Genomic DNA, 57671 nt, shown 5'->3' with positions numbered 1-57671 from the left:
GAGTGCGTAATAGCTCACTGGTCAAGTGGTCCTGCGCCGACAATGTAGCGGGGCTGAAGCGCACCGCCGAAGCCATGCCAATGACACTGTGGTGTTGTTGGGTAGGGGAGCGTCCTGCATGCGGTGAAGCGCCGGAGTGATCCTGGTGTGGAGTGTGTGGGAGTGAGAATGCAGGCATGAGTAGCGAGTGCAGAGTGAGAATCTCTGCCGCCGGATGACCAAGGGTTCCTGGGGAAGGTTCGTCCGCCCAGGGTGAGTCGGGGCCTAAGGCGAGGCCGACAGGCGTAGTCGATGGATAACGGGTTGATATTCCCGTACCCGTGTTGATGCGTCCATAGCGAAACCTTTGATACTAACCATCTTGGTGTGTGTTGATCCTTTGGGTGATATGCGTGCTGGCATGGGACCTGATGGGGCGGTAGTTAAGTGATGGGGTGACGCAGGAGGGTAGCTCTGCCAGTGAGTGGTTGTACTGGTGTAAGCCTGTAGCCCGGTGTGTAGGTAAATCCGCATGCCTTGTGGGTGAGGGGTGATGCGTAGCCGTTGTGGCGATGTGAGTGATCCCATGCTGTCGAGAAAAGCCTCTAGCGAGTGTCTTCACGGCCCGTACCCGAAACCGACACAGGTGGTCAGGTAGAGAATACCGAGGCGGTCGGGTGAACTGTGGTTAAGGAATTCGGCAAATTGCCCCCGTAACTTTGGGAGAAGGGGGGCCACTGCTGGTGAACCGACGTGCTTGGGGAGCTGGTGGTGGTCGCAGAGGCCAGGGAGAAGCGACTGTTTACTAAAAACACAGGTCCATGCGAAGCCGTAAGGCGATGTATATGGACTGACGCCTGCCCGGTGCTGGAACGTTAAGAGGACCCGTGAACCCTTTGGGGTGTAGCGGAGAATTTAAGCGCCAGTAAACGGCGGTGGTAACTATAACCATCCTAAGGTAGCGAAATTCCTTGTCGGGTAAGTTCCGACCTGCACGAATGGCGTAACGACTTCTCCGCTGTCTCGACCACAGGCCCGGTGAAATTGCAGTACGAGTAAAGATGCTCGTTTCGCGCGGCAGGACGGAAAGACCCCGGGACCTTTACTATAGCTTGGTATTGGTGTTTGGTTCGGCTTGTGTAGGATAGGTGGGAGACTGTGAAGCATTCACGCTAGTGGGTGTGGAGTCGTTGGTGAAATACCACTCTGGTCGTTCCGGGCATCTAACTCGGGTCCGTGATCCGGATCGGGGACAGTGCCTGGTGGGTAGTTTAACTGGGGCGGTTGCCTCCTAAAGGGTAACGGAGGCGCCCAAAGGTTCCCTCAGCCTGGTTGGCAATCAGGTGTTGAGTGTAAGTGTATAAGGGAGCTTGACTGTGAGACTGACGGGTCGAGCAGGTGCGAAAGCAGGGACTAGTGATCCGGCACTGGCTGGTGGAAGCGGTGTCGCTCAACGGATAAAAGGTACCCCGGGGATAACAGGCTGATCTTGCCCAAGAGTCCATATCGACGGCATGGTTTGGCACCTCGATGTCGGCTCGTCGCATCCTGGGGCTGGAGTTGGTCCCAAGGGTTGGGCTGTTCGCCCATTAAAGCGGCACGCGAGCTGGGTTTAGAACGTCGTGAGACAGTTCGGTCCCTATCCGCCGCGCGCGTAGGAGACTTGCGGAAGGCTGTCCCTAGTACGAGAGGACCGGGACGGACGAACCTCTGGTGTGCCAGTCGTTCTGCCAAGGGCGTGGCTGGTTGGCTATGTTCGGGAGGGATAACCGCTGAAAGCATCTAAGCGGGAAGCCTGTTCCTAGATGAGGTCTCCCACCCGTTGTGGGTTAAGGCCCCCAAGAGATGATTGGGTTGACAGGCCAGATATGGAAGCACGGTAACGTGTGGAGTTGACTGGTGCTGATAGGCCGAGGACTTGCTCACAAAGATTGCTACGCACCCACTATACGGTTCTGGGGCAACAACCAGAACCTTTTGATAATTGAACATGTGTCATTCGTGTTCTGACGCCTGGTTTCCCGTCGTTTACGGCGGGGTGAGGGTTGTCGGTGGCGATGGCGGGGAGGGTCCGCCCGGTCCCATTCCGAACCCGGTAGCTAAGCTCCCCAGCGCTGATGGTACTGCACTCGACAGGGTGTGGGAGAGTAAGACACCGCCGACACACTATTTGAGGGAGAGCCCCTCTTTCCTTCCGGAACCGGAAGGAAAGAGGGGCTCTCTCCATTTCTGCATCCCCGAAATCCCCGCGTGGCGGCCGACGAGAAGTAACCGGGCCGCGAGGCGGGCATCGTCGGCTCCTTCGGCCACCGGGGGGACGGGACTCCTCCGAGCGGCGCAGCCGGTGGCTGCCACCTGCGGTGGTGGTCACTCGGGTGGCGTAGTTCGAGGGCTCGATCGCGAGGTTCGTCCGGCTTAGACTCGGGAGTTAGTGAACTCGTTCACAAGCGGGTTCCCGGGGCGGTCCACCGGGACGAGCGGGCCGCGCCGCGCATTGCACCGGACCAAGGAGTGTCATGACCAGCGCCACCAGCCGCCGCCGACCGGACGAAGACGCCGAGGTGATCGTCGTCGGAGCCGGACCGGCCGGATCGACGGCTGCGACGTACCTGGCCCGCGCCGGCCTGGACGTCCTGCTTCTTGAGAAGAGCGTCTTCCCGCGGGAGAAGGTCTGCGGCGACGGCATCACCCCGCGGGGTGTCAAGCAGCTCATCGACCTGGGCATCGACACCCGGGAGGAAGCGGGATGGTTGCACAACCGGGGTCTGCGCGTCGTCGGCGGCGGCGTGCGGATGGAACTGGACTGGCCGAGCCTGGCCGAATTCCCGCCCTACGGCGTGGTCCGCCCCCGCAACGACTTCGATGACCTGCTCGCCCGCAACGCCCAGCGCGCCGGGGCTCGCCTGCTGCAGCAGACCACGGTGACCGGCGCGGTCACCGACGAGCGAACCGGCCGGATAACCGGGGTCGAGGCCAAGACCGGGCCGGAGCGCACTCCGGTCACGTACCGTGCGCCGTTGGTGCTGGCCTGCGACGGGGTTTCGGCCCGGTTGGCGCTGTCGGTGGGCATCGAGAAGCGCGACGACCGGCCGATGGGCGTCGCGGTGCGCCGGTACTACACCAGCCCGCGCACCAAGGACGACTTCCTGGAGTCGCACCTGGAGCTGTGGGACCGCTCGAACCCCGACGAACCGAAATTGCTGCCGGGCTACGGTTGGATCTTCGGTATGGGCGACGGCACCGTCAACGTCGGGCTCGGCATCCTGTCCACCTCCAAGGCCTACGGCAAGACGGACTACCGCCAGCTGATGCGTTCCTGGTTGGACGGAACCCCGGAGGAGTGGGGTTTCCGGGAGGAGAACGCCACCGGCCGGATCGGCGGCGCGGCGCTGCCGATGGGATTCAACCGGATGCCGCACTACCGCAACGGCCTGCTGCTGGTCGGCGACGCCGGCGGGATGGTCAACCCGTTCAATGGCGAAGGCATCGCCTACGCGATGGAGTCCGCCGCGCTGGCAGCGGAATGTGTGGTGCACGCGCTCGCCCGACCGGCGGGATTCTCGCGGGAGCAGGCGCTGCGCCGGTACCCGACTGCGGTGCAGCAGGCGCTCGGCGGCTACTTCCGGATGGGCAACATCTTCAGCAAGTTGATTGGCAATCCCACCGTCATGCGGATGGCCACCAAGCATGGTCTACCGAGGACCACGCTGATGCGTTTCGTGTTGAAACTGTTGGCAAATCTCTACGACGAGAAGGGCGGCGACACGATGGACCGTGTGATCAGCACCACTACTCGGCTGACCCCTAGCGCTTGATGGCACGTGTCTGGTCAGATGTCCCGAGTAGTGTGCCGGACCTCTCAAAGTTAGGTTCGCCTCACTACGGAGTCGATACGGTCGACCGCATAGAGTGCGCACCGAAGCCGTAGATGTGTTCTGCGTCTCGGCGGGGGCCGCCGAAGGAGGGCAGCGGAGTGCTTGATGCCTACGTCCCGCTGGTGTTGTTGTTCGCGCTGGCGCTCGCGTTCGCGGTGTTCTCAGTCGCGATCGCGCCACTGGTCGGTCCCCGCCGGTACAACAAGGCGAAGCTCGACGCCTACGAGTGCGGCATCGAGCCGTCGCCGCAGCCGGTGATCGGCGGCGGCCGGATGCCGGTCGCCTACTACCTGACCGCGATGTTGTTCATCCTGTTCGACATCGAGATGGTCTTCCTCTACCCGTTCGCGGTGTCTGCGGACGCCCTCGGCCTGTTCGGCGTGGTCGAGATCGTGCTCTTCATCGCGACCGTCGGTTTCGCCTACGTCTACGTCTGGCGAAGAGGCGGCCTGGACTGGAACTAGGGAACGCCCGAGCGGGTCGGCCCACGACTTTCGGAAGAACTAGCCGCAGCGGAGCGGGAAGGAGTGCCGGAGATGGGGCTCGAAGAGCAGCTGCCCAACGGCATCCTGTTGGCAAACGTTGAAAAGCTCGTCAACTGGACCCGGAAGACCTCGATGTGGCCGGCGACGTTCGGGTTGGCCTGCTGCGCGATCGAGATGATGACCGTCGGCGGTTCCCGCTACGACATCGCGCGCTTCGGCATGGAGCGGTTCTCCGCCACTCCCCGCCAGGCCGACCTGATGATCGTCGCGGGCCGGGTCACCAACAAGATGGCGCCGGTGCTGCGGCAGATCTACGACCAGATGCCGGAACCGCGCTGGGTGCTGGCGATGGGTGTGTGCGCCTCCAGTGGCGGCATGTTCAACAACTACGCGGTCGTGCAGGGCGTGGACCACGTGGTGCCGGTGGACATGTACCTGCCGGGCTGCCCGCCGCGGCCGGAGATGCTGCTGGACGCGATCCTCAAGCTGCACGCCAAGATCATGGACGAGCCGATCAACGCGAAGCGCGCCCAGCTGAAGTTGGAGAGCGGTGAGCGCACCCCGATGATCCCGTCCTCCGAGCGGTACGCGCCGAAGAACTGGGCGCAGCGGCGCCGGGCCGAGCGGCAGCAGGCCGCGCAGCGCCGCGAAATGGGTTCCGATCCGTCGTTGGGGGCGCTGGACCCAGCGCCGAAGCGCCCCCGCGAGCTCAAAGCGGGCAGGTGAGTTCGGTTGGCAGACAATGAATCCCAGTCCCGGGCGGTGGAGCCGGTCCGGCAGGAGCCCGCGCCGGTCTCCGGTCGCGCCCGCCGGGGCATGTTCGGGGTTCGCGGCACCGGTGACACCTCCGGCTACGGCGGCCTGCGGCTGCCGGCCTACGTGCCGCCCGCCGCGGAGCGCCCGTACGGAGGTTGGTTCGACGAGGTCGCCGACAATCTCTTCTTCGCGCTGCACGAGCAGGGCCTGCCCGCGGACACCGTGCAGCAGGTGACCGTTGATCGCGGGGAGATCACCTTCTACGTGCACCGCGACCACCTGCTTGAGGTCTGCCGGACGCTGCGGGACGACCCGGCGCTGCGCTTCGAGCTGTGCAGCTCGGTGTCCGGTGTGGACTACGGCCCGGAGGTGCCGCAGCGGCTGCACTCGGTCTACCACCTGACCTCGATGACCTACCGGCGCCGGATCCGGCTGGAGGTCGTGCTGGAGGTCGACGATCCGCACCTGCCGTCGGTGGTGCCGGTGTATCCGACCGCCGACTTCCAGGAACGCGAAACCTGGGACATGTTCGGCATCGTCTACGACGGGCACCCGGCGCTGACCCGGATCCTGATGCCGGACGACTGGGACGGCCACCCGCAGCGCAAGGACTACCCGCTGGGCGGGATCCCGGTGGAGTACAAGGGCGCGGAGATCCCGCCGCCTGACCAGCGCAGGGCGTACTCGTGATAGCCGCGCGGCGAGGGTTTTCCGCAATTTCAATGGAAATCAGAGCTTTGATTTCCATTGAAATTGCGGTCCGAGGACCGCAGCACACTGCGGAGAGGTGCTGGAGATGACTACCGAACCACTGGCCGACACCGGCCTCGGCGACCCGCACGCCCACCCGGGCGAGGCGCAGTCGCGGGAGACCACCGAGGGTCGGGTCTACACCGTCACCGGCGGCGACTGGGACGAGTTCATCGACGAGACGTCCGGCGAGGAGCGGGTCGTCATCAACCTCGGCCCGCAGCACCCGTCGACCCACGGCGTGCTGCGGCTGGTGCTGGAGCTCGAAGGCGAGACGGTCACCAAGGCCCGCTCGGTGATCGGCTACCTGCACACCGGCATCGAGAAGAACACCGAGTACCGCACCTGGACGCAGGGCGTCACCTTCGTGACGCGGATGGACTACCTGGCGCCGCTGCACAACGAGGCCGCTTACTGCATGGCGGTGGAGAAGCTGCTGGGCATCGAAGCGCCGCGGCGGGCGCAGGTGTTCCGGGTGCTGCTGATGGAGCTCAACCGGATCTCCTCGCACCTGGTGTTCCTGGCGACCGGCGCGATGGAGCTCGGCGCCACCACGGGCATGACCTACGGCTTCCGCGAGCGCGAAGAGGTCCTGCACCTGCTGGAGTACCTGACCGGCCTGCGGATGAACCACGCGTTCATCCGCCCCGGCGGCGTCTCCCAGGACCTCCCGGTGGACTACCGGGAGAAGATCCTGAGCTTCGTCAAGGTCATGGACTCGCGGCTGCCGGACTACGACAAGCTGTTCACCGGCCAGCCGATCTGGAAGCAGCGGTTGAAGGACGTCGGCTACCTGCCGCTGGACGGCTGCATGCAGCTCGGCGTCACCGGCCCGCTGCTGCGCGCGGCCGGGCTTGCCTGGGACCTGCGGAAGATCCAGCCGTACTGCGGCTACGAGGAGTACGAGTTCGAGGTGCCCACCAGCACCGACGCCGACTGCTACGCACGGTACCTGCTGCGGCTGGAGGAGATCCACCAGTCCCTGAAGATCATCCGGCAGTGCTTGGACAAGTTCGAGCCCGGCCCGCACATGGTGGCGGACAAGAAGATCGCCTGGCCGGCGAAGCTGAGCATCGGCCCGGACGGCATGGGCAACTCGCTGGAGCACGTCCGCAAGATCATGGGCCAGTCGATGGAGTCGCTGATCCACCACTTCAAGCTGGTGACCGAAGGCTTCGACGTGCCGCCCGGCCAGGTGTACGTGCCGATCGAGTCGCCGCGCGGCGAGCTCGGCTACCACGTGGTCTCCGACGGTGGCACCCGGCCGATGCGGGTGCATGTGCGGGAACCCAGTTTCGTGAACCTGCAGGCGATGCCCGCGATGTGCGAAGGCGGACTGGTGGCCGACGTGATCGCGGCGGTCGCCTCCATCGACCCGGTGATGGGCGGGGTGGATCGATGACCGAGCAGTTCGAGTTCACCACGAACAAAGAACAAACTGACCACGAGGCAGTGTCCATTCCTGACGACACCCCGGTGTTCGGCGAGGACGTGCGGGCCGACGCGAAGCAGATCATCGCGCGGTACCCGGAGTCCCGGTCGGCGCTGCTGCCGATGCTGCACCTGGTGCAGTCAGTGCAGGGTTTCGTCAGCGCCGAGGGCATCCAGTTCTGCGCCGGACAGCTGGCACTGTCGACTGCGGAGGTCAGCGCGGTCGCGACGTTCTACACCATGTACAAGCGCAAGCCCTGCGGCCAGCACCTGGTGAGCGTCTGCACCAACACGATGTGCGCGGCCCTCGGCGGCGACGAGATCTACCGGAAGGTCAGCGAGTACCTCGGCGTCGGGCACGACGAGACGGCCGGTACGCCGGGCGAAGAGGGCTCGATCACGCTGGAGCACGCCGAGTGCCTGGCCGCGTGTGACCTCGCCCCGGTGCTGCAGGTCGACTACGAGTACTACGACAACCAGACGCCCGAACAGGCGCTGGAACTCGTGAAGGCGTTGCAGCGCGGGGAGAAACCGGCCCCGACGCGGGGTCCCGCGCTGTCCGGCTTCCGCGGTGCCGAGCGCCAGCTGGCCGGTTTCTTCGACGACCTGGAGTCCACTGTGGCCGGACCTTCGGCCGCGGTCGAGACGGTGCGCGGCGCGCAGCTGGCCAACGAGCGCGGCTGGACCGCGCCGAGCATGCCCGACGACGTGGAAATGCCGCCGCTGCCGGAGAAGAAGTGAGGGTGGCCATGACCCAATCCACCAACAGCCAGCCCAGCACCAGCCCGGTGACCCCGGTACTGACGAAGCGGTGGCTGTCGCCGACTTCCTGGACGCTGCGCACCTACGAGCAGCTGGAGGGCTACACCGCGCTGCGTAAGGCGCTCAAGGCCCACCCCGACCAGCTCATCGAGCTGGTCAAGGCCGCCGGGCTGCGAGGTCGCGGCGGCGCCGGGTTCCCCGCGGGGGTGAAGTGGAGCTTCATGCCCAAGGACCCGGTCAAGCCGCACTACCTGGTCATCAACGCCGACGAGGGCGAGCCGGGGACCTGCAAGGACATCCCGCTGATGATGGCCGACCCGCACTCGCTGATCGAGGGCTGCATCATCGCCAGCTACGCGATGCGCGCCAACCACTGCATGATCTACGTGCGCGGCGAGGCGCTGCACCCCATCCGGCGGTTGAACAACGCGGTCCGCGAGGCCTACCAGGCCGGCTACCTTGGCAAGAACATTCTCGATTCCGGCTTCGACCTGGACATCGTGGTGCACGCCGGCGCGGGCGCCTACATCTGCGGCGAGGAGACCGCGCTGCTCGACTCGCTGGAGGGCAAGCGCGGGCAGCCGCGGCTGAAGCCGCCGTTCCCGGCCGCCGCCGGGCTCTACGCCTGCCCGACCACGGTCAACAACGTCGAGACGATCGCCTCGGTGCCGTTTATCGTCAACGGCGGCGCCGAGTGGTTCCGCAAGATGGGCACCGAGAAGTCGCCCGGCCCGAAGATCTACTCGATCTCCGGGCACGTCGAGCAGCCCGGCCAGTACGAGGCCCCGCTGGGCACCACGCTGCGCGAGCTGCTGGAGCTGGCGGGCGGCATGAAGGACGGCATCCCGCTGAAGTTCTGGACGCCGGGCGGCTCGTCGACCCCGATGTTCACCGCCGAGCACCTGGACGTGCCGCTGGACTTCGAGGGCGCGGCCGAGGCCGGGTCGATGCTGGGCACGACCGCGGTGATGGTGTTCAACGAGACGGTTTCGGTGCCGTGGGCCGTGATGAAGTGGACCCAGTTCTACGAGCACGAGTCATGCGGCAAGTGCACGCCGTGCCGGGAGGGCACCTACTGGCTGGCGCAGGTGCTGGAGCGAATGGTGGACGGGCGCGGCACCGAGGAGGACATCGACACCCTCCTGGACGTTTGCGACAACATCTTCGGCCGCTCGTTCTGCGCCCTCGGTGACGGCGCGGTGAGCCCGATCGTCAGCGGCATCAAGTACTTCCGCGAGGAGTTCCTCGCGTTGTGTGAGAAGAACAAGACCGGCGAGTCCGCACTGGTAGGAGCGGCCCGATGACGGTGGCACCCAGCTCGAACGACACTGCAGAAGCCCGTCCGCTGCCTCCGGGTTACGTCCGCCTGACCATCGACGGCATCGAGGTCGTGGCGCCCAAGGGCGAGCTGCTGATCCGCACCGCGGAGCGGATGGGCATCACCATCCCGCGGTTCTGCGACCATCCGCTGCTGGACCCGGCCGGGGCCTGCCGGCAGTGCCTGGTCGAGGTCGAGATGGGTGGGCGGCCGATGCCCAAGCCGCAGGCGTCCTGCACCATGACCGTCGCCGACGGCATGGTGGTCAAGACGCAGCGGACCTCGCCGGTGGCGGACAAGGCGCAGCAGGGCGTGATGGAGCTGCTGCTGATCAACCACCCGCTGGACTGCCCGGTCTGCGACAAGGGCGGCGAGTGCCCGCTGCAGAACCAGGCGTTGAAGCACGGCCGCGCGGAGTCCCGCTTCCACGACGCGAAGCGGACCTTCGCCAAGCCGGTGCCGATCTCTTCGCAGGTGCTGCTGGACCGGGAGCGCTGCGTGCTCTGCCAGCGCTGCACCCGGTTCTCCAAGCAGGTGGCCGGTGACCCGTTCATCGAGCTGCTGGAGCGCGGGGCGCTGCAGCAGATCGGCATCGGCGAGCAGCAGCCGTTCCAGTCGTACTTCTCCGGCAACACCATCCAGATCTGCCCGGTCGGGGCGCTGACCAGCGCGGCCTACCGGTTCCGGTCCCGGCCGTTCGACCTGGTGTCGACGCCCGGCCAGTGTGAGCACTGCGCGTCCGGCTGCGAGATCCGCAACGACTGGCGGCGCGGCAAGGTGATGCGGCGGCTGGCCGGGGACGACCCGGAGGTCAACGAGGAGTGGATCTGCGACAAGGGCCGGTTCGCGTTCCGCTACGCCACCGCGGGCGACCGGATCACCCGGCCGCTGATCCGCGAGAACGGCGAGCTGCGGCCCGCGTCCTGGACCGAGGCGTTGCAGGCCGCCGCGAAGGGGCTGGCCGCCGCCCGGGACGCGAACGGCGTCGGGGTGCTGCCCGGCGGCCGGTTGACCGTCGAGGACGCCTACGCGTACTCGAAGTTCGCCCGGATCGCCTTGCGCACCAACGACATCGACTACCGGTCGCGGCCGCACTCGGAGGAGGAGCTGCGGTTCCTGGAGTCCACTGTGGTGGGTGTGACGCCGGGGACCGGGGTCACCTACCGGGAGCTGGAGTCCGCGCCCGCGGTGCTGTGCGTGGCCTTCGAGCCGGAGGAGGAATCGCCGATCGTCTTCCTGCGGCTGCGGAAAGCGGCCCGCAAGGGAAAGACCAAGGTGTTCCACGTGGGGCCGTGGGCCTCGCCGGGAGTGGCGAAGACGACGGTCATCGTGCACGACGGCGGCCCGGTCCAGACCGGCTCGCTGATCCCTTGCATGCCGGGCGATGAGCCCCTGCTCCTGCGCGAGCTCCCGTCCGATGCGGAGAACGCGCTGCAGCAGCCGGGCGCGGTACTGATCGTCGGTGAGCGCGCGGCGGAGATTCCGGGGCTGTACTCAGAGGTCTTGCGTACCGCGCAGCGGACCGGAGCCCGGGTCGCCTGGATCCCCCGGCGGGCTGGGGAGCGTGGGGCGATCGAGGTCGGCGCGCTGCCGACGCTGCTGCCTGGCGGCCGACCGGTCGCCGATGCGGCCGCCCGCGCCGAGATCGAGCAGTCCTGGGGGCTGGTCTCCGGCGCGCTGCCCACGACGGCCGGTCGCGACCTCACCGCGATCCTCACCGCCGCCGCGGCCGGGGAGCTGTCCGGCTTGGTCGTCGGCGGCGTCGACCCGAATGACCTGCCCGACCCGGCGCTGGCCGACAAGGCCCTGCACCGCGCGGACTTCGTGGTCAGCCTGGAGTTGCGGCCCAGCGCCGTTACCGAGCACGCCGACGTGGTGCTGCCCATCGCGCCGAGTGTCGAGAAGGCCGGTAGCTACCTGAACTGGGAAGGCCGCCGCCGCGAATTCCGCACCACCATCGAGGGCACCGGGGCCCTGCCGGACTGCCGGGTGCTCGACACGCTCGCGGTGGAGATGGACGCGGACCTGTTCACCCAGACCCCGGCCGCCGCGGGCGCCGAACTGGACCGCATCGGACCGCACACCGGCGCTCGGTTGCCTGCGCCGGACGAACCGGGCGGGCGGGCGCCGGCTTTCGGGGCGAACCAGGCGGTGCTGGCGACTTGGCGGCAACTGCTCGACAACGGGTCGATGCAGGCCGAGGAGCCGAACCTGGCGGGCACCGCGCGGCGGACCGTCGCAGTGCTCTCGCCGCGCACCGCGCAGCGGATCGGCCTCGGCCTCGGTCAGCGCATCGAGGTCCGCACCGCCAAGGGCGCGGTCGTGCTGCCGGCCGAGTTCGCCGAGATGCCCGACGGTGCGCTGTGGCTGCCCGCCGACTCCGGCACGTCGGAGGTGCACCGCGTCCTCGGCGTCGGGCACGGCGCGCTCGTCGACATCGCCGCCACCACGCCGATGTCCCCCGCGGCCGGCAACGGCCACGGCACCACCCACCTCGACGGGGGGAGCGCATGACCAGAACCGCGGAACTGCTCGCCGACGATCCGCTCTGGCTGATCCTGCTGAAGGTCCTGGTGATCTTCGTCTTCCTGGTCGTCATGACGCTGTTGACGATCTGGGCGGAGCGCCGGGTCATCGGCCGGATGCAGCACCGGCCCGGCCCCAACCGGGCGGGCCCGTTCGGGTTGCTGCAGTCGTTGGCGGACGGCCTGAAGCTGGCGTTCAAGGAGGACATCCGGCCCGTCCTGGCCGACAAGTGGGTGTACTTCCTGGCTCCGGTGATCTCGGCGACGCCCGCGCTGGTGTCGTTCTCGGTGATCCCGATCGGCCCCGAGGTCACCATCTTCGGCGAGCGGACCGCGCTGCAACTGGTGGACCTGCCGGTCGGCCTGCTGGTCGTGCTGGCCTGCGCCTCCATCGGCGTCTACGGCATCGTGCTGGCGGGCTGGGCCTCCGGCTCGCCGTACCCGCTGCTCGGCTCGCTGCGCTCGGCGGCGCAGGTGATCTCCTACGAGATCGCGATGGGCCTGTCGTTCGTCGCGGTGATCATGTACTCGGGCACGCTGTCCACCTCGGGCATCGTCGAGGCGCAGACGGGCGGCTGGTTCTTCCTGCTGCTGCCGTTCAGCTTCGCCGTCTACGTGGTGTCCATGGTCGGTGAGACCAACCGCGCGCCGTTCGACCTGCCGGAGGCGGAGTCGGAGCTGGTCGGCGGGTTCCACACCGAGTACTCGTCGCTGAAGTTCGCGCTGTTCTTCCTCGCCGAGTACATCAACATGGTCACCGTCTCGGCGCTGGCGACGACGCTGTTCCTCGGCGGCTGGCACGCGCCGTGGCCGCTGTCGCTGATCGGCGACGGGGTGCTCAACACCGGGTGGTGGCCGGTGCTGTGGTTCCTCGGCAAGACGGTGGCGTTCCTGTTCTTCTTCATCTGGCTGCGCGGCACGCTGCCTCGCCTGCGCTACGACCAGTTCATGAACCTGGGCTGGAAGTTCCTGGTCCCGCTGAGCCTGGTGTGGATCATCGCGGTGACCGTGATCCGCGCGCTGCGCAACGAGGAAGCGGTCACCTCGCAGCAGTTCCTCATCGGCGGCGGCGTCGTGATCGCGATCCTGCTGGCGGCGACGTTCCTGATCCCGGACCGCAAACCGGCCAAGGACGCCGACGAGATCCCGCTGGCTGGCAGCGGTTACCCGGTTCCGCCGCTGGACCTGCAAGTCCCCGAGACCCCACCGCGCCGCACCCCAATGCGCAGCGGTGCCGGCGAGGTCGCGGGTCCGGAAGGCGAGGAGGCGCCTCATGGGAATGTTTGATCCGATCAAGGGCTTCGGCGTCACCTTCTCGACCATGTTCAAGAAGGTCGTCACCGAGGAGTACCCCGAGGTCAAGAAGATCCCGGCGCCCCGGTTCCACGGCCGCCACCAGCTCAACCGGCATCCGGACGGGCTGGAGAAATGCGTCGGCTGCGAGCTGTGCGCCTGGGCGTGCCCTGCCGACGCGATCTTCGTGGAGGGCGGGAACAACACCGACGAGGCCCGGTTCTCGCCCGGTGAGCGCTACGGCAAGGACTACCAGATCAACTACCTGCGCTGCATCGGCTGCGGGTTGTGCATCGAGGCCTGCCCGACGCGCGCGCTGACGATGACCAACGAGTACGAAACCGCCGACGACAACCGCCAGGACCTGATCTACACCAAGGAGGACCTGCTGGCGCCGCTGCTGCCCGGCATGGAGCAGCCGCCGCACCCGATGCGGCTGGGCAACGACGAGCAGGACTACTACGTGCGTGGTCCCGAGTTGGCCCGGCAGCGGGGGATCCCGGCGGAGGAGACGGTCGAGTCCGGGCATGAGGAGGCCGGGAGATGACCCTCGAAGCGGCGCAGTTCCTCGCGCAGGCGCCGAGCGGCGTGGTGGGCACCGGCGAGACGGTGGTCTTCTGGGTGCTCGGCCCGCTGGCGCTCGTCGGTGGGCTGGGCATGGTGTTCGCTCGCAACGCGGTCCACTCCGCGCTGTGGCTGGCGCTGACGATGCTGAGCCTCGGCGTGCTCTACATGGTGCAGAGCGCCCCGTTCCTGGGCTTCACCCAGATCATCGTCTACACCGGCGCGATCATGATGCTGTTCCTGTTCGTGCTGATGATGGTCGGCCGCGACTCTTCGGACTCGGTGGTCGAGGTGCTGCGCGGGCAGCGGCTGTGGGCCGGCCTCGGCGGCATCGGCCTGGCCGTGCTGTTGGTCTCCGGGCTGGCGCGGGCGCTGACCGCGGTGCAGCCCGCCGCGCCGCTGGACCCGTGGACCCCGGCCGGTGGCGGCGCGGGCGGCCTGGGGCGGCTGATCTTCACCGACTACCTGTTCCCGTTCGAGCTGACCTCGGCGCTGCTGATCACCGCCGCGGTGGGCGCGATGGTGCTGGCCTACGGCGGCAAGGGCCGCGGCCCGCGGTTGAGCCAGAAGGAGCGGGCCAACGCCCGGTTCCGCGGCGACCGCCCGTCGCCGCTGCCCGGCCCCGGCGTGTACGCGACGGCGAACTCCGTCGCCGTCCCGGCGCTGCTGCCGGACGGCTCGGTGGCGCCGGAATCGCTGTCGGAGCTGCTGGAGAACCTGCCCACGGATCGGCTCGGCGAGGAGCGGCGCGCCGTCGCCGGCAAGGAGCCGGAGCCCGATCCGCACGCGTTGACCGGCGGGCACCACGAGGAGACCCCCTCGATGCCCGAGCAGAACAACTCGGACCTCCCGCACGCCAACGGCAACGGGGCGGGCCGCACGAACGGCCACGAGTCCGAGCACGTCTCCTCCGAGGAGGTCCGGCAGTGACCCCTACCTACTACCTGCTGCTGTCGGCGTTGCTGTTCACCATCGGTGCCGTCGGGGTCCTGGTGCGGCGCAACGCGATCGTGGTGTTCATGTGCATCGAGCTGATGCTCAACGCGGTCAACCTGACGCTGGTGACCTTCGCCCGCATCGAGGGGACGGTGCACGGGCAGGTCATGGCCTTCTTCGTGATGGTGGTCGCCGCGGCCGAGGTGGTAGTCGGCCTGGCCATCATCATGTCGATCTTCCGGACGCGTCGCTCGGCCTCGGTCGATGACGCCAACCTGCTGAAGTACTGAGAGGGCGCGTGGTGACGGCAAATACGATTACCGCGGCGATGAATTCCGGGGCCTTCCTGGCCGGGACCAACCCGGACGTGGTCAGCGCGGCCGGCGGGATCCAGCAGAACGCCTGGCTGCTGGTCGCATTCCCCGCGCTGGGCGCGCTGATCCTGCTCGTCGCCGGACGCCGGGCCAACGGCTGGGGCCACATTCTCGGTTGCGCCACCGTGATCGCGTCCTTCGTGTACGGGGTGCTGCTGTTCAGCTCCATCGCCGGCATGCCCCAGGGTGGCCAGGTGCGGGAACTGCACATGTTCTCGTGGATCCCGGTCAACGCCCTGCAGGTCGACTTCGGGCTCCGGCTCGATCCGCTGGCGATGGTGTTCGTGCTGCTGATCACCGGTGTGGGCTCGCTGATCCACATCTACTCGATCGGCTACATGGCGCACGACCAGGAAGGCCGCACCGGGCGGGACAACACCGAGCGCCGCCGGTTCTTCGGCTACCTCAACCTGTTCGTCGCCGCGATGCTGGTCCTGGTGCTGGGCAACAGCTTCGTGACCCTGTACCTGGGTTGGGAAGGCGTCGGCCTCGCGTCGTACCTGCTGATCGGCTTCTGGCAGGGCCGCCCGTCGGCGGCCGCGGCGGCGACGAAGGCGTTCGTGATGAACCGGGTCGGCGACATCGGCCTGGCGCTGGCGATCTTCCTGCTGTTCGCGAACCTCGGCACCACCCAGTACACCGAGGTCTTCGCCCGCGCCGGCGAGCTCACGCCGGGCGTGCTGCTGGCGATCACGCTGCTGCTGTTGCTGGGTGCATGCGGCAAGTCCGGCCAGGTGCCGCTGCAGGCGTGGTTGCCGGACGCCATGGAAGGCCCGACCCCGGTGTCCGCGCTCATCCACGCCGCGACCATGGTCACCGCGGGCGTGTACCTGATCGCGCGGTCCAACCCGCTGTTCACGCTCTCGCCCGGCGGGCAGCTGGCGGTCACCATCGTCGGCGCCGTGACGCTGCTGGTCGGCTGCATCATCGGTTGCGCCTACGACGACATCAAGAAGGTCCTGGCGTACTCCACGGTCAGCCAGATCGGCTACATGATGCTGGCCGTCGGGCTCGGCCCGGCCGGGTACGCGCTGGGCATCATGCACCTGCTCACCCACGGCTTCTTCAAGGCCGGGCTGTTCCTCGGCGCCGGTTCGGTGATGCACGGCATGAACGACGAGGTCGACATGCGCAAGTTCGGCGGCCTCTACCGGTTCATGCCGATCACCTTCGCCACCTTCGGGCTCGGTTACCTGGCGCTGATCGGTTTCCCGTTCCTGTCCGGGTACTACTCGAAGGACGCGATCATCGAGGCGGCGTTCGGCCAGGAGGGCTGGCGCGGCTGGGTTTTCGGCGGCGCGGCGATGCTGGGCGCGGCGATCACCGCGTTCTACATGACCCGCCTGGTGCTGATGACGTTCTTCGGCGAGAAGCGTTGGGAGAAGCTGAATGCCGAGAACGCGCCCGGGGGCGCGAACAGAGCCTTCCACCCGCACGAGTCGCCCGCGGTGATGACCGCGCCGATGATCGTGCTGGCCGTCGGCTCGGTCGCGGCGGGCATGTTCTTCGCCGGGGGCGACCGGCTGGTCGGATTCCTCGCGCCGTCGCTGGGCGAACTGCACGAGGCCGAGCACACCGCGATCCCGCACGCGATGATCCCGGTGCTGACCGTCGCGCTCTCCGCGCTGGGCGTGCTGATCGCCTGGCTGGTGGTCGGGCGCAAGCCGGTTCCGGTGCAGCGCCCGGAGCGGGTGTCGCCGATCGTGCGCGCGGCCCGCGCGGACCTGGGCGGCAACGCGCTGAACAACCTCCTGGCGGTGCGGCCGACGTTCGGCCTGGCGCGCGGACTGGTCACTGTGGACCAGAAGGGCGTCGACGGCACTGTCAACGGCATCGCCGGGTTCCTCGGCTTCAGCTCCGGCCGCCTGCGCCGGCTGCAGACCGGCTTCGTCCGGTCCTACGCCCTGTCCATGCTCTTCGGCGGAATCCTGGTGATCGCCGCCCTGATGGCAGTGGGGATCCCGACATGACGACGTGGCTGGTGTCAATTTCGCGAGAAATTGACCGTCACCCGGGTGAACGTCAATTTCTCGCGAAATTGGCAAACCCCCGCACTTCGGTGACGGCGCGTGACCATTGTGGACTCCGTTGGCCGAGCGAGCTCCGGGAGGAGATCCGATGACCCTGCTCCTCGCACTGATCCTGCTGCCGATCGTCGGGTCGGTGGTGGTGGCGCTGCTGCGCGGGAACGCGGTGGTGGCCAAGTGGACCGCGCTCGGGTTCTCCCTGGCGGAGCTGCTGATCGCGGGCACCGCGTGGTTCGCCTACGACCCGGCGGGACCGCGGCTGCAGCTCACCAGCTCGGTGGAGTGGATCCCGGCGTTCGACATCCGGCTCTCGCTCGGCGTGGACGGAATCGCGCTGGTGATGATCGCGGTGATCGCGCTGCTCACTCCGCTGGTGCTCGGCTACAGCTGGGGCGAGCGCCTGCCTGCCGGGCGCACCCACGGCGGCTTCTTCTCGCTGCTGCTGCTGGAACAGGCCCTGACGGTTGCGGTGTTCGCCGCGACCGACGTGTTCCTGTTCTACGTGCTCTTCGAGATCATGCTGATCCCGATGTACTTCCTCATCGGCGGCTACGGCGGCGAGAACCGCACCTACGCCGCGGTGAAGTTCTTCCTGTACTCGTTCCTCGGCGGCCTGATCATGCTGGCCTCGGCGATCGGCGCGTACGTCTACAGCGCGCAGGTCACCGGGCGCGGCACCTTCGACTGGGCGTCGCTGGTGCCGGTGCTCTCCGATGCGCCGACCAGCGTGCAGGTGTGGCTGTTCCTCGGGTTCTTCACCGCGTTCGCCATCAAGGCCCCGCTGATCCCGTTCCACACCTGGCTGCCGGACGCGGCGCAGCAGGCACCGATCGGCGTCGCGGTGATCGTCGTCGGCGTGCTCGACAAGGTCGGCACCTTCGGCTTCCTGCGCTACAGCCTGCCGCTGACGCCGGAGGCGTCGAAGCTGCTCGCCCCGATGGTGCTGGTGCTCGCGGTGATCGGCGTGCTCTACGGCTCGCTGCAGGCTTTCGGCCAGACCGACCTCAAGCGCTTCATCGCCTACGTGTCGATCGCGCACTTCGGCTTCATCGCGCTGGGCATCTTCGCGTTCACCTCGCAGGCGCAGGTGGGCGCGGTGTCGTACATGATCAACCACAGCATTGCGACGGGCATGCTGATCCTGGTGATCGGCATGGTGATCGTGCGCGGCGGCTCCACCCGGATCGCCGACTACGGCGGCATGGCGAAGGTCGCGCCGCTGCTGGCCGGGACGCTGCTGATCGCCGGGTTGAGCACCCTGTCGCTGCCCGGCACGAACTCGTTCATCAGCGAATTCCTGGTGCTGGTCGGTGCTTTCCAGACCCAGCCGGTGTACACGGTGTTCGCCACCATCGGCATGGTGCTGGCCGCGGTCTACGTGCTCTGGCTGTACCAGCGGACGATGCAGGGCCCGGTGCGCGGTGACGCGCTGCTGGGCACCGCGGGCGGGCCGGGCGCGGTGACCGACCCGAACAAGCCGGGCGCGCACCGGCTGCGGGTTGGCGACCTCGGCGCCCGCGAGATCGCGGTGCTGACCCCGCTGATCGTGTTGGTGCTCGCGTTGGGCTTTTACCCGAAGCCGGTGTTGGACGTGATCAACCCGTCGGTCGCGGCAACCATGAGCGAGGTCGGCGTCACCGACCCCGTGACCTCGCAGGGAGGTAACTGACAGTGGGCGTCTTGACGAATGGGGCCGGGGCGATGACGCAGCTCCCGGGCGTGCAGATCCCGCCGATCGACTACGCGGCCATCGCCCCGGTCCTGGTGATCCTCGGCGCGGCCTGCCTGGCGATCCTCGTCGAGGCGTTCCTGCCGCGGCACCAGCGCTGGTCGGTGCAGGTGGCTTTGAGCCTCGCGGCGATCGTGATCGCCGGGGTGGCGTTGGCGGGGTACGCCCGCGGCGGCGGTACGGGCGTGACCACGCTGTCCGACAGCCTCGCGGTCGACCCGCCCACGCTGTTCCTGTGGGGCACCCTGCTCGCGCTCGGCCTGGCGGCGATCCTGATGATCGCGGACCGCTCGGTGGAGCCGGGCGGCGCCTTCGTCGCCGAGTCGCGGGCCACCGACGGGCCGGGCGCGATGACCCGCGCGGCCGCCGGGGTCGCGGGGATGCGCACCGAGGTCTTCCCGCTCGCGCTGTTCTCGCTCGGCGGGATGATGGTGTTCTGCGCGGCGAACGACCTGCTGACCATGTTCATCGCGCTCGAGGTGCTAAGCCTGCCGCTGTACCTGATGTGCGGGCTGGCCAAGCGGCGTCGTCTGCTGTCGCAGGAGGCGGCGGTCAAGTACTTCCTCCTCGGCGCGTTCGCCTCGGCGTTCTTCCTTTACGGCCTGGCCCTGCTCTACGGCTACGCGGGCTCGGTGAAGCTGCAGGCCATCGCGGACGCCACCGCCGGAACGGAGCGCTCGGACACGCTGCTGTTCGCCGGGCTCGGCCTGCTGCTGGTGGGCCTGCTGTTCAAGGCCTCGGTCGGCCCGTTCCACACCTGGACCCCGGACGTCTACCAGGGCGCCCCGACCGCGGTCACCGGCTTCATGGCGGCCTGCACCAAGGTCGCCGCGTTCGGCGGGATCCTGCGGGTGCTGCAGGTGGCGTTCCACGCGTCCAGCTGGGAGTGGCGCGGCGTGCTGTGGGCCGTGGCGATCGCGTCGATGGCCATTGGCGTGGTGCTCGGCCTGACGCAGCGCGACATCAAGCGGATGATCGCCTACTCGTCCGTCGCGCACGCCGGGTTCATGTTGATCGGATCGATCGCGCTGACCGAGCGCGGGCTGGCCGGCACCCTGTTCTACCTGCTGACCTACGGGTTCACCACGATCGCCGTGTTCGGCGTGATCAGCCTCGTGCGCAGGGCCGACGGTGAGGCAACTCACCTTTCAGACTGGGCCGGATTGGCGAAGCGTTCACCGCTGGTCGCCGGGGTGTTCACCTTCCTGCTGTTCGCCCTCGCCGGCATCCCGCTGACGAGCGGTTTCGTCGGGAAGTTCGTGGTCTTCGAGGCGGCGCTGGCGGATGGCATGGCCCCGCTGGTGGTGGTGGCCCTGGTGGCCAGTGCGGTTGCCGCCTTCTTCTACCTTCGTGTCATCGTGCTGATGTACTTCAGCGAACCGGCCGCGGACGGCCCCACCGTCAGCGTGCCGGGTGCGTTCACGACAGCGGCGATCACGCTCGGTGTGGTCGTGACGCTGTTGCTGGGCGTGCTGCCGACCTTGGCGCTGGACTGGGCGAACGTCGGTGGCTTCGTGTCGTAGAGTGCTCGCCCGTAGGGCGATCCGGGGGAGCGAAGGCGACGGTGACGTGAGCAGGCCAGCGGGTGACCCGATCAGTGAGCTGACCATGGGCCGATCGGGCGGGTTCGACATCGCCGACGAGGCGTTGGCCGACTCGGTGCGGCAAGGCTTGGCCCGGGTGGAGCGGCTGCTGCGCGAATCCGTGCGCAGCGACTTCGAGTTCGCCACTCGCACCTCACTGCACCTGGTGGATGCGGGAGGCAAGCGGTTCCGGCCTCTGTTCGCGCTGCTCGCCGCGCAGTTCGGCGACCCCGATGCGGAAGGGGTGATCAAGTCCGCGGCGGTGGTCGAGATGATCCACCTCGCCACGCTCTACCACGACGACGTGATGGACGAAGCGACCATGCGGCGCGGCGCGACCAGCGCCAACGCCCGCTGGGACAACTCGGTCGCGATCCTGACCGGCGACTTCCTGTTCGCCCGGGCGTCCCGGCTGATCGCCGACCTCGGCAGCGAAGCGGTCCGGCAGATGGCGGGCACCTTCGAGGCGCTGGTCACCGGCCAGATGCGGGAGACGGTCGGGGTCGGTCCGGACGAGGACGCCGTCGAGTTCTACCTCACGGTGATCTACGAGAAGACCGGTTCGCTGATCGCCACCGCCGGGCGGTTCGGCGCCTGGTTCTCCGGTGTGGACGAGGCGACGATCGACGCGCTGGAGCGGGTCGGCCGGATCCTGGGCACCGGTTTCCAGATCTCCGACGACATCATCGACATCGCCTCGCCGGCCAACGAGTCCGGCAAGACCCCGGGTACCGACCTCCGTGAGGGGGTGCGGACGCTGCCGATGCTGTACGCGCTGGCCGACGAGGACACCTCCCCGAGACTGCGCGAACTGCTCGCCGGGCCGCTGACCGTGGACGCCGAGGTCGACGAGGCGCTGGAGCTGCTGCGCGCGTCCAACGGGCTCGCGCGGACCCGCGCCACCCTGGACGAATTCGCCGACGACGCCCGCAAGGAGCTCGCCTCGCTGCCGGACGTCCCGGCCCGCGAAGCGTTGTGGATGCTGGTCGATTACGTGGTGGCGCGAACTCGCTGAGGCGGCCCCGCGGCGATCAAGGGTCTCCGCCGGTACCACCGGCCGTCAGTCCTTTGGGCAGCTATCGATAGCAACCTAAAGGCTCATAGCCGGCGGGAAAACCGATAGAGCCACAGCGTTCGCGTGCCCGGAAAGTTGTGCGGGGGCAACCCGAGCGTGTCACGAGCCGGTCAAGCTGGCCCTCGGCAGGGGTGTCCCGTGGTAGGTATCCCTCGGAGAACTGGCGACGCTGCTGGAGCCCTGAGGAGGGACATCGCTCGTGATCACCTGGTTGTTCACCCAGGTGTGGTTGTGGAGCCTCGCCGCGTTCGCGTTGGGGGCGCTGATCACCTGGCTGCTCTTCGTCCGCCCGCTGCGACGCCGCCTGGCGGAATTCACCGCGCCCTGCCCGGAGGACGAGTACGCGTACGACCAGGCGGGCGGCTACGAGGGCTACGAGGCAGACGAGCAGACCGCCGGTGACGCCCCGTTCGACCTGCTGCGCTCGACGCCCCCACGCCTGGAACAGCCGGACGAGCCGGAGGCCGGCGACTGGAGGCGAGCCCCGCGGGCCTGGGTGACCCCGGAGCAGGCGAAGCCCGCGCGCAACGACAGCGACAGCGAGTGGTTCCGCGAGTGGGACAAGCGCGTGAACGCAGTCGGAGTGCACCGCGACGCCGCCGCGGTGCAGCCGCGCGTCCCGTCGGCTGCGGAGGAGTCCGCGGGTAATGCGCAGCCGCCGGGAAGGCCCGCGGAATGGGTGACGCCTGGCGGGACGGCGAAGCCGCCCGCGGCCGGGAAGCGCGCCGGGGCGAAGCCGCGGGGAGCCGGGGAGCCCGCCGGGACGGCGAAGCCTGAGTCGGCCGGTGGCGCGGCTACGCCGCAGGCTTCGGCGGAATCGGTTGGGACGGCACGGAAGCCTGCCAAGACCCCGCTATCGGCGGAGTCCGCTGCGGCCACGCGGAAACCGGCCTCGCCGCAGGCGTCGGCCGAGCCCGACACGGTTGTCGAATCGGTGGTGGAATCGCGGGTCGTCGGGGAGTCGGCCGAGACCGTGCGGACGCCCGCCGTGACGCCCGCCAAGGAGCAGCCTGCAGAACGCGCGACGGTGTGGCCGGACGCGGAACCCGAGACGACGGAGTCGTCGGCGAGGTCTCCAGCGGAAGTGGTCGCGGCGATCGCCGCGGAGGCCGCCGGGACGCCTGCGAAGCGGGCGGAGTCTTCGGAACCCGGGAACGCGGGGCGCGGAGCGGACGACGCGACGGCGTCGCGGTTGTCCGGGCAGCTGCGGTCGCTGTTCGAGCCGGTGGAGCCGCGAAGCGGCGGGGCGTCGGATACGCCGTACGTGCCGCCGGTCGGAGCGGATGCGACGCAGGTGATCCCGAAGGTCGGGGATGGTGGCGCGGCGGAGCCGCCGCCGCTGCCGCGGCGCACGCCCGGTGCCGGGCCGAGGCCCGGTCGGGCGGGCGGCTCGGGGCCGATGATCAAGGGGCACTCCGCGTCCAGGCAGTACCACAGCCCCGAATCGCCGGCTTACGGCAAGATCGTCGCCGACGTGTGGTTCCGCACCCCGGCCGACGCCGAGAGCGCCGGCTTCGAACCCTGGAACGGCCACCGCGCCACCTGAGAGCCTGTCGGCGAATGCCGTCCGCGCCTTTGGAAGCGGCGCAGCCGCTTGCAGCCACCTTGCCAGGACGACCATCGGCGGGTTCTGAGAGGTTTTCTGGCGAGGACGGCCTGGACATACATCAGGAGGGGCACCCGCAGTCCAGGGAACCTCTCAGGTTCCGCTAAGCGACCACCCGCCCAGACCATTCACCAACAGGCTCTGAGCTTGTTGTTTAACCTTTGCGGTTTTGGTGCTGTTCGAGGGTGAGGTCGCGTTTGATGGTCTTGCCGACGTCGTGACGGGTGGCGCGGTGGGTGTTGCGGGAGCCGGTTGGGCGTCCGGGACCGGGTCGGGAGGGTTTCGGTGCGGCTGCCGGGGAACCGGTCTTCGCGTGGAGGTTGCGAAACCCCCGCCGGACGCGGGCGGGCGTCAGCCGACGGGCCTCGGTGACCGGTCTTTCCCAGGGCCGTCGAAGGTCTTCAGCGATGGGGCGGGCGAGGCGTAGTTGCGTGTGGGCGACCACGATGAGCCAGGTCCAGCGATCGGCCGAGCCGGGTGCCCGCAGTTTCGGGCGGGTCCACCCGAGGGTCTGCTTGAGCAGTCGGAAGGTGTGCTCGAGGTCGAATCGGCGGAGGAATGCCTGCCAGAGCAGATCAACCAACTCGGCGCTGGCGCCGGTGACCGAGGACCACAGCCACACCGGTTTGGGGTCCCGGTCTCCGGGCAGGTGGTCGACCTGTAAGCGGATCAGGGTGCCCTCGACGAGGGGTAGCTCGCCCTCATGGTCCAGCCAGGCACCGCGGTGGGTCAGGCGGGGGTGCAGCCGGTCCCAGGCCCGTGCCTGGGCGTGTCCATAGCGGGTGGTGTCGGTGCCGGTGGTGTGGTCGGGGGCATGCCAGCTGTTCTCCTCGGCGAGGGTGAACACGCCGCCGTGCTTGCGTGGCCGCCCGACGGTACCCGGCGGTCGGGGCGGTGCGGGCCGCAGCAGGACGCGGTCGGAGCGGATTCTGCCCACCAGCTCCACGGGCAGATCGGCGAGGACGAAGGCCAACCGGGTCACGTCGTAGCCGGCGTCGGTCACGATCAGGATGCGCGGATCGCCGGGCCGCCAGTGTCCGGCGTCCATGATCCGGCCCACGACCTCACGTAGCTGAGCGGCGGTGACCGCGGTGGCATCGTCGGCGGGCCCCAGCCGCACCGCATCCAGGATCGCCGTCCACGAGGTACGCCCCGTCTCCAGCGCGGCGACAAAGGAGTAGGGCCAGCCCGGGATGAGCTGCGAGGCGCTACGGGAGCGGCCATAGACATGGCAGAACAGCCGCTCGGGGCTGCACGCGGCGTCCGGGCGCAGCCAGGGCGAGACGTCCACGGCCAGGGTGATCCGCCCGTCAGCGGCACGCGGTAATGGCAGCCTGGCCAAGGTGGTGCGTAACCGGTCGACCTCGACGCGGCCGTGGTTGATCGCGTCGTAGCCGGCGCCATGCCCGCGCCGGTGCTCCGCGGCCAGGGACAGCTCGGCCAGGCTGGTGACCGGTCCATCGCTGCATAACACCGCGTCGGTCAGCTCGAACAACGCATCCGCCCGCCCGGTCAGACACTCGTAGAACCGTTGGCGGAACCCGGACAGCTCCCCGAGCGCATCAGCTTGGCCGGTGTCGTGCACACTCATCATCGAAGCCCTTGGTTGTGATCTTCCATCTGTCGCAAGAGGAATGATCAACCAAGGGCTTCATCTATGATCAACCGGGGCCCCACCACGGTGCTACCTGGTTAAACAACAAGCTGAGGCCCGCTAACCGAAACGAGGTCGGCGACGGGTTCGGGGGCTTCACTCCGGCTGGGGTTGGCGCTCCATGAGTCGGGAGAGGACCACTGTGGACACCGTCCGGCTCACGAACTCCACCGAGCGCAGGCGCTCCATCGCTTCTTCGAGGTGATGGATGTTCGCCGCCCGCAGGTGCACGATCGCGTCGGCCTGCCCGGACACCGTGTAGGCCGCGACCACCTCCGGCAGCGGTTCGAGCCCGACGCGGATCCGGTGCGCCGGGACGTTGCCATCGCAGTGCACCTCCACGAATGCCTCCGTTCCCCAGCCCAGCGCCTCCGGGTCGACGACTGCGGTGAACCCCTGCAGCACGCCCAGGTCCAGCAGCTTGTCCACCCGCCGCTTCACCGCGGGCGCGGACAGGCCCACCTCCGCGCCGATCTCCGCGTAGCTTGCCCGGGCATCGGCGACCAGTTGCGAAATGATTCGTTGGTCCAAGGCATCCATACGCAACATTCTGCCGCAAAAAACGAACGGAGCGTTGTTGATAGCTCGTCAGGCCAACACTTAGATTTCGATTCATGACGGTCACTGCCACTCAGGCTGTAGAGATGCTCGCGCCGCTGCAGGCCACCACGCGGCACTACGTGATGTGCGCGCCCAAGTACTTCACCGTCGCGTATTCGATCAACCCGTGGATGGATCCCGGTACGCCGGTGGACGCCGACCTGGCGATGGCCCAATGGGAGGAGCTGAAGCGCACGTACGAGCGGCTCGGGCACGTCGTCGAGGTGGTCGAACCGCAGCCCGGCCTGCCCGACATGGTGTTCGCCGCCAACTCGGCGATCGTGATCGACGACCGGGTGCTGGGCGCCCGGTTCCGGGCTCCGCAGCGGGCCGCCGAGGCCGAGCACTTCCGGCGCTGGTTCGTCACCCGCGGCTACCGGAACCTGGTGATGCCGTCCCGTATCAACGAGGCCGAGGGCGACTTCGCCTGGACCGGCCGGGTGCTGCTGGCCGGCAGCGGGTTCCGCACCGACCCCGAGGCGCACGCCGAGGCCCAGGAGGTGCTCGGGGTGCCCGTGGTGTCGCTGCGGCTGGTCGACCCGCGCTACTACCACCTGGACACCGCGCTGTTCGTGCTGGAACGCGGCGAGCGGGCGCAGGTCGCATACCTCCCGGAGGCGTTCTCGGCCGGGTCGCGCCGCGTGCTGGAGCGGATGTTCCCGGACGCCGTGATCGCCGAGCAGGCCGACGCCGCCTGCCTCGGCCTGAACGGGGTCTCCGACGGTCGCCACGTGGTGCTGCCGCTGGAGGCCACCGGGCTCGCCGCGCAACTGGCCGGCCGCGGCTACGAGCCGATCCTGCTGGACGTCTCCGAGCTCCGGAAGTCCGGCGGCGGGCCGAAGTGCTGCACGATGGAACTGCACGCCTGATGGGGCGCGAAGGGCGTCGTCGACCTGCGGCGACGCCCTTCGGCCTGACTGGGCTACTGCTCGAGGACCGCCTGCTCCCGAGCTCGAGGCTGATGGTGGGGCCGACCACGGCGATGCCCTTGGCCAGGGTGGCCTGCACCCCCGAGCTCGATACTGATGGTGGGCTCACCTCCTGAGACGTTGGCTTCAGCACATTCGCTCGGCGGAACTACGACCTGCGCCTGCTCGTTTTCTGGGTGACCTTCGGAATAGGTGGAAAGGTCTCACGAGAGGCAATCCGGCGCTCTCACCGATGACCGGATGAGCCCTTGGGCGGAGGCAGGCACGGTGCACAGTCACGTCAACGGTTTGAAGACCGCGCTGCTGCTCGGCGGCATGAGCGCGCTGGTGCTGCTGGTCGGGTCGATCTTCGGCCGGACCGGCCTGGTCATCGCGTTCTTCGTGGCGCTTGGTATGAACGGCTACGCGTACTTCAACTCGGCCAACCTGGCCCTGCGCGCGATGCGCGCCCGGCCGGTGTCGGAGGCCGAACAGCCCGCCATGTACCGGATCGTGCGGGAGCTGGCGACCTCGGCGAGGCAGCCGATGCCCGCGCTCTACATCAGTCCGACGCGGGCGCCCAACGCCTTCGCCACCGGCCGGAACCCGCGCAACGCCGCGGTGTGCTGCACGGCCGGGATCCTCGAACTGCTCAACGAGCGCGAGCTGCGTGCCGTCCTCGGTCACGAGCTCTCGCACGTCTACAACCGCGACATCCTGATCTCCAGCGTCGCCGGGGCGCTGGCCAGCGTGGTCACGTTCTTGGCCAACTTCGGGATGTTCTTCGGCATGTTCGGCGGCCAGGACGAGGACCGGCCCAACTTGTTCGCGATGCTGCTGGTGGCGCTGCTGGGCCCGATCGCCGCGGCCGTGGTGCAGATGGCCGTCAGCCGGTCCCGCGAGTACCAGGCCGACGCGTCCGGGACGCAGCTGACGGGGGATCCGCTCGCGCTGGCGTCCGCGCTGCGCAAGCTGGAGCGCGGAACCCAGCAGACGCCGCTGTCACCGGAGCCCCAGCTGGTGTCGCAGTCGCACCTGATGATCGCCAACCCGTTCCGCCCCGGCGAGCGGCTGGCCCGGCTGTTCTCCACGCACCCGCCGATGGCCGACCGCATTCGCCGCCTGGAGGGCATGGCCGGCCACCAACTCCCCCCGGCCTGGTGACGCCGCCTGGGATATCGGCGCGCCGGACTACGAGACGCCGACGGTCCGCGATTTGCATTGAAATCGCGGCAGACCTCGGTCAGCCCCGTGCGCCGGAGTTGCGGGCGACGTCCATGACGTACTCGCCGTAGCCCGACTTGGCCTGCTTCGCGCCCAGCGCGAAGCAGGCGTCGGCCGAGATGTAGCCCATGCGCAGGGCGATCTCCTCCAGGCAGGCGATCCGCACGCCCTGCCGGTGCTCCAGCACCTGCACGAACTGCGAGGCCTCCACTAGCGAGTCGTGGGTCCCGGTGTCCAGCCAGGCGAAACCGCGGCCCAACTTGGTCAGGTGCGCCCGGCCCTCTTGCAGGTAGGCCAGGTTGACGTCGGTGATCTCCAGCTCGCCGCGGGCCGACGGCGTGAGCCCCTTGGCGATGCGCACCACGTCGTTGTCGTAGAAGTACAGGCCGGTGATGGCCATGTTGGACTTCGGCTGCTCCGGCTTCTCCACGATGGACACCAGCCGACCGTCGTCGTCCACCTCGCCGACGCCGTAGCGCTGCGGGTCGCGGACCGGGTAGCCGAACAGCGTGCAGCCGTCGAGGTCCCGGACGCACTGCTGGAGGATCCCGGAGAAGCCCTGCCCGTAAAAGATGTTGTCGCCGAGCACCAGTGCCACCGAGTCGTCGCCGACGAAGTCGGCACCGATCACGAACGCCTCGGCGAGCCCGTTGGGCTGGGCCTGCTCGGCGTACTCGATCTGGATGCCGAACTGTGACCCGTCCCCGAGCAGCCGCTGGAACAACGGCATGTCGGCAGGGGTCGAGATCAGCAGCACGTCCCGGATGCCGGCCAGCATCAGCACCGACAGCGGGTAGTAGATCATCGGCTTGTCGTACACCGGCAGCAGCTGCTTGGACACGGCCTGCGTCAGCGGATGCAGCCGAGTCCCGTTGCCACCCGCCAGCACGATCCCCTTCACGCGGATACCTCCAGCGGTGGATTACCGGAAATTCTCGAACTGGAGCGCGACGTCGAAGTCGCTCGACTTCAGCAACTGGATCACGGCCTGCAGGTCGTCCTTCTTCTTGCCGGACACCCGCAGCTGCTCGCCCTGGATCTGGGCCTGCACGCCCTTCGGGCCCTCGTCGCGGATCTTCTTGGAGATCTTCTTCGCGACGTCCTGCGAGATGCCCTGCACGACCTTGCCGGTGGCCTTGTAGGTCTGGCCGGAGCTGGCGGGCTCGCCCATGTCCAGCGCCTTCAGCGAGATGCCTCGCTTGATCAGCTTCTCCTTGAAGACCTCGATGGCGGCCTTGCAGCGCTCCTCGGTCTCCGACTCCAGCACCACGGCTTCCTCGCCGGACCACTGGATCTTGGAGCCGGTGCCGCGGAAGTCGAACCGGTTGGCGAGCTCCTTGGCCGCCTGGTTCAGCGCGTTGTCCACCTCTTGGTGGTCCACCTTGCTCACCACGTCGAAGGACGGGTTTGCCACCTGTCTACCTCCCGTTGGGCCGCAGCAGCGGATCTGCGAATCATCTGCGGATACACGCTACCGGGCGGCGCTGGGGGCTTGGTCCCGGTCGCGGTGCCCGGCGTGCCCGGTGCGCAAAAAAACCGACCCCGCGACCACTTTGTCTGGTCACGGGGCCGGTTCTGCGGGTGCCAGGTGGAGGATTCGAACCTCCGAAGGCAATGCCGGCTGATTTACAGTCAGCTCCCTTTGGCCGCTCGGGCAACCTGGCTTGCGCACCAGCATTGCTGGCTTGCGAAGAAAAGAATACATACCGCCTGCCACCGGTTTCGCAGGGGGTTCCCCGCTCAATCCTCCTCGGGACGGAAGACGAGCGCGTCAGCCTGCGCCAGGCCCACGTCGAGCGCCGTGCGGGCCACCTCGGGCAGTCCGTCGCGGAAACCCGGGCCGGCTGCCTTGACCAGTACCATCAGCCGCTTGGCGATGCCGCGGGCCTGGGTGAGGCGGATCTCTTCGGCCGCCAGGACCTGGCAGGAGTCGGCGATCAGCTTGCGGTAGCGGTGGTTGAGCTCAGCGTGGCCGTCGACGACCTCTAGCGCGCTCGCCAGGTCCGCGAGTTCCGCCGTGCTGACCAGGACAAAGTACGGATCGGGCACGGAACCGCAGCCTAGTTGACCCAACTCCGGCGGTCGTCGTCCGGCCGCGCGGGCGGTTGGCGCGTTGTCGGCAACGCCGCCAGCAGCGCAGATGCCCGACTAGCCTGGATGCATGGCCATTGACCGAGCAGGTCGCGCGAAGCGGCGGCGGGAGCAGCGCGCTGCTGAGCAGCCCCCCGGCGAGCGATCTGCGGAGCAGCGCCGGACGGCCTCCGCCGCGCTCGGCGTCGAGGGCCTGTTCAGCGCGGGGGCCAAGCACCAGCTCGAGCAGCTCGCCTGGGTGGAGGTCGTGAAGGAGGACGACCGCGAGGCCGGCGGCCCGCTCGACCTCGACTCGGACGTAATACACCTAGAGCGAAAGCACCTGTGAGCGTCTTTCGGGCGCTGCAGAGACTGACTCGAAAGTCCCCCGATTTTCAGCCCGGCACGGGCATCCCGACCAGGGACACATGCGACTGTTTGAGAACTCGTTCCGCGTGCCAGTGAAACGGCGGCCCTACGGCGGCAGTGGCGGCGTTTTCGCGCGAAATCGCCGCTCGCCACGCCTGCGAGGTGACGTTTTCGCGCGAAATCGCCGCTCGCCACGCCTGCGAGGTGACGTTTTCGCGCGAAATCGCCGCAGCCACACGACCGTCACGCCGTTTCGCCGCCTCGACGGCACCGGCTCGCCCCAAACACATCCCGGCGCCCACATCCAAAACAACCTCTATAGAGGCTGAACCCCCGCGGCCCTGGCGCTCACCGCTCTGCGAAGGCCCAGCCGCTCCAGCGCGTGACCCGGACCATGATCAGCGTGCCGGTCGGCGGGTTCTCCCGGTACTGCGGGTACTTCGCCACGAGCGCGGCGAGCAAGTCCGGGTGGGCGGTGCTGTCGGCCAACTCGGCCTCGCCGTCGGCGCGGACCCACCACAGGCGGGACCAGTCGTCCTCGTAGTGGTCCACGAGCAGCGCCACCCGCGGATTCGCCGCGATGTTGCGCAGCCGCTTGAGGTTCGCGGTCCGCTTCGGCTTCCGGTCCACTGCGGTGACGATCACATCCCCGCGCGCCACGAAGACGACCGGCACCAGGTGCGGTCGTCCCAGCTCATCGGCGCTGGCCAGGCGTGCCACCCGAGCCTGCGCGAACCAGTTGCGTGCCTGCTGTTGGCTAATGCGCATCGTCCGGTCCGGTCCGTATGTTCGAAGTGTGCCTCCGGCTCCATCCACCCCAGGGTCCGCCACCGTCGTCGGCCCCGGCTACCGCGATCAGCAGTACTGGCTCCGTTACCAGGACTTCTTCCCCGGTGCGCTCCGGATCACCGAGGAGAACGCGCCCGCCGAGCAGTGGTTGCCGTGGCGCGGCACCGTGGTGCACCTCGACCGCATCGCCCGCCCGCACGCGTCGGCCAAGCTGATCGCGCTGCACGGAGTCGGCACCTACGGCCGCATGCTCGCCCCGTACGGGCGGCTGCCGTCGCTGGTAGACCTCGAATTCATCGCCCCCGACCTGCCCGGCTTCGGGCTGACCGCCACGCCCCGGCGCGGCATCACCTTCCAGGACTGGGTGTCCTGCGTGCTGGATCTGGTCGAGCACGAGCGGTCCCGCGACGAACGGCCGATCGTGCTGCTCGGCATCAGCACCGGTGGCCGGCTCGCCTACGACGTCGCCGCCAAGGCCGGCGGCGCGGTGGCCGGGGTCATCGCCACCTGCCTGGCCGACCCGCAGCGCGACGAGGTCCGGCGACGGCTCGCGGCCCGGCCGGAAATGGCCCAGTGGGCCGGGCTGCTGGCGCTGATCCCGAAGCCGTTCTCGACGGCGCGGGTCCCGGTGCACTGGCTGTCGAACATCGCCGCGGCGTCCAACCACGGCCAGTTCGCCAACCTGGTGTGGGCCGACACCATCGGCGGCGGCAGCTGGCTGACGCTCGGCTTCGCCCGCAGCTGCCTGGCCGCGCCGCCGGCCGTGGCGCCGGAGGACTACGCGGGGCCGCCGCTGCTGCTGGCGCACCCCGACGAAGACCGGTGGACGCCGCCGCTGCTGTCCCGGCAGTTTTTCGACCGGATCGCCGCGCCCACCCGCTTCGCGTCGCTCAAGGGCGCCGGCCACCTCCCGGTGGAGGAATCGGGGCTGGCCGATCTGGACTGCGCGATCCGGGATTTCCTGGACGAGTTCGGGCTGCAGCAGTAACGGTCCGCTTCCGCCGATTGCGTACGGTGTTCGGGCCGATCGGTTGGTGCGGGGATCATCACAAAGTGCTGCGCTCGCGCTTCGCGAAGCCCCACGGATCGTGGTGCTAGTTGAAAGCTGTGATGTCTTTGCAGGTCAACTCGCGGCGCCGGGCGATCATGCCATCGCGGAGCACGTGGATCCAACGCCGGTGCGTGCGTCCGGCACATCCGGCGGGAGCCATTGGCCCCTGGTGATCCGTGCTGTAGTGCGTCACGATCGGCGACGGCAATCGTGTGGGTGCGCCCGTGCCACCGGGTGGGAGGAGCGTGGATGATCGAGCGTCACCGCTCCCTCGCTCCGCAATCCAGCCTGGAGGCTGCTCGCCCGCCGGTGCGCGCCGAGGTGGATCCGGTCCGGCGCCGGATGTTCACCGGCTTCTCCTTCGCGGTGCTCGGCGTCGGCGTGCTCGCCTCCGCGGCGACCTCGGCGTGGTTGCCCTTCCAATACCGCTCCGACCTGCTGTTCATCGGGCCGCTGCTGGCCATGGGCTTCCTGCTGGCCGAGCAGCTGACCATCGACGTCGACGTGAAGCGGGTCGGCTGGACCATCTCGTTCACCGAGATCCCGCTGATCCTCGGGCTGCTGACGGTGCCGTTCGAGGTGGTGCTCGCGGCGAACCTGCTGGCCGGGCTCGGTGCGCAGGTCGGGCGTCGTGCGGCCACCCACGTGGTCTACAACGCGGGCGTACTGGGCCTGGAGATCGCGGTGCCGTTCGCGGTGGCCAACGCGGTCAGCCTGGCGCTGGCCGGGGTGGCCCCGGCCTGGTTCGGCCCGGTCCTCGGAACCCTGACCTCGCCGCTGATCAGCTGCGCTTTCGCGCTCGCCGCGCTGCACGTGCTGGGCGGCGCGATGCGGGTGTCCGCGGGGGTGCGGCTCGCGGTGAACACGCTGGCAGTGGGCCTGCTCAACACGTCGGTCGGTCTGGTTGGCTACGAGGTCTCGATCAGCACCCCGTGGGGTTGGCTGCTGGTGGCGCTGGTCGCGGTGGCCGTGATCGGCCTGTACCGCGCCTACTCCGGCCTGCTGCGCGAGCAGCGCGACCTGGAGGCGCTCAGCGACGTCAGCCTCAGTGTGGCCCGCTCCGGGCAGACCGCCCCGCACGGCCCGTCCGACTCCGTCGCCGGCGAGCCGGAGGTGTCGGTCAGCGAGTGGGAGCCGGTCGCGGAGCGGATTCGGGAGCAGCTCAACGCGACCCGGGTGGTGCTGCGGCTGCGGCTGAACCCCAGCGGGGAGGTCAGCACGCTGGTCGCGGGCGCACCGCTGCCCGAGCTGGCGGAACAGGCCGCGCCCTCGGCGCTGCGCGACGACCCGCTGCTCCAGCTGCCGGGCAGCCACGTGCGTTCCTTCCGGACGCTGGAGGCGCCCGAAGAGGTGCGGCGGGCGCTGCGCCAACGCGGCGCGTACGAGGCGCTGGTCGTGCCGCTGCGCGGCGCGAGCCAGCTGCTCGGTGCCGTCGAGGTGCACGACCGGGTCAGCCGGTGGCGCGGCTTCGGCCGGGCCGACGTGCGGCTGCTGCACACCCTGGCGAGCCATCTCGCGACCGCGATGGACAACCGGCGGCTGCTCGCGAGGCTGCGCCACGACGCCTACCACGATCCGCTGACCCGACTGCTCAACCGCACCGGATTCCGCGAGATGGCGGCCGAGGAACTGCACAACGGGCGCACCGTGGTCGTGCTGCGGGTGGACCTCGACGTGCTCACCACGGTCAGCGAGGCCCTCGGCTACACCTGGGGCGACCGGATGATCGTCGCCGCCGGGCGGCGGATGCAGGAGGCGCTGGGAGAGGCGCCGCTGGCCCGGCTCGAAGCGAACTCCTTCGCGGTGCTCCTGCTGGACCACAGCGAGGCCCAGGCGCACGAGTTCGCCCGGCATCTGCGCGAGGTGATCGCCGAGCCGTACCCGCTGGACCGCATCGTGGTGGAGGCCGCAGGCGTCGCCGGGTACGCCTCGTCCGCGCCTGCGGACGGCGAGTGCGAGACCGATATCGACACCCTCCTGCAGCGCTCCGATGTCGCGGTCCGGGCGGCCCGCAACGGCGAGGACGGCGTGCGTGGCTACGCCCCCGCGATGGGCCAGGTCTTCCTGCGCCGCTTCCAGCTGGTCACCCAGTTCCGGCAGGCGCTGGACTCCGGACAGGTCGAGGTGCACTACCAGCCGAAGGTCGCGCTGCCTGTCCGCCAGGTGGTGGGCGCCGAGGCGCTGGTGCGCTGGTCGCACCCGGAGTACGGGCGGCTGGACCCGGACGAGTTCGTGCCGCTGGTGGAGGCGACCGGCCTGGTCGACGCGCTCACCTTTTTCGTCATGGAGTGCTCGCTGGTCAAGATCCGGCAGTGGATGGACCGCGGGTTGCGGATGTCGGTGGCGGTGAACCTGTCGGTGCACAACCTCGCCGACGAGACCTTCCCGGACCGGGTCGGCGAGGCGCTGGTGCGACACGACATCCCGCCGGAGCTGCTCACCTTCGAGCTGACCGAGTCCGGCGTGATGGCCGACCCGGAGCGCTCGCTGCCGTTGCTGCGTCGGTTGCACGCGATGGGCGTGGTGCTGGCGGTGGACGACTTCGGCACCGGGTACTCGTCGCTGGCCTACCTGCGGCAGCTGCCGGTGGACGAGGTGAAGATCGACAAGAGCTTCGTGCTCGGCATGGGCACCGACCTCGGCGACATGGCCGTGGTCCGCTCCATCGTCGAGCTCGGGCACTCGCTGGACCTGGCGGTGGTCGCCGAGGGCGTGGAGGACGACGCCGCGCGCGACCAGCTCGTGAAGATGGGCTGCGACGTCGCCCAGGGCTACCTGATCTCGCGGCCGCTGTCCGAGGAGCGGTTCGAGGCGTGGCTGCAGGCCCGCACCAAGCGCGACCGCGGTGCCCGATCCGAGACCGTCCTCACACTCCTGCACTGAGGCCGGCTATCGGTGGTTCCTGTCGCTCCTGGCCCGAAAACCGCGCCGTGACCAGTGTTTTCACGTGAACGGACCCCCTGTTTCGAGGGGGTGCGGGTGGTGTGTAAAGTTCTAGACGTTCCGCAAGGAAACGCCCCAATAGCTCAGTCGGCAGAGCGTCTCCATGGTAAGGAGAAGGTCTACGGTTCGATTCCGTATTGGGGCTCGAAAGGCAGCTGCGGTGCTCGGTAAACTGGGTGCTGTGGCTGTTTTGCGTGGGATATCCTGCGTCGGCTGAGACGCCAGGTGCGTGCACCTAGGTTTTCAGCATGGCGGTGTAGCTCAGTCGGTAGAGCAAGCGGCTCATAATCGCTGTGTCGCCGGTTCAAGTCCGGCCACCGCTACCAGTCACGGGTTCGCTCGGGTCTCCAGCGAACCGTTCCGGAGTACCACCGAGACAGAAAGGCACCCCCGTGGCCGCCACCGACGTTCGACCCAAGATCACGCTGGCGTGCGAGGAGTGCAAGCACCGCAACTACATCACCAACAAGAACCGGCGCAACGACCCGGACCGCTTGGAGATGAAGAAGTTCTGCCCGAACTGCGGTACGCACAAGCTGCACAAGGAAACCCGCTGACCGATCGGGCGAGTCCTGCTCGTGCTTCGCGCTTCGCCGGGGCTCGGTCAGGGCGTTAATTGGGGGCCGAGCCCCCAGCCCGCACGGTGCGGTGGTCGGCTCCTCGCGTGGGGTGCCGCCCTCCCGCCTGATCATCGACCAGTTCCTGGTCGAAGCTTCGAGCCCGTCCCCGGCAGGGGGCGGGCTTCTTGCATTCCGGCACCTGGTGATCGTAGTGAGCGAGGGCGCCGCGTGGATCGCCGCCTGGATTGGGTTCGGTGAGGGCGCCCGTGCTCCGGTTGCTTGGGCGCGGGTGGCCTTCACCTGGTCGGGTAGCCTGCGGGCGTGCCGCTTGACCAGTCATTCATCGGACGTGAGTACCCGCCCACCGCGCCCTACGAGGTGGGCCGGGAGAAGATCCGCGAGTTCGCCGCGGCGATCAAGGACGACTCCCCGCTGTACCGCGACGCCGACGCCGCCAAGGCCGCCGGATACCCGGACGTGATCGCGCCGCCGACCTTCGCGGTGATCCTCTCGATGGCCGCGCACGACGCGATCGTCGAGGACCCGCAGCTCGGCCTGGACTACAGCCGCGTGGTGCACGGGCAGCAGGACTTCACCCACCACCGGCCGATCCGGGCCGGTGACCGGCTCGTCACGGTGGTGCACGTGGACGGCATAAATGCCCGCGCGGGCAACGACTTCCTGACGGTGCGGGCCGAGATCGGCACCGTCGACGGCGAGCCGGTGTGCACCGCGAAGTCGACGCTCGTGGCCCGCGGCACCACCGAAGAGGGGGAGGGCGCATGAGTAGCCCTGTGTCAACCCGAGTCCTCCTCAACCGCACCTCAGGGGAACGTGACGCAAACCAGCCACAAGAAACCGCGAAATGCGAGATTGAGCCGGACGTAACCACAACTGTGAAACGCGGAGAGGCGGAACTGGCATGAGCGCGCGGATGTCCGAGGTCGCCGTCGGCGACCAACTGCCGGCGCTGAGCGTGCCGCTCACCCGCGCCGACCTGGTCCGCTACGCGGGCGCCTCCGGCGACTTCAACCCGATCCACTGGAACGAGCGGTTCGCCACCGGGGTCGGCCTGCCGGACGTGATCGCCCACGGCATGCTCACGATGGCCGTCGCCGGTCGCCTGGTGAGCGAGTGGACCGGCGATCCGGGCGCGATCGTGCACTACGGCGTGCGGTTCACCCGGCCCGTCGTGGTCCCCGACGACGGCACCGGCGCGCTGGTCGAGGTGTCGGGCAAGATCGCGAAGAAGAACGAGGACGGCACGGTCAAGGTCAACATCACGGCCCGCAGCGCGGACCAGGGAGTCCTCGGCGGCGCCACGGCCACCGTCCGCCTCTCCGAGTGACCGGATAACCGGGGCGCGAGTGCCCCCATTCGACCCACGAACGGGTCCCACGTCCCCTCGATCGCGTTAAAAGTGAAGGGCACCTCCGACCGGCGACGCCGGCCGGAGGTGCCCTTCACCCGTTGAACGACTACTTGGCTTCGCCGAGGAGTTCCGCCATCCGGGTCACACCGGTGACGAGGTCCTCGTCACCAAGGGCGTAGGAGAGGCGGAAGTAGCCCGGCGTGCCGAACGCCTCGCCCGGCACCACCGCGACCTCGGCCTGCTCCAGGACCAGGCTCGCCAGCTCCACGCTCGTCTGCGGGCGGACGCCGCGGATCTCCTTGCCCAGCAGGCCCTTCACCGACGGGTAGGCGTAGAACGCGCCCTGCGGCTCCGGGCAGCTGACGCCGGGGATCGCCGAGAGCAGCTCGACGATCTTGCGGCGGCGGCGGTCGAACGCCGAGCGCATCTCCAGCACCGCGTCCAGCGATCCGCTGACGGCCTCCAGCGCGGCCCGCTGCGAGACGTTGGCGACGTTCGACGACAGGTGCGACTGCAGGTTCGTGGCGGCCTTGATGACGTCCGGCGGGCCGATCATCCAGCCCACCCGCCAGCCGGTCATGGCATAGGTCTTGGCGACCCCGTTGAGCACCACGCAGGTGTCGGCGAGCTCCGGCACCACGGCGGGCATCGACACGTGCCGCGCGTCGCCGTAGACCAGGTGCTCGTAGATCTCGTCGGTGACCACCCAGATGCCGTGCTCGACGGCCCAGCGGCCGATCGCCTCGACCTGCTCCGGCGGGTAGATCGCGCCGGTCGGGTTGGACGGCGAGTTGAACAGCAGCACCTTGGTGCGCGGGGTCCGCGCGGCCTCCAGCTGCTCGACGGACACCAGATAGCCGGTCGACTCGTCGGCGGACACCACCACCGGAACACCACCCGGCAGGGTGATCGCCTCCGGGTAGGTGGTCCAGTACGGCGCCGGTAGCAGTACCTCGTCGCCCGGGTCGAGCAGCGTCTGGAAAGCCTGGTAGACGGCCTGCTTACCGCCGTTGGTCACCAACACCTGGCTGGCCTGCACGGTGTAGGCGGAGTCGCGCAGGGTCTTCGCGGCGATGGCCTCGCGCAGCTCCGGCAGGCCGGCTGCTGGGCTGTAGCGGTGGTTCTTCGGATCGGAGCAGGCGGCGATCGCGGCGTCGACGATCGGCTGCGGCGTCGGGAAGTCCGGCTCACCGGCGCCGAAGCCGATCACCGGCCGGCCGGCGGCCTTGAGCGCCTTCGCCTTGGCGTCCACGGCCAGCGTGGCGGACTCGCTGATCCCGCCGATCCGCGCGGACACCCGCGCATTGGTCCCTTGGTCTGTCTGAGGTGCGGCCATGACAGCATCCTGGCAGACCCGGCGTGTCGTCGGACACGCTCCCCACCAGCGGCGAAGTTGTTCATGGACCCGTACCGGGGGGTGCCGTTGGAGCAAGGTCGTCGGCGTGCCGTACACTTTCGTACCTGGGATGCCTGAACACCGTGGAACCCCGGTTCCACGGCCGGTGGTGGGCGTCCCGAATGCGGTCGAGTTCCAGGGCCGCAAAGGGGTGTAGCTCAATTGGCAGAGCAGCGGTCTCCAAAACCGCAGGTTGCAGGTTCAAGTCCTGTCACCCCTGCGTCGATGCGACGGTGAGCGGAGGATGGGCGTGAGCGAGGACCGCGAGCAGGAGCAGGACGGAGCGCGCGAGAACGCCGCCCGTCCGTCCAGCGCCGCGGCGCGGCGCGAGCGCCGCGCTTCCGCCCGCCCGGCCGGTCGCAAGGGCCGGTCCGGCGAGTCGGGTTCGGGCGAAGTGAACTCGACCCGCACAACTGAGTCGAAGGGTCGGCCGACCCCGTCGCGGGATGGCCGACAGGGCCGGGTTTCGCTGTTCCGGAAGATCGGACGCTTCCTGCGCGAGGTCGTCGCCGAACTGCGTAAGGTCATCTGGCCGACGCGCAAGGCGCTGGCGACCTACACCCTCGTGGTGCTGGTCTTCGTCAGCATCATGGTGGCGTTCGTGGCCGGCGTGGACGTGCTCTTCGCCAAGGGTGTGGGCTGGCTGTTCGGCTCCGGCTGAACATCTCCGGCCCCGCGCTAGGTGGTGCCGGCGGCGGAACGACGACCCGGCACGCAACGCACGAGAGGAAGCGAGACCGACTGTGACCTCCCACGAGGGCCAGGAATCCACCGGCCTCACCGACGAGCAGGTGCAGCCCGAGGCCGAGCAGGCCGAGGCGACCGCGGACTCGGTCGACGCAGTCGATTCCGCCGACGGCGCCGACTCCGGCGAGGACACCGGTTCGGCCGACGAGACCGAGGCGCCAGCCGAGGCCGAGGAGGCCCCGGATGCTGACGAGACCGGCGAAGCCGGTGAGGAAGCGGCCGCGGAGCCCGACCCGGTCGAGGAGCTGCGCGCAGCGCTGCGACGCGCGCCCGGCGACTGGTACGTCGTGCACTCCTACGCAGGCTACGAAAACAAGGTCAAGACCAACCTCGAAACGCGGGCCCAGACGCTCGACGTCGAGGATTTCATCTTCCAGGTCGAGGTGCCGACCGAAGAGGTCACCGAGATCAAGAACGGCCAGCGCAAGCTGGTGCAGCGCAAGGTGCTGCCCGGCTACATCCTGGTTCGGATGGAGCTAAACGACGCGTCCTGGAGCGCGGTGCGCAACACGCCGGGTGTCACCGGCTTCGTCGGCGCCACTTCCAAGCCGTCGCCGCTGACCATCGACGAGGTGCTGAAGTTCCTCGCGCCGCAGGTCGAGGAGAAGAAGGGCGAGCCGGGCAAGAAGGGCGCCGCGCAGGCCGCCGCCAAGCCCGCGGTCGAGGTCGACTTCGAGGTCGGCGAGTCCGTGACCGTCATGGACGGGCCGTTCGCGACGCTGCCCGCGACGATCAACGAGGTCAACCCGGACGCCCAGAAGCTCAAGGTGCTGGTGTCGATCTTCGGCCGCGAAACCCCGGTTGAGCTGTCGTTCAACCAGGTTTCCAAGATCTGACCGCCCTCCCGCGGTGCGGGAGCGCGGCGGCTGCGCGCGGATCTGGCAGGACCCGCGCGCAGAACCGGGCGAAGCCACCGTTTCGTGGTCTCGCCAGATTCGGCCCCGCCACTAGGTGGGGCCGGGCAACCGGATAGCGAAGACACAGGAAGCAAACATGCCGCCCAAGAAGAAGAAGCTCGCAGCGATCATCAAGCTGCAGATCCAGGCCGGCCAGGCCAACCCGGCCCCGCCCGTCGGCCCGGCGCTGGGTCAGCACGGCGTCAACATCATGGAGTTCTGCAAGGCCTACAACGCCGCCACGGAGAGCCAGCGTGGCAACGTCGTGCCGGTCGAGATCTCCGTGTTCGAAGACCGCTCCTTCAGCTTCGCGCTGAAGACCCCGCCGGCGGCCAAGCTGCTGCTCAAGGCGGCGGGCGTGGCCAAGGGCAGCGGCGAGCCGCACAAGACCAAGGTCGGCAAGGTCTCCATGGACCAGGTCCGCGAGATTGCGCAGACCAAGATGGCGGACCTCAACGCCAACGACATCGATCAGGCCGCCAAGATCATCGCTGGCACCGCCCGGTCGATGGGCCTGACGGTCGAGGGCTGACCGAGCCGGAAACGGCGTGTGGGAGGGCTCCAGCGCAGCCCGACCAACCACAACTGATCCACCTGGGATAGGGACAGAAATGGCAAAGCGCAGCAAGGCATACCAGCAGGCGGCCGAGCTGATCGATCGCGCGCGGCTGTACGCGCCGACGGAAGCGGCCGAGCTGGCGAAGAAGACCGCCAAGGTCAAGTACGACGCCACCGTCGAGGTGGCGCTGCGGCTGGGCGTCGACCCCCGCAAGGCAGACCAGATGGTCCGCGGCACCGTGAACCTGCCGCACGGCACTGGTAAGACTGCCCGCGTCATCGTGTTCGCCGTCGGGGACAAGGCCGCCGAGGCCGAGGCCGCCGGGGCGGACGCGGTTGGTTCCGAGGACCTGATCGAGCGCATTCAGGGCGGCTGGCTCGATTTCGACGCGGCGATCGCCACCCCGGACCAGATGGCCAAGGTCGGCAAGATCGCTCGGGTGTTGGGCCCGCGCGGCCTTATGCCGAACCCGAAGACCGGCACCGTCACCCCGAACGTCACCAAGGCGGTCGCGGACATCAAGGGCGGTAAGATCAACTTCCGCGTCGACAAGCAGGCCAACCTGCACTTCATCATCGGCAAGGCGTCCTTCGACACCGAAAAGCTGGTGGAGAACTACGCGGCGGCGCTGGATGAGATCCTGCGCGCCAAGCCGTCGGTGTCGAAGGGCCGGTACCTGAAGAAGGTCACCTTCAGCACCACGATGGGCCCGGGCATCCCGGTCGATCCGAACGCGACTCGCGGCATCACGGCCTCGGCCTGATACCCGAAGTTCCGCCGGAAAGGGCGGGCCGCTCCCCGGAGCGGCCCGCCCTTCCCGCTTTCCAGGCACCGATCGGCAGGGGGGCGGCCGGCGGGCGGCCGGCGGGCGGCCAGCGGGGGGCTGGCGGGGCTGGCGGGGCCAATTTCGCGAGAAATTGACGTTCACCCGGGTGAACGTCAATTTCTCGCGAAATTGCGCGATCCTCGTCGATCAGCCGCCGCAGCTAGAGGTTTGGAGGGTGTAGGCGCTGATCGCCCAGCCGCCGTCGGGCTGTTGGGTGAGCTTGAAGCTGCCGAGCCGGGGCCCGCCGTTGACCTGCATCCGGCAGCCGAGGACCTGGGCCTCCGGGCCGACGATCGTCACCGCGTTGTGGTCGAACTTCGGGTTGGCGTAGGCGTTCGGGTCGGCGATCTGGCCGTGCACCTGGCGCGCCGCGGTGGCGCAGTCCGGGGCCTGGTGAGCGGCGGCGAAGCCGGACTTGCCCGTGGCGTCGAACAGGTCGCAGGTCCGTTCCGGGCTCGGCCCGCGCAGCCAGTTGTAGACGCCGCGAACCGCCTGCTGCGGGTTCTCCGACTTCACCGGCACCGAGTCGATCGGCACGCCGTTGCTACCGGTGCCGGTGCTGTCGCCGCCGGAGCCGCCGAAGAAGGAGGCGGTCAGGCTGTTGTACAGGTAGTTGAGCAGCAGCAGGGCCAGCAGCAAGTAGATGAGGCGGCGGACCAGTTTGTAGCGCAGCAGTCCCAGCGCCCGCTTCCACCAGGGCTTCTTCGGCGTCGCCGCCGGAGGCGCGGCGGGAGGCGGGGGCGCGACGTCGCCGCCTTGCGACTGCTGCCATTCGCGGAACTTCTGGAATTCCCGGAACTGCTGGTACTGGCGGAATTCCGCGTCGTCGGCGGGTTGCTGCGGGCCGACAGGCGGGGCTTTGTGCGGATCGGCGGCCACGAAGTCGCTTTCGACGACCGAGCTCTCCACGACTTCGGCGTCGACGACCTCCGCCGAGTGCGGTTTCGCCGGCAGGTTGGCGCCGGGCTCCGGGCGGTGCGACTCGTTCTGATCAGCCACGCCCCACATGATGCCCGCCCGTGGGGCCGAGGTCACCACCGGTGATCCGGTATCTCGCGGGCGCGCGCCCGAGCTGCGAACTTCGTCGGGAGGGTCTTGTACCCGCCGGAGCCGGGGTGCCTGGCGGGCGTGGAATCGGGTCGCGTATCCTGGTCGAGGTTCCACCCAAGACCGCTGGTCTTCTCCGTGCTCCGCGAGGGGCGGGGAGAACTAAGGTCCCGTGAGATGCGGGCGGCCCGCGCAGGAGGGACGAGGCTATCGTTGCGTGCTCAGCGCGCCCATGATCTTGACGCCCCGTGCTTGCTGCGCCGGGGCGTTTTGTCGTCTCAGGACCGGCTGGATGCGGATCACAGTCGGAAATAGAGAGGAGGCGACATGGCGAAGCCCGACAAGGTTGATGCGGTCAGCGAGATCGCGGAGCGGTTCAACACCGCGACCGCTGCAGTCGTGACCGAGTACCGCGGGCTGTCCATGGCGCAGCTGTCTGAGCTGCGCCGTGCCCTCGGTGTGGGCACGACGTACCGTGTCGCGAAGAACACGCTGGTCAAGCGTGCCGCCGAGCAGTCCGGCGTCGAGGGCCTCGACGACCTGTTCGTCGGCCCGACCGCGATCGCCTTCGTGGAGGGCGAGCCGGTCGACGCGGCCAAGGCTCTGCGTGAATTCGCCAAGGACAACAATGCCCTGGTGATCAAGGGCGGTTACATGGACGGCCGCGCGCTGTCCGTGAACGAGGTCGAGAGCATTGCCGACCTCGACTCCCGCGAGGTCACCCTGTCCAAGTTGGCCGGTGCCATGAAGGCCAAGATGGGCCAGGCCGCCGCGCTGTTCGCCGCGCCGGCGACCCAGGTGGCTCGGTTGGCTGTCGCCCTGCAGGAGAAGAAGGGCGACGCCGACGCCTGAGTCCCCAGTGGACGTGGTTGTCGGTTGTAGCAGAACCCCACCCGGACACTGCCGGTGCCCGGGCATCAAACGGAAAGGAACGCCGCCGTGGCGAAGCTGAGCAACGAAGAGCTGTTGGACGTCTTCAAGGAGATGACCCTCCTGGAGCTGTCGGGGTTCGTGAAGCAGTTCGAGGAGACCTTCGACGTCACCGCCGCCGCCCCGGCCGCGGTCGTGGCCGGCCCGGCCGCCGGCGCTGCCCCGGCCGCTGAGGAGCAGGACGAGTTCGACGTCATCCTCGAGGGTGCCGGCGAAAAGAAGATCCAGGTCATCAAGGTCGTCCGCGAGATCGTCTCGGGCCTGGGCCTGAAGGAGGCCAAGGAGCTCGTCGAGGGCGCCCCGAAGCCGATCCTGGAGAAGGTCGACAAGGAGAAGGCCAACGAGGCCAAGGCCAAGCTGGAAGAGGCCGGCGCTTCGGTCTCCCTCAAGTGAGCAGCTGACTCGCTGTAAGAAGGCGGGCACTCGCTGTTGCGGGTGACCGCCTTCTTTTGTTTCGTGGAATTGCGAAATTGCGTCTGCCGGACAAATCTTCTCGGAACTGCCGACATCGGTGCCATCACTGGCGCGCTCGTCGGTGCGAGGCCAGGTGTCGCGGGGCTGCCCCGCGAATGGGTCGAAGCACTCGACGCCGGCGACTTGGTGCAGGACGTAGCCGACGAGCTCTTCTGGAACCTCGGCCACCGCAACCCCCTGGCCGACGCGAAGCAGAGTGGGCTGAGCGCTACCCCAATCGGTGACCCGGTGTCGTGAGTACGTAAGAGCCTGTTGGTGAGTGGTCTGGGTGGGTGGTCGCTTAGCGGAACCTGAGAGCTTCCCTGGACTGCGGGTGCCCCTCCTGATGTATGTCCAATACACGGCGGAGGGGCCGTCCTCGCCAGAAAACCTCTCAGAACCCGCCGATGGTCGTCTTGGCAAGGTGAATGCAAGCGGCTCCGCCGCTTCCAAGGCGCGGACGGCATTCGCCGACAGGCTCTAAGCGGGTTTGGGCCGGTTTTCGCACTCACGACCACCTGGCGACTCAGCGCTTGTTCGTCGACCAAGATGCGCAATGAACCGGATCGTCGAAGTCCGCGCCGCCGGCTGAAGCAGCGGCACGCCGTCATGGTCCGATGTGGACGTGGGCTGACCAGAGGCAGTGCTCGTCCGGGTAACGGGCGCGGAGGTTCCGGGCCGCGTTGTGCAGGGCGTAGGCCGAGCCGTCCGTGTCGTACTCCTCGCCGCCGAACACCGCCGCGTAGACGTCCGCGTGCACCTGCACCGCGCTGCCCTCGTCGATCTCCCACAGGGTGCCGATGACGTGCGTGAAGCCCGCGAAGCCCAGTGCTCCCGGCAGCGACACCGCCGCCCCGCACGGCGGATCCGCCGCCGTCGCGCACTGGCCGAGGTAGCCGAACTCCGCCTCGTCGAGCGCCACCTGGCCCAGCTCGACCAGGCCCAGCGGCCGCTGCGGGGACTCGCGGTCCAGCAGCAGGCCCGCCGCCGGCTGCGCCGGGAACTGGGAGCTCGGCTCGCACACGTGCAGCCACGGGTGCTGCGGCAGCACCTGCAGCATCTCCGCCGCGCTGGTGCTCTCCACCGACAGGATTTCCGCCGACGGCCAGTGCTGCGCCAGAACCTGGTTCTGCGGCGGCAGTTCCCGCCCGACCTGCAGCGCCGACCCGGCCGCGACCAGGGCCGTGCCGCCCGTCGGCACCGGTCGCTTGCCCGCCCGGAGCAGGCAGCCCAACGTCGGGGTGTACGACGACACAACCCGGTCCAAAGTGGACTCGCCGGTTCGCGCGGTCGCCGCGTGCACCGGCAGGAACGCCATCGCGCCGAGGGCGCTCCACCACACCCTGGGCCACCGGGCGCCGAGCTCCGGCTCGCGCAGATAGCCCATCCGATCCAGGACCGGCCGCGCGATGCGGTCCCAGGTCCAGTCGAGGGCGTCGGACAGCGTCCCGTGGTCGTCCTCCTGCGCGGCGGCCAGCAGGTCGGCCGCGCGCTCGGCCGCGGTTTCCGGATCGGCGATCGGCAGCGGCACGGTCAGCACCCGCCCCGCGATGATCACCAGCGCGTCCGACCGGTAGCGGCTGAGGTTGACCAGCACCGCGGAACCGTCCTGCGCCGCGGTGGCCAGCTCCGCGAACGGCGTGCGCAGCAGATGCCTCGGCTGCACGGCGCGGATCTCCGCGACCAGCTCGTCCCACGTGCGCGCCAGCCGCATCCGGTCGTCGGACCCGGTGAGCACCGGTTCGTCCGCCGGGCGGTCCAGCAGCCTCCGCAACCGGACCACCTCGTCCGCGAGGTCCGGGTGGGAGCGGTGCAGCGCGCCTAGTTCCCCGCCGGTCGGCAGGAAGTCCGCCAGGATCGCCGTCTGCCCGTGCTCCAGCAGTTCCACGGCCCGCTCGGGCTCGCCGTTCTCCAACGCGCACGCCGCGGCGTCCGCCGCGATCGACGCCCACCGCTGCTGCGCGGTCGGCGACGCGACGACCCGCTTGCCGCGCGTGACCAGCGGCAGCAGGTCGACCGCGAGCTCGAACGACTCCAGCGCCTCCGGCCACCGGTGCGCCTGTGCGCAGATCCGGCCCGCGAGTCCCGCCGCCCGAAGCCGCTGGTCGGCAGGGGCGTTGGGCTGCTCGGCCGCCTCCATCAGCACCTTGCGTGCCCACCGGTAGTACCGGCGGCGGGAGGTGCGCTGGTAGAGCGTCTGCAGCGCGCGACCGAGGTGGATCGCCACTCCCGCGCGGGAGTGCGCGTTCTGCGGTATCGCGATGAGCGCCTGGTCGAACAGCTCGATCGCGGCCTCGATGTCCCGCGTCTTGGCGCTCGTCCGGAACCGGTGCGCCGACACGATGCCGAGCTGCGTCCAGGCCGCGGGCCGCGCGGCCACGTCGCCCTTCAAGGCCTCGCGCGCGAGTTCGGCGGCCCGGTCCAGGTCGGCGCTGTCGCCGTGGTGCTCGAAGCGGCTGATCAGCGTGCTGATCAGCGAGTTCAACACCGCGTCGCGCTGGTCGCCGGCCGCCGCCTCCAACCCTGCGTCCCCAGCGGTGACCGCGGTGTCCAGCACCTTGGCCTCCGCGCCGTGCAGGAAGTGCCTGCGCAGCAGGGTCGCGTAACCGGTGAGGGCGACCGCGCGGCTCGGGTCGTCGGGCGACATCGCGCGCACCGCCGGGGCGATCGGCCGCAGCACGCGGCGCAGCTGGCTGGCCTCGCCGGTGGCGTCCACGTGCTCGACGGTGGCCGCGGCGAGGTGCCACACCGCCGTGCCGAGCAGCGGATTCCCGCCGTCGAGCACCCCGAGCACGCCGATCAGCTCGCTGATCGCCGAGTTGAGGTCGGTCAGGTCCCCGTTCTGCTGGAACCGTAGCCGCAGCGCGTTCGCCAGGTGGCAAAGGGCGGCGCGCCGCGGTTCGCCGTCGGCGAGAGCTCCCGCGCCGGACCCGAGGTGCTTGATGCCCTCGTCCAGGTCTTCGGACGAGCCGCCCCGCTCGAACCGGCGCAGCAGCGCCGCCCCGAGGTTGATCAGCAGCTCGGAGGTCGTCGGGTCGTTCGCCGGGGAGATCCGGACGGCCTCCCGGAACACGTCGATCGACTCGTCGTCAGACTCCGGCGCGTCGGCCAGCAGGGCGTGCAGCTTCAACGAGTTGGCGAGCCGGACCAGTGCCATCGCCCGCCGCTGGTCGCGGCGCGGAGTCTGCCCGACGGCCTCCCGCGCGACCTGCGCGCTCTCCGCGGCGGCGGTGGCGCTGCCGGTCTTGCCCGCCAGGTCGGTGAGCGCCAGCGCGAGGTTGCACTGATAGAGCATCCGGTCGTTGTCGCTGCTGTGCGCCGCAGCCGTCGCCGACCGGTAGTGGGAGATCGCTTCTTCGAGGTCGGCCAGCGCGCCGCTGCGCAGGTGCGTCAGCTGTGCCGCGCTGCCCAGGTTGTTGAGCACGCCCGCGCGCGCCGGGTCGGTTTCGCGTACCACGCCGGCGGTGGCGCGGAGCACCTCGGTGACCCAGGGCAGCTGGTCGAAGTCCAGGGTGGTGACGATCTTGTTCATCGCCGCGACGGCGTCGGCGTAGCGCTGCTCGGCACTGCGCGGGGGTTCCGGTGCCGCCGCTTCCGGGGTTTGCGGGGGTTGCCGGGGTTGGTGCGTGACGGCGTCCTGCTCGCCGGAGAACCAGCTGGAGCTGGAGCCGCTGCGTTCCGGCCCCCCTGTCCAACGCTGCAGCCCGCTGAACCGCTCGTTCGCGCGGTCGTCTGTCATCGGTTCGTTCTCCTGTGGCCTGCCCACCGGGGGTATGCGTCGGGGCGCGGTGGGGCGTATCACGCTACCGGCGGACGCGGTCGTCGAGTAGCCCACGTGCGTCACCTGAGATCGTGCCGATTGGCAGTTGTGCCCACCGGCAACATCCGTCGCATCGTCGCGACGGGAGAAAGTGCTCGGCCCGGGAGGACAGTTGTTGTTCTTGCAACCATTAATACTCACGACTACCACAAAGTGGCAACGACAGCCTCGAGGTCGGTCGGCTGCGGTGCGAGTCGGCTGACGCCGTAGTCCCCGCCGCGGACGTCGTCGTGGTCGCCGTTCCCGTTGGTCGGGTGTGGCCCCCCTGCGCGGTCCGCGCTCGTCCCGCGGGTGTCCATATAGGACGAGCCGGGTGCCAGGTGCGACGACGCCCACCGGCGCGTCGAGCCGCGCCGGCCCGGTGTCGCCCCGGGGTCGCGGCCGCAGGTGCAACCGCGGACGCCTGGGGCGGGATTCGCGCCGATCGCTCAGCCGGGGCGAAAACGGCCACCGCGGCGAAAGTGGGGGAATTGGCCGGCAACCCGGGTAATCGGTGTCGATCGCGGCGAGCGCCGTTCTCGGCACGCCGGGTGGCCGAGCGCAAATCGGTCTCTCGGTCGAGATCGGGAATTCGGACATCGAATTCCGCGATCCCGATGACCGCTGGTGTCGATGTGAGCACAAGGCGTTAATGATCGAGAGCGGCTTCGCGGGAATGACTCCGTTCGGCTTCAGTCGTCCCGGGAATAGGGACGCCGACCCCGCGTGTTGAGGTGCTCGTCACCCCTGGGCCGATGCCCGGGATGCCCGCAAGGGCCGTTCGCAGGGGTGTCGCGAGTGTCGCTCCGGAGTGCCGGAAGTTACCTGGAGGTAACCCTGCTGACCAGGCAAAAGCATGTCACCGACGATCACGGCCGGTGATCGTGTTTTGCGCCACGAGGGTGATCGAAGCGTGATCTCTTGACTGGCGGCGCGCGCGGGTTCACTCTGGTCCTCGACGCGGGGCTGGGCCGCCATCGGTGTGCCCCCTCGACAGCTGGCGTGATTCCGGCTAGACTGCTACTTTGCGCTGCCCTCTTTCCGTCTGTCCTGCACCGGACCGTAGGATCGTGGGCGCCATTGCACCCTTGACAGCTGTGCTAGCGGAGTGTGACAGCGGATACGGACCCCGTCGGTCGCATTCGCCGGGCACCTTTCGCTGACGCGGCTGTAGCCAGTTCAGAGTCCCGGAAGGACGCATCTTGGCAGTCTCCCGCGCGACCAAGGTCTCTGCAGCTTCCAACTACACGTCGGGGATCCCTGGGGCACCCAAGCGGGTCTCGTTCGCGAACATTCGCGAACCGTTGAACGTGCCGAACCTGCTAGACCTTCAGATCCAGTCCTTCGAATGGCTTGTCGGTAACGAGGCCTGGTTCCAGCGCCGGGTCGACGCCGGCGAGGAGAATCCGGTTGGCGGTCTTGAGGAGGTCCTGAACGAGATCTCCCCGATCGAGGACTTCTCCGGATCGATGTCGCTGTCTTTCTCCGACCCACGCTTCGACGAGGTCAAGGCCTCCGTCGAGGAGTGCAAGGACAAGGACGTGACGTATGCGGCCCCGCTGTTCGTCACCGCGGAATTCACCAACCACACCACTGGCGAGATCAAGAGCCAGACGGTGTTCATGGGTGACTTCCCGATGATGAGCAACAAGGGGACCTTCATCATCAACGGCACCGAGCGGGTCGTGGTCTCCCAGCTCGTCCGTTCCCCCGGTGTCTACTTCGACCAGTCGGTCGACAAGACCACGGACAAGGACGTCTTCAGCGTCAAGATCATCCCCAGCCGCGGTGCGTGGCTGGAGTTCGACGTCGACAAGCGCGACACCGTCGGCGTCCGCATCGACCGCAAGCGCCGCCAGCCGGTCACCGTGCTGCTGAAGGCGCTGGGCTGGTCGGCCGAGGCGATCCGCGAGCGGTTCGGCTTCTCCGAGACCCTGATGGCGACCCTGGAGAAGGACCACACCGCCGGCACGGACGAAGCGCTGCTGGACATCTACCGCAAGCTGCGCCCGGGCGAACCGCCGACGAAGGAGAGCGCGCAGACGCTCCTGGAGAACCTGTTCTTCAAGGAGAAGCGCTACGACCTCGCCCGCGTCGGCCGCTACAAGGTCAACAAGAAGCTCGGCATGGGCGAGCCGTACGAAGTCGGCGTGCTCACCGAGGAAGACATCGTCACCACGATCGAGTACCTGGTCCGGCTGCACGCCGCCGAGACCGAGATGCCCGCGCGCGGTCAGGGCGAAGGCGCGACCGTGCCGGTCGAGGTCGACGACATCGACCACTTCGGCAACCGGCGCATCCGCACCGTGGGCGAGCTGATCCAGAATCAGGTCCGGGTCGGCCTGTCCCGCATGGAGCGGGTCGTCCGGGAGCGGATGACCACCCAGGACGTCGAGGCGATCACCCCGCAGACCCTGATCAACATCCGCCCGATCACGGCGGCGATCCGGGAGTTCTTCGGAACCTCGCAGCTCTCGCAGTTCATGGACCAGACCAACCCGATCGCGGGCCTGACGCACAAGCGTCGGCTGAACGCGCTCGGCCCGGGTGGTCTGTCCCGCGAGCGCGCGGGCATGGAGGTCCGCGACGTGCACCCGTCGCACTACGGCCGGATGTGCCCGATCGAGACGCCGGAAGGCCCGAACATCGGTCTGATCGGCTCGCTGGCGACCTTCGCGCGGATCAACCCGTTCGGCTTCATCGAGACGCCGTACCGCAAGGTCGTCGACGGCCGGGTCACCGACCAGATCGACTACCTGACCGCCGACGAAGAGGACCGCTACGTCAAGGCGCAGGCCAACGCGCCGATCGACGAGGACGGCAACTTCATCGACGAGCGCGTGCTGGGTCGACGCAAGGGCGGCGAGGTCGAGCTGCTCGCACCGACCGAGATCGACTACATGGACGTCTCGCCGCGGCAGATGGTCTCCGCCGCGACCGCGATGATCCCGTTCCTGGAGCACGACGACGCCAACCGCGCCCTGATGGGTGCGAACATGCAGCGCCAGGCGGTGCCGCTGCTGCGCAGCGAGTCGCCGCTGGTGGGCACCGGCATGGAGCTGCGCGCCGCGGTCGACGCCGGTGACGTGATCACCGCCGAGAAGGCCGGTGTGGTCGAGGAGCTGTGCGCCGACTACATCACGGTGATGGCCGATGACGGCACTCGCCGGTCGTACCGGATGCAGAAGTTCTCCCGGTCCAACCACGGCACCTGCATCAACCAGAAGCCGATCGTCAACGAGGGCGACCGGGTCGAGGTCGGGCAGGTCATCGCGGACGGGCCGTGCACCGAAGACGGCGAGATGGCGCTGGGCAAGAACCTGCTCGTCGCGATCATGCCGTGGGAGGGGCACAACTACGAGGACGCGATCATCCTGTCCCAGCGCCTGGTGCAGGACGACGTGCTCACCTCGATCCACATCGAGGAGCACGAGGTCGACGCGCGCGACACCAAGCTCGGTGCCGAGGAGATCACCCGGGACATTCCGAACGTCTCCGACGACGTGCTGGCCGACCTCGACGAGCGCGGCATCATCCGCATCGGTGCCGAGGTGCAGGGCGGCGACATCCTGGTCGGCAAGGTCACCCCGAAGGGCGAGACCGAGCTGACCCCGGAAGAGCGGCTGCTGCGCGCGATCTTCGGCGAGAAGGCCCGCGAGGTCCGCGACACTTCGCTGAAGGTGCCGCACGGCGAGACCGGCAAGGTCATCGGCGTCCGCGTGTTCAACCGCGAGGACGACGACGAGCTGCCCCCGGGCGTCAACCAGTTGGTGCGGGTCTACGTCGCGCAGAAGCGCAAGATCCAGGACGGCGACAAGCTCGCCGGCCGCCACGGCAACAAGGGCGTCATCGGCAAGATCCTGCCCGCCGAGGACATGCCGTTCCTGTCGGACGGCACCCCGGTCGACATCATCCTGAACACCCACGGTGTGCCGCGACGGATGAACATCGGCCAGGTGCTGGAGACGCACCTCGGCTGGATCGCCTCGCAGGGCTGGTCCATCGACGGGGACGCCGAGTGGGCCAAGCGCCTGCCCGACGACCTCTACGAGGTGGAACCGGGAACCAACACCGCCAGCCCCGTCTTCGACGGTGCGCGGGAGGAGGAGATCACCGGTCTGCTCGCCTCCACCAGGCCGAACCGCGACGGTGAGCGCATGGTGGGCGCCGACGGCAAGGCGCAGCTGTTCGACGGCCGCAGCGGGGAGCCCTACCCGTACCCGATCGCCGTCGGGTACATGTACATCCTCAAGCTGTCGCACCTGGTGGACGACAAGATCCACGCCCGGTCGACCGGCCCGTACTCGATGATCACCCAGCAGCCGCTGGGCGGTAAGGCGCAGTTCGGTGGCCAGCGTTTCGGTGAGATGGAGTGCTGGGCCATGCAGGCCTACGGCGCCGCCTACACGCTGCAGGAGCTGTTGACCATCAAGTCCGACGACGTGGTCGGCCGCGTCAAGGTCTATGAGGCGATCGTCAAGGGCGAGAACATCCCCGAGCCGGGCATCCCGGAGTCCTTCAAGGTGTTGCTGAAGGAGCTCCAGTCGCTGTGCCTGAACGTCGAGGTGCTCTCCAGCGACGGTGCGGCCATCGAGATGCGCGACAGCGAGGACGAGGACCTGGAGCGTGCCGCGGCCAACCTCGGCATCAACCTGTCCCGCAACGAGTCGGCCTCGGTCGACGACCTCGCCCACTGAACCTCGCCGCCGGTCCGCGGGAGGAGATCTCGCGGACCGGCGTCCGACCCGAACCTGGCACCGCTGCCGACACCCGGCAGAACCTTTCGATCAAGGGAGAAGACCCGACGTGCTTGACGTCAACTTCTTCGATGAACTCCGCATCGGCCTCGCTACGGCCGACGACATCCGCCAGTGGTCGTACGGCGAGGTAAAGAAGCCCGAGACCATCAACTACCGCACCCTGAAGCCGGAGAAGGACGGGCTCTTCTGCGAGAAGATCTTCGGTCCGACCCGGGACTGGGAGTGCTACTGCGGCAAGTACAAGCGGGTCCGCTTCAAGGGCATCATCTGCGAGCGCTGCGGCGTCGAGGTCACCCGCGCCAAGGTGCGTCGTGAGCGGATGGGCCACATCGAGCTCGCCGCCGCCGTGACCCACATCTGGTACTTCAAGGGCGTCCCGTCCCGGCTGGGCTACCTGCTCGACCTGGCCCCCAAGGACCTCGAGAAGATCATCTACTTCGCCGCCTACGTGATCACCTCGGTGAACACCGAGATGCGGCACAACGACCTGTCGACGCTGGAGAGCGAGATCAGCGTCGAGCGCAAGCGCGTCGCCGACCAGCGCGACGCCGACCTGGAGGCCCGGGCCCAGAAGCTCGAGGCCGACTTGGCCGCGCTCGAAGCCGAAGGCGCCAAGAGTGACCAGCGCCGCAAGGTCAAGGAAGGCGCCGAGCGCGAGATGAAGCAGCTGCGCGACCGCGCGCAGCGCGAGCTCGACAAGCTCGACGAGATCTGGGAGACCTTCACCAAGCTGGAGCCCCGCCAGCTCATCCCCGACGAGATGCTGTACCGCGAGCTCTACGACCGGTACGGCGAGTACTTCACCGGCGGCATGGGTGCCGAGGCCATCCAGCTGCTGCTGTCGACCTTCGACATCGGCGCCGAGGCCGAGCTGCTGCGCGAGACCATCCGCAGCGGCAAGGGCCAGAAGAAGCTGCGCGCCCTCAAGCGGCTCAAGGTCGTGGCGGCCTTCCAGGCCACCGGCAACGACCCGAGCGGCATGGTGCTCAACTGCGTGCCGGTCATCCCGCCGGACCTGCGTCCGATGGTGCAGCTGGACGGTGGCCGCTTCGCCACCTCCGACCTCAACGACCTGTACCGCCGGGTGATCAACCGCAACAACCGCCTCAAGCGACTGATCGACCTCGGGGCTCCCGAGATCATCGTCAACAACGAGAAGCGGATGCTGCAGGAGTCCGTGGACGCGCTGTTCGACAACGGCCGTCGCGGGCGTCCGGTCACCGGCCCGGGCAACCGGCCGCTGAAGTCGCTGTCCGACCTGCTCAAGGGCAAGCAGGGCCGGTTCCGCCAGAACCTGCTCGGCAAGCGCGTCGACTACTCCGGCCGTTCGGTCATCGTGGTCGGCCCGCAGCTGAAGCTGCACCAGTGCGGTCTGCCAAAGGAAATGGCGGTCGAGCTGTTCAAGCCGTTCGTCATGAAGCGGCTGGTCGACCTCAACCACGCGCAGAACATCAAGTCCGCGAAGCGGATGGTGGAGCGCCAGCGCCCGCAGGTGTGGGACGTGCTGGAAGAGGTCATCGCCGAGCACCCGGTGCTGCTCAACCGTGCTCCCACGCTGCACCGCCTCGGCATCCAGGCCTTCGAGCCGCAGCTGGTGGAAGGCAAGGCCATCCAGCTGCACCCGCTGGTCTGCGAGGCGTTCAACGCGGACTTCGACGGTGACCAGATGGCGGTGCACCTGCCGCTGTCGGCCGAGGCCCAGGCCGAGGCCCGGATCCTGATGCTGTCCAGCAACAACATCCTGTCGCCGGCCTCCGGTCGGCCGCTGGCCATGCCGCGTCTGGACATGGTCACCGGCCTCTACCACCTGACCCGTCAGGTGGACGGCGCCAAGGGCGAGGGCCTGGCGTTCTCCTCGGTCGGCGAGGCCATCATGGCCTTCGACCGCGGGGTGCTCGACCTGCAGGCCACGATCAAGATCCGGCTGCGCGACGTGGTGCCGAACAAGGCCCAGCTGCCGGAGGGCTGGGAGCCCGGTCAGCCGTGGCTGGCCGAGACCACCCTCGGCCGGGTCTGGTTCAACGAGCTGCTGCCCGAGGACTACCCGTTCGTCGATGACCTGCTGCCGAAGAAGCGGCAGGCCGCGATCGTCAACGACCTGGCCGAGCGGTACCCGATGGTCACCGTGGCGCAGACCCTGGACAAGCTCAAGGACGCCGGTTTCCACTGGGCGACCCGTTCCGGGGTGACGGTGTCGATCACCGACGTGGTGGTGCCACCGGCCAAGACCGAGATCCTGGACAACTACGAGGCCAAGGCCGACCAGGTCGAGAAGCGGTACCGCCGCGGTGCGCTGTCCTACCAGGAGCGCAACGCGGAGCTGGTCAAGGTCTGGACGGCCGCCAAGGACGAGGTCGCCGAGGCCATGGAGGCGAACTTCCCGGAGGACAACTCGATCAGCATGATCGTGAAGTCTGGGGCCGCCGGTAACATGACCCAGGTCGTCCAGCTGGCCGGTATGCGTGGTCTGGTGTCGAACCCGAAGGGTGAGTACATCCCGCGCCCGATCAAGGCGAACTTCCGCGAGGGCCTGTCCGTGCTGGAGTACTTCATCTCCAACCACGGTGCCCGCAAGGGTCTCGCCGACACCGCGCTGCGGACCGCCGACTCGGGTTACCTGACCCGTCGTCTGGTGGACGTCTCGCAGGACGTCATCGTCCGCGAGACCGACTGCGGCACCGAGCGCGGCATCCGGATGCCGATCGCGGAGCTGCTGGACGATGGCAAGCTCCTGCGCGACGCGCACGTGGAGACCAGCGTCTACGCCCGCACCACGGCCGACGACGTCACCGACTCCGACGGCAACATCGTGCTCGCCCGCGGTTCGGACCTGGGTGACCCGGCGATCGAGAAGCTGCTCGCCGCCAACATCACCAAGGTCAAGGTCCGCAGCGTCCTGACCTGCGAGTCCGGCGTCGGCGTCTGCGCGGTCTGCTACGGCCGTTCGATGGCCACCGGCAAGCTGGTGGACGTCGGCGAGGCCGTCGGCATCGTCGCCGCCCAGTCGATCGGTGAACCCGGTACGCAGCTGACGATGCGTACGTTCCACCAGGGCGGTGTCGCCGGTGACGACATCACCACCGGTCTGCCGCGTGTCCAGGAGCTGTTCGAGGCCCGGGTCCCGAAGGGCAAGGCGCCGATCGCCGACACCTCGGGCCGGATCCGGCTGGAGGACAACGACCGCTACTGGAAGATCACGATCATTCCGGACGACGGCGGCGAGGAGATCGTCTACGACAAGCTGTCCAAGCGGCAGCGGCTCGCGGCGATCTCGGTCGACGGCACCGAGCGGCAGGTCGCCGACGGCGATCACATCGAGGTCGGCCAGCAGCTGCTGGAAGGTGCGGTCGACCCGCACGAGGTGCTGCGCGTGATGGGCCCGCGCGAGGCCCAGCTGCACCTCGTTCGCGAGGTGCAGGAGGTGTACCGGTCGCAGGGTGTGGGCATCCACGACAAGCACGTCGAGGTCATCGTCCGCCAGATGCTGCGCCGGGTCATCATCATCGACTCGGGTGCCACCGAGTTCCTGCCCGGTTCGCCGGTCGAGCGCTCGCAGTTCGAGGCGGAGAACCGCCGCGTCGTCGCCGAGGGCAGCGACCCGGCTTCCGGCCGCCCGGTCCTGATGGGCATCACCAAGGCGTCGCTGGCCACCGATTCGTGGCTGTCGGCGGCCTCTTTCCAGGAGACGACCCGCATCCTCACGAACGCCGCGATCGAGGGCGCGAGTGACAAGCTGGTCGGCCTGAAGGAGAACGTGATCATCGGTAAGTTGATTCCGGCTGGTACGGGCATCAACCGGTACCGCAACATCCAGGTGCAGCCGACGGAGGAGGCGCGGGCCGCGGCGTACGCGATCCCGTCCTACGACGACAGCTACTACACCCCAGATGTGTTCGGCACCGGCACCGGTGCGGCGGTTCCGCTGGACGACTACGACTTCGGCCGCGACTACCGCTGAAGTTAGCTGGTTGACCAAAGGGCCCCTGTCCGACTCCTCCGGGCAGGGGCCCTTCTCCGTGCCGCGACGACAGCTCGGCTGAACGGGTGATCGTTTTGACCATCACCTCGACGACCTTGCCCAGAAGGCGCTCAAGTTGGCACGCGTCGAGGGCTTGGGGAACTATCCCTCAGCTCAGGAGCTGGCTGCGAAGTTCGCGCAGAAGGCCACCAACGGTTCGAACGGTGCAGCGGATCTGTTGGGACAGCTACGAGACGAGTTGATCCGGAAGGCGGATCTCTTCCGGCAGGCGGCTAAGGACTACGTTGCTACCGACGAGCAGATCGGTGAGGACTTGCAGAGGGGTAGTCAGGCGTGAAGACGTTGTCTCGAGCGGTGGTCGCTGTGTGCGCGGGCGCGGCTTTGTTGCCTGTTGCAGGTTGCGGCGCTTCTTCCTCGAAGGAGAAGCCTGCTCCTGATGTGCAGCCGCAGGGACTTGCTGCGATCGATCCTTGTACGATGCTGGCTCCAGAAGAGCTGAAGGGGTTCGGCTTTGAGGGATCGGGTGAGCCCGATACGGGGATCTCTTCCGAGCCTGGCTGCCGCTTCAACGGTCGGCCGTTTAGGGCGACGTTCTCCAAAAATCAGGAGAAGACGGTCGCGGCATATGGCAGCAGGACAACTGGGCGAAATTCGACCGGCTTGAGATCGATGGTCGTCCGGCGGCGAGTGCGATCGACAAGAGCGCTACGCAAGCACGGCTCTGCTCGGCTTTGTTTGACGCCGGTGGTGGCGTGATCATCATCGATGTCAGTGAGTTCCGTGATCAGGGGCTGGACGAGTGCGCCGGGGGCGTGAAGATTGCTGAGGCGATTGCTCCTCGCATGCCGAAGTAGTTGGCACTGCTTGAAGTCATCGTCGGCTTCGGCCATCGCGAGGTGGAACTCGCGCTCGAAATCGGCGCAGCTTTCGGAGTCCAGTTCACTCAAGGCACGGCGGACGGTGGGCGCCTGCTGCCTTGGCTGTTCCCAACGGCAGCGTCCCATCCCAGAGTGGTCCGGGATGGGGCGCTGTTCGTTCGGTGTCAGAGGTCGAGCTGGCCTGCCTTGACGTTGGTCAGGAATGCCTGGAGTTGGGCCTTGGTGAAAACCAGAGCACCCTGCTCCGGGGCCTTCGAGTCACGGACGGCAGAGATGGCGGGCAGGTTCTGAGCCAACTCGACGCACTGGCCCTGCTCCGTGCTGCGGCTCGACTTGCGCCAGCTGGCGCCTGTCAGGTTGTTCATGTTTGCGCTTCTCCCAAAGGTGTCTCACAGGGACGAAGCAAGGCTAACCAGGAAGTCCACTGACGCGTCCGGGGAGAGTGCTTTGCTTCGCATCTGCGCGAACACCTCGGTGTAATGCTTGATGTCGGCGGGCCGCTCCAGCCAGACGCCGCCCCGCAGGTTCTCGACATAGACCGCGTCCATGTCATCGAACCCTTCCGGGAACCTCAACATGGAAAACGGTGTCTGCGACCCGAGATAAGCGCCAATAGAGAACGGCATCACCTGGATCGTCATGTTCGGCTTCGTGGCAGCTTCGGCCACGTATCGAAGCTGATCCCGGAGCACTTCTTCGCCGCCGACAACTCGCCGCACCGCTGCCTCATCGAGAACGACACGCAGTTGGGTCGGGTGCTTCTCACGGTTTACCCGGTCCTGACGGGCCTTCC

Annotated in this window: 48 protein-coding genes, 4 tRNA genes and 2 rRNA genes (2 of these 54 only partly in view); 40 read left to right on the top strand and 14 right to left on the bottom strand. The window is 68.4% G+C overall.

What is annotated here, in order from left to right; genetic code table 11:
- From FDZ84_RS09325 to FDZ84_RS09235, 19 genes are all read left to right on the top strand, one after another.
- Positions 1 to 1905, top strand: a 23S ribosomal RNA gene (locus tag FDZ84_RS09325); it begins 1167 nt to the left of the window's first position.
- Positions 1906 to 2026: 121 nt separating this feature from the next.
- Positions 2027 to 2143 (top strand): 5S ribosomal RNA (rrf, locus tag FDZ84_RS09320).
- Positions 2144 to 2495: 352 nt separating this feature from the next.
- Positions 2496 to 3794 carry a geranylgeranyl reductase family protein gene (locus tag FDZ84_RS09315; RefSeq protein WP_168585560.1) on the top strand — a complete coding sequence of 433 codons (1299 nt, stop codon included), beginning with the start codon at positions 2496 to 2498 and terminating at the stop codon, positions 3792 to 3794.
- 113 nt (positions 3795 to 3907) lie between these two features.
- On the top strand, positions 3908 to 4318 hold the full coding sequence (locus tag FDZ84_RS09310) for an NADH-quinone oxidoreductase subunit A (protein WP_190820628.1): 411 nt from the start codon (positions 3908 to 3910) through the stop codon (positions 4316 to 4318).
- Positions 4319 to 4390: 72 nt separating this feature from the next.
- Complete coding sequence (locus FDZ84_RS09305; protein ID WP_168585558.1) at positions 4391 to 5065, top strand: NADH-quinone oxidoreductase subunit B family protein; 675 nt, start codon at positions 4391 to 4393, stop codon at positions 5063 to 5065.
- Between the two features lie 36 nt (positions 5066 to 5101).
- The gene (locus tag FDZ84_RS09300) at positions 5102 to 5785 is read left to right on the top strand and encodes an NADH-quinone oxidoreductase subunit C (RefSeq protein WP_168589921.1); all 684 of its coding nucleotides are present in this window, start codon (positions 5102 to 5104) and stop codon (positions 5783 to 5785) included.
- 106 nt (positions 5786 to 5891) lie between these two features.
- Positions 5892 to 7247 carry an NADH-quinone oxidoreductase subunit D gene (locus FDZ84_RS09295; protein ID WP_168585557.1) on the top strand — a complete coding sequence of 452 codons (1356 nt, stop codon included), beginning with the start codon at positions 5892 to 5894 and terminating at the stop codon, positions 7245 to 7247.
- Positions 7244 to 8017: an NADH-quinone oxidoreductase subunit NuoE gene (nuoE, locus tag FDZ84_RS09290; protein WP_168585556.1), complete on the top strand. Its 774-nt coding sequence runs from the start codon at positions 7244 to 7246 to the stop codon at positions 8015 to 8017. Before FDZ84_RS09295 ends, nuoE begins: the two co-directional genes overlap by 4 nt.
- 8 nt (positions 8018 to 8025) lie before the next feature.
- The gene (nuoF, locus tag FDZ84_RS09285) at positions 8026 to 9342 is read left to right on the top strand and encodes an NADH-quinone oxidoreductase subunit NuoF (RefSeq protein ID WP_168585555.1); all 1317 of its coding nucleotides are present in this window, start codon (positions 8026 to 8028) and stop codon (positions 9340 to 9342) included.
- Positions 9339 to 11870, top strand: a complete 2532-nt coding sequence (locus FDZ84_RS09280; RefSeq protein WP_168585554.1) for an NADH-quinone oxidoreductase subunit G — start codon at positions 9339 to 9341, stop codon at positions 11868 to 11870. Before nuoF ends, FDZ84_RS09280 begins: the two co-directional genes overlap by 4 nt.
- A complete protein-coding gene (gene nuoH, locus FDZ84_RS09275) occupies positions 11867 to 13168 on the top strand; it encodes an NADH-quinone oxidoreductase subunit NuoH (protein WP_168585553.1) in 1302 nt (433 codons plus the stop codon). Before FDZ84_RS09280 ends, nuoH begins: the two co-directional genes overlap by 4 nt.
- Entirely contained in the window at positions 13155 to 13721 is a 567-nt protein-coding gene (gene nuoI / locus FDZ84_RS09270; RefSeq protein WP_168585552.1) for an NADH-quinone oxidoreductase subunit NuoI, read from the top strand. The genes nuoH and nuoI overlap by 14 nt, the downstream gene beginning before the upstream one ends.
- Positions 13718 to 14668: an NADH-quinone oxidoreductase subunit J gene (locus tag FDZ84_RS09265; RefSeq protein ID WP_168585551.1), complete on the top strand. Its 951-nt coding sequence runs from the start codon at positions 13718 to 13720 to the stop codon at positions 14666 to 14668. The genes nuoI and FDZ84_RS09265 overlap by 4 nt, the downstream gene beginning before the upstream one ends.
- On the top strand, positions 14665 to 14964 hold the full coding sequence (gene nuoK, locus FDZ84_RS09260; protein ID WP_010315547.1) for an NADH-quinone oxidoreductase subunit NuoK: 300 nt from the start codon (positions 14665 to 14667) through the stop codon (positions 14962 to 14964). The genes FDZ84_RS09265 and nuoK overlap by 4 nt, the downstream gene beginning before the upstream one ends.
- Before the next feature lie 38 nt (positions 14965 to 15002).
- A complete protein-coding gene (nuoL, locus tag FDZ84_RS09255) occupies positions 15003 to 17018 on the top strand; it encodes an NADH-quinone oxidoreductase subunit L (RefSeq protein ID WP_371812816.1) in 2016 nt (671 codons plus the stop codon).
- Positions 17019 to 17166: 148 nt separating this feature from the next.
- Positions 17167 to 18744 carry an NADH-quinone oxidoreductase subunit M gene (locus tag FDZ84_RS09250; protein WP_168585550.1) on the top strand — a complete coding sequence of 526 codons (1578 nt, stop codon included), beginning with the start codon at positions 17167 to 17169 and terminating at the stop codon, positions 18742 to 18744.
- Between the two features lie 32 nt (positions 18745 to 18776).
- Positions 18777 to 20327, top strand: a complete 1551-nt coding sequence (nuoN, locus tag FDZ84_RS09245) for an NADH-quinone oxidoreductase subunit NuoN (RefSeq protein ID WP_168585549.1) — start codon at positions 18777 to 18779, stop codon at positions 20325 to 20327.
- 46 nt (positions 20328 to 20373) lie between these two features.
- The gene (locus FDZ84_RS09240) at positions 20374 to 21402 is read left to right on the top strand and encodes a polyprenyl synthetase family protein (RefSeq protein WP_168585548.1); all 1029 of its coding nucleotides are present in this window, start codon (positions 20374 to 20376) and stop codon (positions 21400 to 21402) included.
- A 259-nt stretch (positions 21403 to 21661) separates the two neighbouring features.
- On the top strand, positions 21662 to 23008 hold the full coding sequence (locus FDZ84_RS09235; protein ID WP_168585547.1) for a hypothetical protein: 1347 nt from the start codon (positions 21662 to 21664) through the stop codon (positions 23006 to 23008).
- Between the two features lie 214 nt (positions 23009 to 23222).
- On the opposite strand, the gene FDZ84_RS09230 is transcribed toward FDZ84_RS09235, so the two are convergent.
- A complete protein-coding gene (locus FDZ84_RS09230) occupies positions 23223 to 24653 on the bottom strand; it encodes an NF041680 family putative transposase (protein ID WP_210435628.1) in 1431 nt (476 codons plus the stop codon).
- A 165-nt stretch (positions 24654 to 24818) separates the two neighbouring features.
- Positions 24819 to 25262 (bottom strand): Lrp/AsnC family transcriptional regulator, encoded by a 444-nt coding sequence (locus tag FDZ84_RS09225; protein ID WP_210435492.1) that lies wholly within the window; start codon positions 25260 to 25262, stop codon positions 24819 to 24821.
- A gap of 104 nt (positions 25263 to 25366) precedes the next feature.
- Between FDZ84_RS09225 and ddaH the strand changes: the two genes are divergently transcribed.
- Together ddaH and htpX are read left to right on the top strand one after the other, a co-directional pair.
- Positions 25367 to 26191, top strand: coding sequence for a dimethylargininase (gene ddaH, locus FDZ84_RS09220; protein WP_210435671.1), 825 nt, complete (start codon positions 25367 to 25369; stop codon positions 26189 to 26191).
- A gap of 327 nt (positions 26192 to 26518) precedes the next feature.
- The gene (htpX, locus tag FDZ84_RS09215; RefSeq protein WP_168589919.1) at positions 26519 to 27394 is read left to right on the top strand and encodes a zinc metalloprotease HtpX; all 876 of its coding nucleotides are present in this window, start codon (positions 26519 to 26521) and stop codon (positions 27392 to 27394) included.
- A gap of 79 nt (positions 27395 to 27473) precedes the next feature.
- On the opposite strand, the gene rfbA is transcribed toward htpX, so the two are convergent.
- The 4 genes from rfbA to FDZ84_RS09195 form a co-directional block, all read right to left on the bottom strand.
- Positions 27474 to 28355, bottom strand: coding sequence for a glucose-1-phosphate thymidylyltransferase RfbA (rfbA, locus tag FDZ84_RS09210; protein WP_168585544.1), 882 nt, complete (start codon positions 28353 to 28355; stop codon positions 27474 to 27476).
- A 21-nt stretch (positions 28356 to 28376) separates the two neighbouring features.
- Complete coding sequence (locus FDZ84_RS09205; RefSeq protein WP_168585543.1) at positions 28377 to 28868, bottom strand: YajQ family cyclic di-GMP-binding protein; 492 nt, start codon at positions 28866 to 28868, stop codon at positions 28377 to 28379.
- 168 nt (positions 28869 to 29036) lie between these two features.
- Positions 29037 to 29118 (bottom strand) — tRNA-Tyr (locus FDZ84_RS09200).
- Between the two features lie 76 nt (positions 29119 to 29194).
- Positions 29195 to 29503, bottom strand: a complete 309-nt coding sequence (locus FDZ84_RS09195; protein ID WP_246868894.1) for a hypothetical protein — start codon at positions 29501 to 29503, stop codon at positions 29195 to 29197.
- A 112-nt stretch (positions 29504 to 29615) separates the two neighbouring features.
- Here FDZ84_RS09195 and FDZ84_RS09190 point away from each other — a divergent pair, with 112 nt between their 5' ends.
- On the top strand, positions 29616 to 29873 hold the full coding sequence (locus FDZ84_RS09190; protein ID WP_168585541.1) for a hypothetical protein: 258 nt from the start codon (positions 29616 to 29618) through the stop codon (positions 29871 to 29873).
- 46 nt (positions 29874 to 29919) lie between these two features.
- On the opposite strand, the gene FDZ84_RS09185 is transcribed toward FDZ84_RS09190, so the two are convergent.
- Together FDZ84_RS09185 and FDZ84_RS09180 are read right to left on the bottom strand one after the other, a co-directional pair.
- Complete coding sequence (locus FDZ84_RS09185; protein ID WP_168585540.1) at positions 29920 to 30201, bottom strand: hypothetical protein; 282 nt, start codon at positions 30199 to 30201, stop codon at positions 29920 to 29922.
- 40 nt (positions 30202 to 30241) lie between these two features.
- Positions 30242 to 30661, bottom strand: coding sequence for a TIGR03668 family PPOX class F420-dependent oxidoreductase (locus FDZ84_RS09180; protein WP_168585539.1), 420 nt, complete (start codon positions 30659 to 30661; stop codon positions 30242 to 30244).
- 28 nt (positions 30662 to 30689) lie between these two features.
- Here FDZ84_RS09180 and FDZ84_RS09175 point away from each other — a divergent pair, with 28 nt between their 5' ends.
- The 7 genes from FDZ84_RS09175 (at position 30690) to FDZ84_RS09145 (ending at position 36584) form a co-directional block, all read left to right on the top strand.
- Complete coding sequence (locus FDZ84_RS09175; protein WP_246868893.1) at positions 30690 to 31670, top strand: alpha/beta hydrolase; 981 nt, start codon at positions 30690 to 30692, stop codon at positions 31668 to 31670.
- Positions 31671 to 31982: 312 nt separating this feature from the next.
- A complete protein-coding gene (locus FDZ84_RS09170; protein WP_168585537.1) occupies positions 31983 to 34616 on the top strand; it encodes an EAL domain-containing protein in 2634 nt (877 codons plus the stop codon).
- Between the two features lie 132 nt (positions 34617 to 34748).
- Positions 34749 to 34821 (top strand) — tRNA-Thr (locus tag FDZ84_RS09165).
- A 105-nt stretch (positions 34822 to 34926) separates the two neighbouring features.
- Positions 34927 to 35002, top strand: a tRNA-Met gene (locus FDZ84_RS09160).
- Positions 35003 to 35068: 66 nt separating this feature from the next.
- A complete protein-coding gene (gene rpmG, locus FDZ84_RS09155; protein ID WP_010315521.1) occupies positions 35069 to 35233 on the top strand; it encodes a 50S ribosomal protein L33 in 165 nt (54 codons plus the stop codon).
- A gap of 324 nt (positions 35234 to 35557) precedes the next feature.
- On the top strand, positions 35558 to 36022 hold the full coding sequence (locus FDZ84_RS09150) for a MaoC family dehydratase N-terminal domain-containing protein (protein WP_168585536.1): 465 nt from the start codon (positions 35558 to 35560) through the stop codon (positions 36020 to 36022).
- 136 nt (positions 36023 to 36158) lie between these two features.
- Positions 36159 to 36584, top strand: coding sequence for a MaoC family dehydratase (locus FDZ84_RS09145; RefSeq protein WP_168585535.1), 426 nt, complete (start codon positions 36159 to 36161; stop codon positions 36582 to 36584).
- Between the two features lie 130 nt (positions 36585 to 36714).
- On the opposite strand, the gene FDZ84_RS09140 is transcribed toward FDZ84_RS09145, so the two are convergent.
- Positions 36715 to 37944 (bottom strand): pyridoxal phosphate-dependent aminotransferase, encoded by a 1230-nt coding sequence (locus FDZ84_RS09140; RefSeq protein WP_168585534.1) that lies wholly within the window; start codon positions 37942 to 37944, stop codon positions 36715 to 36717.
- A 207-nt stretch (positions 37945 to 38151) separates the two neighbouring features.
- Here FDZ84_RS09140 and FDZ84_RS09135 point away from each other — a divergent pair.
- From FDZ84_RS09135 to rplA, 5 genes are all read left to right on the top strand, one after another.
- Positions 38152 to 38224 (top strand) — tRNA-Trp (locus FDZ84_RS09135).
- A gap of 30 nt (positions 38225 to 38254) precedes the next feature.
- Complete coding sequence (gene secE / locus FDZ84_RS09130; protein ID WP_168585533.1) at positions 38255 to 38665, top strand: preprotein translocase subunit SecE; 411 nt, start codon at positions 38255 to 38257, stop codon at positions 38663 to 38665.
- Between the two features lie 82 nt (positions 38666 to 38747).
- Entirely contained in the window at positions 38748 to 39587 is an 840-nt protein-coding gene (gene nusG, locus FDZ84_RS09125; RefSeq protein WP_168585532.1) for a transcription termination/antitermination protein NusG, read from the top strand.
- A gap of 157 nt (positions 39588 to 39744) precedes the next feature.
- Positions 39745 to 40179 (top strand): 50S ribosomal protein L11, encoded by a 435-nt coding sequence (gene rplK / locus FDZ84_RS09120; protein ID WP_093265707.1) that lies wholly within the window; start codon positions 39745 to 39747, stop codon positions 40177 to 40179.
- Positions 40180 to 40258: 79 nt separating this feature from the next.
- Positions 40259 to 40969 (top strand): 50S ribosomal protein L1, encoded by a 711-nt coding sequence (rplA, locus tag FDZ84_RS09115; protein WP_168585531.1) that lies wholly within the window; start codon positions 40259 to 40261, stop codon positions 40967 to 40969.
- Positions 40970 to 41179: 210 nt separating this feature from the next.
- Here the strand turns inward: rplA and FDZ84_RS09110 are convergent, their stop codons facing one another.
- The gene (locus FDZ84_RS09110) at positions 41180 to 42040 is read right to left on the bottom strand and encodes a hypothetical protein (RefSeq protein WP_168589918.1); all 861 of its coding nucleotides are present in this window, start codon (positions 42038 to 42040) and stop codon (positions 41180 to 41182) included.
- Positions 42041 to 42406: 366 nt separating this feature from the next.
- Here FDZ84_RS09110 and rplJ point away from each other — a divergent pair, with 366 nt between their 5' ends.
- The 3 genes from rplJ to FDZ84_RS09095 all read left to right on the top strand — a co-directional run bounded on the left by rplJ (position 42407) and on the right by FDZ84_RS09095 (position 43720).
- The gene (rplJ, locus tag FDZ84_RS09105) at positions 42407 to 42931 is read left to right on the top strand and encodes a 50S ribosomal protein L10 (RefSeq protein WP_168585530.1); all 525 of its coding nucleotides are present in this window, start codon (positions 42407 to 42409) and stop codon (positions 42929 to 42931) included.
- An 87-nt stretch (positions 42932 to 43018) separates the two neighbouring features.
- A complete protein-coding gene (rplL, locus tag FDZ84_RS09100; RefSeq protein WP_168585529.1) occupies positions 43019 to 43402 on the top strand; it encodes a 50S ribosomal protein L7/L12 in 384 nt (127 codons plus the stop codon).
- A 42-nt stretch (positions 43403 to 43444) separates the two neighbouring features.
- Positions 43445 to 43720, top strand: coding sequence for a hypothetical protein (locus FDZ84_RS09095; RefSeq protein WP_168585528.1), 276 nt, complete (start codon positions 43445 to 43447; stop codon positions 43718 to 43720).
- Between the two features lie 349 nt (positions 43721 to 44069).
- Here the strand turns inward: FDZ84_RS09095 and FDZ84_RS09090 are convergent, their stop codons facing one another.
- Positions 44070 to 47201 (bottom strand): CHAT domain-containing protein, encoded by a 3132-nt coding sequence (locus tag FDZ84_RS09090; RefSeq protein WP_168585527.1) that lies wholly within the window; start codon positions 47199 to 47201, stop codon positions 44070 to 44072.
- 1262 nt (positions 47202 to 48463) lie between these two features.
- On the opposite strand from FDZ84_RS09090, the gene rpoB reads away from it, so the two are divergent.
- The 3 genes from rpoB to FDZ84_RS09075 all read left to right on the top strand — a co-directional run bounded on the left by rpoB (position 48464) and on the right by FDZ84_RS09075 (position 56337).
- Complete coding sequence (gene rpoB, locus FDZ84_RS09085; RefSeq protein ID WP_168585526.1) at positions 48464 to 51958, top strand: DNA-directed RNA polymerase subunit beta; 3495 nt, start codon at positions 48464 to 48466, stop codon at positions 51956 to 51958.
- A gap of 109 nt (positions 51959 to 52067) precedes the next feature.
- Positions 52068 to 55979 carry a DNA-directed RNA polymerase subunit beta' gene (locus tag FDZ84_RS09080; protein ID WP_168585525.1) on the top strand — a complete coding sequence of 1304 codons (3912 nt, stop codon included), beginning with the start codon at positions 52068 to 52070 and terminating at the stop codon, positions 55977 to 55979.
- A gap of 136 nt (positions 55980 to 56115) precedes the next feature.
- Positions 56116 to 56337, top strand: coding sequence for a hypothetical protein (locus FDZ84_RS09075; protein ID WP_168584086.1), 222 nt, complete (start codon positions 56116 to 56118; stop codon positions 56335 to 56337).
- 265 nt (positions 56338 to 56602) lie between these two features.
- Here the strand turns inward: FDZ84_RS09075 and FDZ84_RS09070 are convergent, their stop codons facing one another.
- The 3 genes from FDZ84_RS09070 to FDZ84_RS09060 form a co-directional block, all read right to left on the bottom strand.
- Positions 56603 to 56947 carry a hypothetical protein gene (locus tag FDZ84_RS09070; RefSeq protein WP_168585524.1) on the bottom strand — a complete coding sequence of 115 codons (345 nt, stop codon included), beginning with the start codon at positions 56945 to 56947 and terminating at the stop codon, positions 56603 to 56605.
- A gap of 95 nt (positions 56948 to 57042) precedes the next feature.
- Positions 57043 to 57243 carry a DUF397 domain-containing protein gene (locus tag FDZ84_RS09065; protein ID WP_168585523.1) on the bottom strand — a complete coding sequence of 67 codons (201 nt, stop codon included), beginning with the start codon at positions 57241 to 57243 and terminating at the stop codon, positions 57043 to 57045.
- A gap of 24 nt (positions 57244 to 57267) precedes the next feature.
- Positions 57268 to 57671, bottom strand: the 3' portion of a protein-coding gene (locus tag FDZ84_RS09060) for a helix-turn-helix transcriptional regulator (protein WP_168585522.1). 481 nt of this gene lie beyond the right edge of the window; 404 of the gene's 885 nt are visible here — the last part of the coding sequence; its start codon lies beyond the right edge, outside the window; its stop codon occupies positions 57268 to 57270.

Origin of the sequence: Saccharopolyspora sp. ASAGF58 (assembly GCF_012277335.1) — a bacterium.
Lineage (GTDB): Bacteria > Actinomycetota > Actinomycetes > Mycobacteriales > Pseudonocardiaceae > Saccharopolyspora > Saccharopolyspora hattusasensis.
Note: the sequence above shows the minus strand (reverse complement) of the source record. Positions and strands in the feature narration are given on the sequence as shown.

What these genes read in the sequence shown, in the direction of transcription:
- FDZ84_RS09140 (WP_168585534.1), bottom strand. Translation starts at nt 37,944, where the DNA reads ATGGCCGCACCTCAGACAGACCAAGGGACCAATGCGCGGGTGTCCGCG.
- FDZ84_RS09250 (WP_168585550.1), top strand. Translation starts at nt 17,167, where the DNA reads ATGACCCTGCTCCTCGCACTGATCCTGCTGCCGATCGTCGGGTCGGTG.
- FDZ84_RS09090 (WP_168585527.1), bottom strand. Translation starts at nt 47,201, where the DNA reads ATGACAGACGACCGCGCGAACGAGCGGTTCAGCGGGCTGCAGCGTTGG.
- FDZ84_RS09110 (WP_168589918.1), bottom strand. Translation starts at nt 42,040, where the DNA reads ATGTGGGGCGTGGCTGATCAGAACGAGTCGCACCGCCCGGAGCCCGGC.
- rplK (WP_093265707.1), top strand. Translation starts at nt 39,745, where the DNA reads ATGCCGCCCAAGAAGAAGAAGCTCGCAGCGATCATCAAGCTGCAGATC.
- FDZ84_RS09180 (WP_168585539.1), bottom strand. Translation starts at nt 30,661, where the DNA reads ATGCGCATTAGCCAACAGCAGGCACGCAACTGGTTCGCGCAGGCTCGG.
- FDZ84_RS09265 (WP_168585551.1), top strand. Translation starts at nt 13,718, where the DNA reads ATGACCCTCGAAGCGGCGCAGTTCCTCGCGCAGGCGCCGAGCGGCGTG.
- nuoE (WP_168585556.1), top strand. Translation starts at nt 7,244, where the DNA reads ATGACCGAGCAGTTCGAGTTCACCACGAACAAAGAACAAACTGACCAC.
- FDZ84_RS09145 (WP_168585535.1), top strand. Translation starts at nt 36,159, where the DNA reads ATGAGCGCGCGGATGTCCGAGGTCGCCGTCGGCGACCAACTGCCGGCG.
- FDZ84_RS09190 (WP_168585541.1), top strand. Translation starts at nt 29,616, where the DNA reads ATGGCCATTGACCGAGCAGGTCGCGCGAAGCGGCGGCGGGAGCAGCGC.
- FDZ84_RS09315 (WP_168585560.1), top strand. Translation starts at nt 2,496, where the DNA reads ATGACCAGCGCCACCAGCCGCCGCCGACCGGACGAAGACGCCGAGGTG.
- rplA (WP_168585531.1), top strand. Translation starts at nt 40,259, where the DNA reads ATGGCAAAGCGCAGCAAGGCATACCAGCAGGCGGCCGAGCTGATCGAT.
- nuoN (WP_168585549.1), top strand. Translation starts at nt 18,777, where the DNA reads ATGACGCAGCTCCCGGGCGTGCAGATCCCGCCGATCGACTACGCGGCC.
- nuoL (WP_371812816.1), top strand. Translation starts at nt 15,003, where the DNA reads ATGAATTCCGGGGCCTTCCTGGCCGGGACCAACCCGGACGTGGTCAGC.
- FDZ84_RS09065 (WP_168585523.1), bottom strand. Translation starts at nt 57,243, where the DNA reads ATGAACAACCTGACAGGCGCCAGCTGGCGCAAGTCGAGCCGCAGCACG.
- nuoF (WP_168585555.1), top strand. Translation starts at nt 8,026, where the DNA reads ATGACCCAATCCACCAACAGCCAGCCCAGCACCAGCCCGGTGACCCCG.
- rplJ (WP_168585530.1), top strand. Translation starts at nt 42,407, where the DNA reads ATGGCGAAGCCCGACAAGGTTGATGCGGTCAGCGAGATCGCGGAGCGG.
- FDZ84_RS09280 (WP_168585554.1), top strand. Translation starts at nt 9,339, where the DNA reads ATGACGGTGGCACCCAGCTCGAACGACACTGCAGAAGCCCGTCCGCTG.
- FDZ84_RS09305 (WP_168585558.1), top strand. Translation starts at nt 4,391, where the DNA reads ATGGGGCTCGAAGAGCAGCTGCCCAACGGCATCCTGTTGGCAAACGTT.
- FDZ84_RS09295 (WP_168585557.1), top strand. Translation starts at nt 5,892, where the DNA reads ATGACTACCGAACCACTGGCCGACACCGGCCTCGGCGACCCGCACGCC.
- nuoH (WP_168585553.1), top strand. Translation starts at nt 11,867, where the DNA reads ATGACCAGAACCGCGGAACTGCTCGCCGACGATCCGCTCTGGCTGATC.
- nuoI (WP_168585552.1), top strand. Translation starts at nt 13,155, where the DNA reads ATGGGAATGTTTGATCCGATCAAGGGCTTCGGCGTCACCTTCTCGACC.
- FDZ84_RS09310 (WP_190820628.1), top strand. Translation starts at nt 3,908, where the DNA reads ATGTGTTCTGCGTCTCGGCGGGGGCCGCCGAAGGAGGGCAGCGGAGTG.
- FDZ84_RS09170 (WP_168585537.1), top strand. Translation starts at nt 31,983, where the DNA reads ATGATCGAGCGTCACCGCTCCCTCGCTCCGCAATCCAGCCTGGAGGCT.
- ddaH (WP_210435671.1), top strand. Translation starts at nt 25,367, where the DNA reads ATGCTCGCGCCGCTGCAGGCCACCACGCGGCACTACGTGATGTGCGCG.
- FDZ84_RS09225 (WP_210435492.1), bottom strand. Translation starts at nt 25,262, where the DNA reads ATGGATGCCTTGGACCAACGAATCATTTCGCAACTGGTCGCCGATGCC.